The following is a 57,531-nucleotide window of genomic DNA, read 5'->3' as shown; positions in this document are numbered from 1 at the left end:
CGCCTCGACGAGAGGCCCGACCTCGCCCGCGAGCGGCGCCGAGAGCACGCGCGCCGCCGCGACGCGCGAGAGCCTCGCCCGCGCATCCCCCCCGAGCGCGACCTTGAGCGCGGCGAGATCCCGGCCCACCTCGACGACCGGCGTGCTCGTGAGCCAGGCCCAGACGACGAGGCCGGGCATGTCCGCGATCGCGGCACCTGCGCTGCGTTCGGAGGGCAACGAGGGCCTCCCTGTGCCCGCGGACGGGCTCGCCACGGCCGCCACGAAGAGGCCCGGCGGCGCGAGGCAAAATGCGGACAGGCGGGCGAGGTTGCGTTGCGCGGTGGTCTTCGCCTCGGCCAGGCGCGCGAGCTCGTCGGGCGCGGCGTGGAGCAGCTCCACCTCCTGGGCCACGGAGAGGTGCGGCAAGCCTTGCGACGCGGCCGCGATGGCCTTCTCGGAGGCGCGCGCCCCTCCCGTGGAGAACGTCCGATCGTCGCGCAAAACCTCGGCGACGCGGCCCGAGAGGCCGAGCGCGGAGAGCTGCGACGCGGGGCCGAAGAAGGTCGAATGCGCCCGCGGCTCGGGCGCGGAGGCGGCCGCGCGCGCTTCGATCCTCGCGCGATCCCAGCTCGTGAGCGCGGCGCCGAGGGGGTTGCCCACCTCGCCGAAGAGCGTCGCGGCGGCTTCGAGATCCTCGCGCGCGTTCGTGTCGCCGAGGTCCATCCGGGCGCGGCCGATCGCGCGCGTGGCATAGGCGATCCACAGGCGGAGCGGCGGACGCGCGGAGGAGGCGATCTCGCGGGCGCGGGTCGCGAGGGCGAGGGCGTCGTCGGGGCGGCCGCGCGCGCTCGCCACGTCGGCGAGGAAGTTCAGCGCGCGGGCCTGGCCGAAGACGTCGCCGACCCGCGAGCAGAGCCACTCCTGCCGCTGCAAGAAGTGCCGCGCGCGTTCGAGGTTGCCGAGCGCGAGCGCGGCCGAGCCGAGCTGGCCGAACGCGATCGCCTCGCCGATGACGTCGCCGTGCTGGTGGTGCAGCTCGGCCGCGTGCTCGAGCAGCTCGCGCGCCGCGCCGTGCGCGCCCATGACCACGTAGAGCGTCCCGAGCGAGTTCAGGATCTTCGCGCGTTCGTCGAGGAACGGCTGCGATCGTTCCAGCGCCCAGAGCAGGCTGCGTTGCGTCGCGGCTGCGTCGCCGAGCAGCCGCTCCGCCGTGCCGCGGTAGTGCGTCGCGACGACCTCGACGAGCGCGTCGCCGTTGGCTTCCCGCGTGATCGCCTCGAGCGCCGCGACCGACTCGCGATACACCGCGCGCGGGCCGCGCCGCACCGCCGCGAGGATCGCCTCGCACCGCGCGATCTTGCTGGCGCGCGTCTCGCCGAGCGCGGCGAAGGCCGCGTCCGCCGCGGCCAGGCTTTCGCGCGCCACGTCGAGCGCACCTTCACGCTGACCGAGCGCGCCCTTCGCGAAGAGGCGCGCGGCGGCGCGCAAAGGATCGAGGCCTTCGGCTTCGAGGCGGGCCATCTCGGCGTGCGCCTCCTCCGCGGGCGCGCTCTTCAAGAGCCGCTCGATCGAAGAGACCTCGTTCAGGGGGTCCAAGGGACGGATCATGATGAGAGCGGGCCTCCGTGATCGATCTGCGCGGGGGGCAACGAGACACGCGGAAGGCCTGCTTCGCGTTCGAGTCGCCGGGCCGCGAGCGCGTGCAGCGCGGCCTTGATGTCCTGGATCGAGAGATCGGAACGGTCGCGTCGGAGCCGCGCGACGTGCGCCGCCACGTGGGGCGCGGCGAACGAGGTGCCTGTCCACCTCCGCTCGCCGCCGCCGAGCGCGGGCGCGAGCACGTCGTTGCCCGGCGCGAGGATCTCCCAGTCGACCGTGATCTCGGTCCGCAAGAACTCCGGATCGTCGGAGGACGCGCGCCCCACGCCGATCAGGGATTTGAAGCGGCCCGGGTAGGTCCGGAACGCCGACGCGTTTGGCCCCGACGCGACGAGCACGACGCCGGCCGTGTACGCAATGTCCGCGATCTCGTAGAGCTCGACGATCGATTTGTAGTCCGTGGGCCGGAGCGGCGCGCCCTTGGGCACATCGATGCCGAGGCTCAGGTTCACGACGTCGAATCCCTCGCGCACGCAAAAGCGCACCGCCGCGAGCAGCCCGTCCCGCGAGCACCGCCCCTCGGGCGAGAGCACGCAGACGCTCGTGATCTCGGCGAACGTCGCGAGCCTGTGGATGATGCCCGCGCACGCCGTCCCGTGACCCGAGCGATCGACGGGTTCGTCGGGACAGACGGCGTAGCCCTCGCCCTTCCGCTCGACGCGCAGCGAGCGGATCGCCGCGTTCACGAGCCACGGGTGCGACGTATCCACGCCGGAGTCCACGAGCGCGACACGCACGCGGCGCGCCTCTTCCGTCGCTCGTCCGCCCGTCTCCGTCATGGCGCTCCGTCGTAGGAAGCCACGCCGCCCATCGAGGCCGCGTAGGCGTCGATGCGCGCGAGCACCTCGGCGCAGAGCATGGCCTCGGCCGGCCCGCGATCGCAGAGCTTGCCGACGGCGAGCGCGAGCTGGAGCCGCTCCTTGTACGTCGGCCCGAGCCGGAGGGCGTGGATGTACTGCGCGAGCGACTCGCGCAGCGACGTGGGCGCGTCGGCGCCGAGCAGATCCGGCAGCGCGCGCGCGAAGAGCGAGAAGATCATCTGCTCGGTGCGGAACGACTCGACCGTCAACGCGAGCACCTCGGCGAGGCGCTCGGCCATCTCCAGGTGGTGATCGCCGAGCGGCGCGCCCTCCGCGAGCAGCGCCGCGCCCCCGATCGTGGACTCGCCGATGCGGATCGGGACGAAGATGCCCGCCGTGGGCCTCGTCGCGAGCGCGGGGCGCAACGCGGCGATCATCGGATCATCCGGGCCGAGCTCCGCCGCGTGCGCGCCGCCGCCGCCGAGCAGGTACGCGAACGGCGTCCCGCTCGGCAGGAACTCCAGCGTGGCGCGGCGATAGCCTTGCGTGTCGGCCACGACGGGCACGCTGAGCCGGCCGAGCGTCTCCACCTCGAGCGCGACGAGCGCCTCGGCGCAGGGGAGGGCGAGGCACGCGAAGCGCAGGTGCTCGCCGAGCCCGCGCATGCGCACCTCCGATTGACCCACGAGCGCGGCGGACTCCAGCGTGGCGAGCAGATCTCGCAGCCGACTCGAGAAGCCGAGCAACGAGGCTCGTGCGACGTCGGCGGCGGGCGCGGGAAGCGTCATGGCCCGCATCCTACAAAAACTTGGCCTCGATCGGAGGCTTTGGGTAACCGACGCCCATGATCCTGCCCAGCCGGCTCTCGGCGACGACGCTCGGGGATCTGCTCGGGAGGCTGTATCGCCAGCGGACGACGGGCACGCTCGAGCTCACCGATCTCTGGGCGCCTCCCGGCGCGGCGTCGTCGAGGCACAAGATCCACCTGGCCTCGGGCCTCGTCTCCGGCGTGGAGACGAGCCGGCCCGCGCCGCCGCTCGGAGAGCTCCTCCGGCGCGAAGGGTTCCTCGGCGATCCGGCGTTTCGCGCGCTCCTGCGCCACCTCGGCGACGGCGATCCGCGGCCGAGCGGGGAGATCCTCGTCGCCGAGCGCCTCGCGGATCCATCGACCGTCGAGGCCGCGCTGCGCGTGCAGCTCCGCATGAAGCTCGACGCGCTCTTCGAGCTCGAGGACGCGGTCGTCGCGTTTCACACGGCGAGGCCCACGAAGCTCGCGGTGCGACGCATTCATCCGCTCGAACCGCATGATTTCTTGGTGGGCCGGCCGCGTCTGCGGGATCTCGTCCCGGCGTCCGAGGTCCGCCACCGCCGCGCGCCGGCGCGCGCGCAAAGGTTTTACCCCGGCGCGCCGAAGGCCGACGAGGCGCCGCGCCACGAGCCGTCGCGCGCGTCCTCGTCGTCGCGCTTCACGCATCCGATCCCCGAGGCGAAGCGGCGCGCGCTGGAGAAGCTCGGCCTCTCGGAGGCGGCCGGCCAGGACGAGGTGAGGCGCGCGTTCCGCAAGCTCGCGATCGAGCTCCACCCCGATCGCCACGTGACGGCCCCCGCGGCGACGCGCGATCGAAACGCCGCGCGGTTCGCCGAGGTCAGCGCGGCGTATCACGTCCTCGTGGCGTAGGTGGATCAGAGCGGGGCTTCAGCGCCCGTGTTCGTCCGCGTCGACGGGTCTGTCCGACCGCCCCACGCGATCACCGAGCTCTTCGTGTACACGAGCGTCGCTCCGTACCGCGCCGAGAGGTTCGCCTGCGACGCGATCGGGTACCACGTGCCGCCGTCTCGCCCCGGCACGTATTGCCCGCCGTCTCCCTCGATATTGCCGGGCATGCACACGGTTTCCCGACAACCTCCCCACACGACGAGGTGATTGCCGGCCCACACGCCCGCGTGGTCGGCGCGCGGGCCCGGGGCGCCGCTCGTCGTCGTCGGCGTCCATTCGTTAGCCTCCGCGTCGAGCTGGCCGCCCGTGTTCAGGTTGTCGCCGCCGTTCCATCCGCCCCACACGAGGAACAGCGGGCCCGTGGTCACCACAGTCATGCGCTCGCGCCGCTCCGGCACGCCGCTCGCGCTCGTCGCGCGGACCCACACGCCCTGCGACGTACCCGTGGGATCGAACGTCACGCCGTCGTTGAACCAATCGAGCGAGTCGGTCCCGCCCCAGATCAGCATCTGCTTGCCGTTCCATGCGGAGCCGTGGAAGCGGCGCGCCTTCGGGCTCCCCGCGCCGTTCGTGTTCGTCCACGTGTCCGTCTCCGGATCGTAGATGCCGCCCGTGCCGAGCACGTTCGCCCCGCTCATGCCGCCCCACACGATCATCTTCGAGCCGGTCCATACCGCCGTGTGCGCGAAGCGCGGCGGCGGCTGGCCCATCGTGCTCATCGGCTTCCACGTATCCGTCTCGGGATCGTAGACGCCGCCCGCGGCTTCGACGTCCGTCGTGCCGAAGCCGCCCCACACGATCATCTTCGAGCCGGTCCACACCGCGGTGTGCCCATACCGCGCATTGGGCGCGCCCGTCGTGCTCGTGCTCTTCCACGTGCGCGTCGTGGGATCGTAGAGGCCGCCCGTGTTCGTCGCGGCCGGGTTTCCCCCGAGATCGCCGCCCCAGACGATCATCTTCGAGCCCGCCCACACGGCCGAGTGCGCGTACCGCGGCGCGGGCGCGCCGTCCGTCGGCAGCGCGCTCCAGACGATCTCCTTCGGCGGCCCGCCCTGGCTCGGCGGCGGCTCGTTCGGGTCCGGATCGCTGCAGGCGAGGCAGACGAGAGGCAGGAGCGCGAGGACGAAGGTACGCGAGGACATGAGCCCGAGCGTATCCCAATGCGGCGCGCTCCGGGGGCGTGGGAAAGGCGCTTTCTTGGCCGCGTCGGGGAGGCTCGGTAGGCTCCGCGCAAGGAGGCCACTGATGGAGATGTTGATTGCCAACGAGCGGCGCGCGCCGCGCCATGCCGTGACCGTCGAGTGCCAGGTCGTGCGCGAGGACGACTTCACCATGCTCGGCGCTCGGGGCGTCGACCTGTCCACCTGCGGGATGCTCCTCGTCTCGGACGCGCCCGCCGCCGTGGGCGACGACGTCCTGATCTCGCTGCGGATCCCGGGGCGGGAGCAGTGGATCGACGCGCGCGGCAAGATCGCGCGGATCGCCGACGATCTCACCACGCGCGAGGGCAGCCCCGGCGTCGGCATTTCGTTCGAGCTCCCACTGGGCGGTGCGCGCAGCGCCCTCGAAGAGGCGCTCTGCGCGTATCCCACGGTCGTGTCGTCGCGCGAGCCGCGTGTCGATTACGCCGCGACCGTCGACATGATCAGCTTGCTCTAGGCCCGCTGCCGCGCCGCGACATCCCGAGCGCGATCGAGACCGCGCGCTCGAGCGTGCTGCAAGGCCTTAGCACCGAGACCTCCTCGGCGTGCGCAACGAGCTCGCGCGCCACGAGGGCGCCGACGCCCGTGAGGAGCGTCTCGGCGCCGAGCAGCTGCACCGCCCGCGCGGCCCGCACGAGCCCCGCGGCCACGTCCGCGTCGACGACGGGCACGCCCGTGATGTCGAGGATCACGACGCGCGCCCCGTGCGCCGTGGTCCCGGCGAGCAGCGATCCGAGCAGCCGCTCGGCGCGCGCCGCGTCCACACGACCCACGAGGGGCATCACGAGCACGCCGGGCGCCACGGGCAGGATCGGCGTCTCGAGCTCCTCGATGAGCTTCTGCTGCGCCTCGATGAGCTGCTCGCGCAGGAGCAGCCGTTCTTCCTCGGCGCGCTGCTCCTCGGTCCGATCCCGCATGATGGTGCCGAACGACGCGGGCGTCCCGTCCTCGTTCGTCATGACGAACAGCACGCCTTGCGTCGCGATCTGCGACCGATCGCCGCGCAGGAGCATGAGCTCGCCGCGGTACTGGCCCTCGGTCCGGAGCGTCGTGTCGATGGTCCGCGCTTCCTCGGCCGTCGCGAGCAGGCGGGAGACGTTCGTCCCGGCGAGCGGACCTCGACCGAGCATGGCCTCGAACGCCGCGTTTGCGTACGTCAGCTGGCCGTCGAGCCCGACGATGGAGATCCCATCGGGCGCGCGGTCGGCGAGCGCCTTCCAGCGCCGGAGCTCGTTCACCTGCGCGCTCACCTCGCGCGCCAGCCGATCGCGCTCGTCTTCGGCCTGCACGCGCTTCGTGACGTCCCGGATCGCGACGACGACCTCGCCCGTGCTCGCTCGCGAGAACATGGCCTCGAAATGCATCGGGCCGTCGGGCGTCGCGACGGAGTACCTGTCCATCCTCGGCTCGCCGTCCTCGGCCACGTCGCGGATGATGTCGGCCTGTCGTATCGACCAGTCGGTGCCGAACACGTCGACGAGACGCCGACCGAGGAACTGCGCCGGCGAGACGAGCAGCGGCACGTCGCGCGCGGGCTTGCAGTCGAGGAAGCGCGCATCGCGGCCCATCACGAAGAGCAGATCCGGCACCGCGTCGAGCAGGGCGCGGTTGCGCGCCTCGACCGCGCGCACCGACGTCACCGTCGTGCTGAGCTCCTCCTCCGCGTCCTTCAGCGCCCCGTACGCGGCGATGATCTCGCCCTGCTCGCTCCGCGCGACGCCCGTGAACAGGCGCGCCCACATCCAGGTCCCGTCCTTGCGGCGGTAGCGCTTCTCGAACTCCACGAACGACCGCGTTCCGCGCGCGAGCGAGGCGAAAAGCGTCCGCTCGACCGGCAGATCATCCGGGTGGGAAATTTCGTCCGTGGAGCGGCCGCGCAGGTCGTCGAGCGTGTAGCCGAGCAGGGTGACGAAGGCCTCGTTCATGTCCACGAAGCGCCCGGCGCCGTCGGTCAGCATCATGGCGGTCGGGACGCCGTGGAAGAGCTCGCGATAGCCCGCGGCGAGAGGTTTGTCTCGGTCACGCTCCGCGCGGGCCTCCGCGAGCTCTGCTCGGAGCGCGCTCACCTCGGCGCGCAGCGCCTCCACCTCGTCCCGATGCTCCATCGCCCGCTTCGTGTCCTTGATGAGCCAGAGCGCGTATCGCGCCTGTTTGGGGTCGCATCCTCGCACGACGCGCGCGCGCCCGTCGACGGCGTTGAAGGCGCCGCGAGCGCGCGTATTCCAGCAAGAGCCGACGGTCGGGAAGGAGAATGCGTACGTCAGGCGGCGCGACTTCGTACGCGCCACCTCGTGCGTAGCTCGTCACCTCGATGCGCGATCGAGCGCGTCGGGCGGGAAGCCGAGCAGGCGTTCGAAGAGCCGCGGATAACTCGGCGCGCGCTCCTTCACCGATCGCGCGAGCAGCGGGCCGTCCTCGGCCTCGACCGCGCGCTCCACGGCCGGGATCCGGTATCCGCTGCCCGTCGCGATCGCGCGCAGCGCTTCGAGCGCCTCGGCGCGCTCCTCCGCGCGGCGGTCCATCGCGAGGATCCGGAGCGCGAGCTCCGCCGTGAGGGGCACGTCCCCGAGCGACGTCGCGGCCGGCAGAGCGATGCGGCAGAGCTCGGCGGCGAGCGGATCGCCGAGCGTCGCGAGCAGCCGCGACACGCGCGCCGCGATCGTGAGATCGAACAGCGTCGCGGGCCCGGCCGCGAGGCGCGACTCCACGCGCCGCACGCACTCCTCCGTGATCGCGTGCGCCCGCACCGGGTCCCCGAACGCGGCCAGCGCCTCGGCGTAGCGGAGCTCGAAGATCGGACGCCGGATCGGGTGCGCCTCCGCGGCCCAGAGCGCCGCCACGAGCAGCGCCTCCTCACCGCGACCGAGCCGACAGAGCGAGACCAGGTACGCCTCACGCCGCATCGCTTCGAGCACCGGATCGGTCGGCGACGGCGCCTGGCCCCGCGCGATCTCCAGCGCCGCTTCGTGCCTCCCCGATCCGAGCAGCGTCCGCTGCGTCTCGATCGCCACCATCGACGCGAGCGCGCCCTCGGCGCCGCCTTCGCCCGGCCCGATGCGGGCCCAGGTCGCCGCCGGGATCGAGAGCGCCCCGAACGCGAGCCCCTGGCCTCGCAAGAGCCCCGAGAGCCGCTCGAGCACGCAGAGCGCCTCGTCGGTCCGCCCGAGCCGCGCGTCGAGCCGCGACAGCTCCACGAGCGGGCCGAAGCCGAGGAGCAGGACGGCCTCGTCGCCCGATGTCTCCGCCTGCTCGGCGACGCCGTCGAGCCCCGCGTGGCAGACGAGCCGCGCCTCGTTCGGCCGGTCGAGGTAACTCGCGATGAGGGCCGCGTCCTGGTGCGCCCGCGCGAGCGCCGCGGCGCGCTCCATCGGGTCCTCGGGCGCCTCGTCGAGCCTTTGCAGCGCCTCGGCCGACCAGCTCCCGAGCTCGCGCCGCACGTGCCGGTCGTAAGGCGCGAGCGGCTCGTCCGTGATGAATCGCCCGTCCACGCGCCGCCGCGACGCGGGGCCGCTCGATGGCTGCAATGCATTTCGTCGCACGGGCACCTCTTCAAGCAAGGACACGGAAACCCTCCTCGCCCCAGGCCGTCGCGAGCTCCAATAGCTCGCTGTCCTCGAGCTCGGCGAGCGCGGCGAGCTCCTCGTCGCTCATCGCGTCGATATCCTCATCCAGGGCCATCGCGGCGACCTCTTCGATATCGCGATCGTCGAGGTCGCCCATTTCGGTGTCGCACTGCGCGAGCAGATCGTCGATGTCGCTCGGCGTGAGCCCGAGGCCCTCGTGTTCGTCCTCGGCCGTGGCGAATCCCGTCTCGAAGATCCCCGTCCCGCGGCCGGCGATGCGGAAGATCGGCGTCCGCTCGGGCTTGTCGCCCTGCGCCCGGGAGAGCGCATTCTGCAGAGACGGCCCGCCCGGCTCGCACACGATCACGGCCACGCGCCGGATGCCCGGACGCGCGCGGAGCGCCTGGATCGCCGCGGTGACCGCCTCATCGCCGGCCTCGCCGTCCCCGTCGAAGCAATACGTCTCGGGGCCCGTGCCGCGCGTCCAGAGCGCCGCGTAGATCCAGGCGGCGGTTCGCACCGAGGACCGATGCGAGCAGAGGAGCACGGCCGTTCCCTCGTCGATCCGCACGTAAGTATCCAGGAAGACGTCGATTCCTTGCATGGCCAGGTCCGAGGAATGGTTCGGGTCGTTCTTCGTTCGCTCGAAATGGGGGGGGCGCGCCCACCTTGGGCGTACCTCCGCACAAAAGGCGGCCTATGCCGCGCCTCTTGCGCGAGCTGCCTCCCCGAGCGCCGGCTCATGTCCCGCGAGCCGTGAACCCATGCATACGCAATCTCCGGGTTCGCCGCAATGGAATCGAGCCCATGATCGGACATTATCCGTCCGCGAACCGAATTCCTGGAAAAAAGCCGGAAGCCCTTGTTTTCTGCGGGATCCGGCGCGTTCCTGATTGTCGAGAGGAATGTCCGGCGATGGGACTGACAATGTCCATGGCCCCGCGCCGCGGCCACGGCGCGCTGCGTCGTCGTATTCGCGCTGAATAGGACATTCTCGGTCCGATCGGGTCCCCGGGCGCTCGCCCGGCCGACCCGGGGCGTCGCCGGATGGACGCCGCGCCTCGAACGTGGGAATTCCCGGGGCCTCCTCGTTCGTCCATCGGTCCCGATGCGCTGGGCACTCCTCCCGACCGTCCTCCTTCCGCTCCTCGGCCTCGCCTGCGACCGCGGCCCGCTCCCCGCGCCCGCGCTCGCCAGCACGGCGGCGCCCACGTCCTCCGCGCCCGCGCCGGCCGCCCCGAACGTCGAGGACGAGGCAAACGCTTGCCGCCGCCGAGTCGCGGAGGTGCTCGCCTCTCCCGCGGCCCCCGGCGCGCCCGCGTTCGACGCCGCCCGGATCGAGATCCTCGGCCGCGCCCGCGGCGAACCCCTCGTCTTCGTCCGCGAGCCCGCGCCCACGCCCGAGGACGCGCTCGACGCGCGCCTCGTCCCTTCGGCCCGTCTGTTCGCCAAGGAGCGCCCGGGCGGCCGCGTGGGCGGCCTGCGGAAGCGTCACCGCGGCGATCCCCGCGCCCTCCGCGCCCTCGTGCTCCGCGAGGGATATGCGTATTCGTCCGACCCCGAGGACGCGCTCGCCCTCGTCACGCAAATCACGCTGACCGACCTCTTCGACGAGCCCCGCATCCACCTCCTGCGCGGCCACGAGATTCGCGCCCTCGATCGCGTGGAGCTCCGCCGCGAAATTCGCTATCAGGACGCCGCGGGCAAACCCGCCGATCTCCTCTTCGGCGATCGGGTCGCCGTCACCGAGGCCGAGCTCGAACGCCCGCTCCACCGCGACCTCGCCGCGCTCGCCGACGAGATCGGCTTCGAGCGCGCGCGCCTCCGCCACACGACCGAATCCGCGATCGTCGCCGATCTCCGCTTCGGCGAGACCTCAGCCGCGGCGCTCCTCCGCGCGGACGGCGCGCGCCTCTCGCTCGAATGCCTCGCCGAGGATCGCCCCGTCCGCGAAGCCGTCCGCGCCTTCCAGGACAAAACCGCGCAAAAACGCCGCGCGATGCAGGCGATCCGGCAAGCCGTGAGCCACGCCGTCGACGAAGCGCTCCCGTTCGATCGCCCCGACGCCGAGCCCGACCATTTTCGCGACGGCACCCTCCGGCCTCAATGGATGACGGCCTATCTCCAGGGCCGCGACAGCTTCTCGTTCGAGGACAAACGCTATGCGGTCTTCGATTCCACGGGCCGACCGCGCCCGCCCGAGGTCTGCGTCGATTTCGTCCTCGATACCTACGAGCGCGCCGCGGGCACCTGGTACCGCGCCCGCGGCGACAAACCCGGCCGCGCTGTGGGTCGGCTCGATTTCGATGCGTCCGGCATCAAGAACCGCCGCGGCGTCATCTCGTTCGGCGAGTTCGCCGAGGCGCAACCCGAGCTCTTCGAGGTCCGCCGCTTCCGCGGCGAGGAGCGCATCCCGTTCGGCGAGCGCTCGCGGTTCTTCGCGGAGCTACGCGACTTCGCGGACGAGGTTCGTCCGGGCGACATCGTCTCGATCCAGGGCGAGAAGCGCGACAAGCACATCCACCAGCACGCGATCTTCGTCGAGCGCGCCGACCCCGTGACGGGTTTTCCGTTCGGCCTCGCCGATCAGATGAAGCGCCCGCGCCGCCGCACCTGGGAGGGCATCATGGCCGAGGCGCCGAAGCGCAGCCTGTTTTACCGCGCACGGCCGCGCGACGACGTCTTCGCGAAGATCGACCCCGGCGCGCCCTGAAGGGGGGGCCCTTCAGGGCTGCGCGATGTCCCATTTCGGCCGGCGCGCGCTCGCGGCGAGGGCGTCCGCGTCCGCAACGATCGCGCGATCCTTGCGCTCGCGCCCGTCGAGGAAATACACGAAATCGAGCTGGCGATCCTCGCGAGACCGCTCGGCCGCGAAGAGGCGCACGAGCTCGGTCGGCGGCACGGCGCGACGCCCGGCGATGCTGACGAACGGGACCCTGAGCCCCGGCGCGCCCTCGTTCTTCGGCTCGTACGCCTTGATCACGAGCTCCGAGCAGACGAGCTCGTCGTCCGTCCCGAAATCGAAGTTGAAATCGTACGGCCTGCCCACGAAGCCGAGCGTGCGGTCGATCGCCGCCGCGATCTCCACGAGCGGGAGCCGCGGCCGGAGCGCGCCCACGTAATCGGCGCCGCACGAGTGCTCGAGCGACGCGGCCACGACGCCCTCGCTCACGGCCTCGATCACCGTATGCGGGTGCCCGGACGTGTCCTTTTCGCCGAGCTCCTTCCAGCCACGGGCGCGCTCGCGCGCGAGGTGCTCGCTGAACACGCCGAAGCGCGCCCGCGTCTCGGGATCCTCGTCGAACGTCTTCTTGATGTCCTCGGGGCTGCCCACGTAGAGCGCCGCGTGCGGCCAGAACCCGGGCAAACCCACGTTCGAGAGGTACCAGTTGCGCCGCTCGACGATGATGTCGCCCGGCCGCAGCGTTTCTCCGAGCGTCGCGATCTGCGCGTCCGAGATGAGCCGCCGATCCTCGGCCACGACGCGCGTGTCGCCGAACCACTCGGCCACGTTCTTCTGCACGGGGAACCAGCGCTCGAAGGCCTCGCCGCGCAGCACCTCGGCCTTGTTCCGCGCCACGTTCGCCGTCGCCTCCACGCCGAGCCGCGCCTTCGCGCGCTCCGTGCGCGCCCGCGTGAGGCCCGCGAGCTTCGTGCCGCCTTCATCGTCGAGGTGCCGCTCGATCCACGTCGCGAACCACGCCTCGCCCGCCGGCACCATCGCGAGGTCGCGGGATCGCGCGAGCTTCTTGCGCAGCGCGCCGAACGTCCCCGCGGGCAAACCGAGGTCCTCGCGCGCTTCGTCGAAGAGCGTCGGCGCGACCTCGCGCCCGCCGACGAGCTCGATCAGCCGATGCCCGGCCTCGACCTCCGCGCAGAGCGCCGCGAACGCGAGCGCGTAAGCGCGGGCGTGGAGGCGCGGATGGGACTTGTAGTCGATGCTCCAGAAGCCCTGGTAACGGTGCTTCAGCGTGTCGAGCGCGAGCAGCGGATCGAGCGCGTCGGACCAGACGTCGCGGATCGCGCCGCGATCCTCGGCGCGCAGATCGTCGATGCGCTCGGCCGTGAGCAGCGCCTTCTTGGCCTCGGCGTTGCGGAGCGCGGCGTCGAGCCGACCGATCACGCGGTCGAGCTCCGCGACGTCATCCGCCTCGGCGCGATCGAGGACGGGCGGCGCGAGACGCGCGAGCGCGCCCGCTGCGCCGGGCAAATCCGGCGTGAAGGGATAACCGGCCTCCTCGCGGTTGCGACGCCACAGCGCGAACGCCACGGCGACGACGACGAGCAGGGCCGCGAGGCGGATCGCGCGGCGGCGGCTCACGACGCCTGCTCGAGCGCGCGCATCACGAAGTCCGCGAACGCCTTCGGATCCTCGGTGTGCGGCGAGTGCCCGATGCCCTCGGGCTCCAGGAAGACCGTGTGCGCCGGCAGGTTTTCCTTGAAAAAACCGAGGCAGCAGGCCGGGATCACGCGGTCCGACTTGCCCCAGATCACGTGGATCGGCATGGAGAGCGACGCGAGCTCGCCCGGCGTGAAGAAGTGCTTCGGCTCGAGCCCGTCGAGGATCGAGCGCACGGTCGGGTTCTTGAAGATTCGGACGAGGTCCGGCGCGACGAGCGGCCCGTACCACGGCACGGTGTGGTTCAATCGCCCGAGGAAAGCGCGGGCGTCGCGCACGTTCGCGAGGACGAACCCGCGCAGGAAGCGTTCGCGCTCCTCGGGATCCTCGACCGGCGCGCCGCCCGGCGACGTGAGCGCGAGGCCCGCGACGCGCTCGGGCCGGCGCTGCGCGTACCGGAGCGCCATCGCGCCGCCGAGCGAGTTGCCCACGACGAGCGCCTTCGCGTCGATCTCGTGATCGAGCACGTAGGCCAGGGATTCGAACAGGCGCTCGGGCCCCAGCGTCACCCAGGGCGTGCTCGACAGGCCGTGCCCCGGCGCGTCGACGGCGAGCACGCGACGGCTCTTTTTCCGTAGCTTCGCGAGGGTCGGCGCGAACACCGCGGATGACGCGGCGATGCCATGCAGGAACACGACCGGCGGGGCCGCTCCCTCGCCCTGCGCGTCGTAGACGTGCACGCGTCCGACCGGGGTTTCGACGAAGCGGCTCTCGACGCCGCGGCGCACGAGCATCGCGCGCGTCACGCGGTCGAGGACGGACAGGAGAACCATGACAGCTTTTTACCACGCAGGGTTCGGGCGCGACGATGTCTTGCCTCGCGCCCCGGCGATCTGCGAAGCTCTGCCGCCCCCATGGCCACGGGCGAGCCCTCCTGCCGGCGTTGCGGCGCCGTGATCGGCGAGAAGGCGCGGTTTTGCGCCGATTGCGGCGCCCCCGTGGCGGCCGCGTCCGACCCCACGGTCCTCTTCATGAAGGTGCCGAGCGCGCTCGCGCCGACGACGCCTGTCGAGCGCGAGCCCACGCCCGCGTCCGGGCCCACGCCGAGCCGCTTGCCGCCCATGCGCATCCCGCCCGGCACCGTGCTCTCGGGCGTGTACACCGTGCAGAGCGTGCTCGGCGAGGGCGGCATGGGCGTCGTCTACCGCGCGCACGACGGCGCGCTCGGCCGCACGGTCGCGATCAAGTGCCTGCACTCGAACCTCTCCGGCGACGCCGAGATCCGGCGCCGCTTCGTGCGAGAGGCCCGCGTCCTCCGCACGTTCTCGCACCCGCACGTCGTCTCGGTCTTCGACCTCATCGAGCACGACCACCTGCTCGGCATCGTGATGGAGCACGTCGAGGGGCAGACGCTCGCGCATCACCTCGTGAAATGGCGCGGCCACATGCCCTTCGTCGAGACCCGCGAGATCTTCACCGCCGTGCTCGACGCGATGGACGCGGCGCACCGGCAGGGCATCATCCATCGCGATCTGAAGCCCGACAACGTGCTCGTCGCGCGCGGGCCCGCGGGCGAGCTCGTCCCGAAGGTCGTCGATTTCGGCATCGCGCGGATCCTCGAAGGCACGACGTACACCGTGAGCGGCGCGCTGCTCGGCACCTGCCGGTACATGTCGCCGGAGCAGGTGAAGGGCGACAGGACGACCGATCATCGCTCGGACATCTACTCGCTCGGCGTCACGCTCTACGAGCTCGCGGCGGGCCGGCCGCCGTTCCCCGAGGACAACCATTTCGCGCTGATGATGTCGCACGTCCAGGCGGACCCTCCGCCGCCCTCGCGCCACCGCGCCGAGATCCCGCCCCCGCTCGAGGAGCTCATCCTCTCCGCGCTCGCGAAAAACGCCTCCGAGCGGCCGCAGACGTGCGCCGCGTTCCGCGAGCGCCTGCTCGCCGCCATCGACGAGCCCGCGCTGGGGCCTGTCGCGACGCGTCCGAGCAGCACGTCGATCCCTCCGCTCGCCACGGTCTTGCGCGACACCGACGGGGCCGAGGCCGTCCTCGTGCCGGCCGGGCCGTTTCTCATGGGCCCCGATCGCCGCGAGGTGTTCCTCGACGCGTATTACATCGACCGCGCGCCGATCACGAACCGGCAATTCGCGCTCTTCGTCCAGGTCACCGGATACGAGCCGGTCGACGAGAGCGGCGGCCGATTCCTCGCGCACTGGGCGCGCGGCGCCGTGCCTCGGGGGCTCGAGGATCACCCCGTGGTGAACGTGTCGTGGGACGACGCGTGCGCGTATGCCGCGTGGGCCGGCAAGCGTTTGCCCACGGAGGCCGAATGGGAGAAGGCCGCGCGCGGGACCGACGGCCGGCGGTATCCCTGGGGCAAGGCCGAGCCGACGCCCACGCGGGCCCATTACGGCGGAAAACATCGCGGCACGTCGCCCGTCGGCTCGTACCCCGAGGGCGCCTCGCCGTACGGCGTCCTCGACATGGCCGGCAACGTCTGGGAATGGTGCGAGGACGTCGACGATCCGGCCTTTTACATGGACGGCCCCTCGCGCAACCCGAAGAACACCGCGAAGTCGCGGCTCCCGCTTTACGTGATGCGCGGCGGCTCGTGGCTCTTCGGCGCGCAATCGCTGAAGACGTATTCGCGCACCCGGTTCGAGCCGCATTATCGCTTCGCGGGCGGCGGCTTTCGTTGCGTGCGATCGGCGCGCTGAGCCGGATTCCTTCGGGCGGCCCCCTCCCGCGTGCGTCGGGCGTGCGCTAGGCTCCGCGACCGAGGGCACGGCATCCCATGGGCATTCCGCGGTTCGTGATCTTTTTCGTGGTCGTCTCGCTCGTCCTCTTCGCCGCGAGCTTTTACGTGGGCCGCCGCGTGAAGCAGGCGTTCGGCCTCTCCGTGCGGGCCGAGCGCACAGGCCTCTTCGTGGTGCTCGGGTCGATGGCGGCGATGCTCCTTTCGCGCGTCCTCGGGCTGCGTCCGCTCGGCGAGGTCGCGTTCACGCTCCTGCTCGCGCTGCTCATCAGCACGGGCCTGCTCCTGCTCGTCGATCTCGCGAAGCTCGGGGCCCTGCCTTTCTCGTGGCTCGCGTCGCGCGTGAAGCCGGCGGCCGCGCCCGAGCCCGAGCCCGAGCCTGTCCTTGCCCTCGCCGCCGCGCCCGCGGCGCCCGCACCCGAGCCTGCGCCTGCGCCCGCGAACGCCGAGCCCGCGCCCGAGAAGGGGCCCGCGCTGCCCACGCGCCGCGTCTTTCTCGGCCAGGCCGTGACGGGATCGGCGCTGCTCGTGGGCTCGGGCAGCTCGTTTTATGGCGCGGTCTTCGGCCGGCACGATTACGTGATCGAGGAGGTGCCGGTCCGGATCCCGGGGCTTTCGAAGCGCCTCGACGGGTATACGCTGGTCCAGCTCTCGGACATTCATTTCGGCACGTTCGTCGGCGACGCCGAGATGCGCGCGGCCGAGGAGCTCGTGCGCAAGGCGCGCCCCGATCGGATCGTGCTCACGGGGGATCTGCTCGACAACGACGCGAACTACGCGGAGATGCTCGGGCGCTTCGTGCGAAATGTCGCGCCGCTCGCACGGGACGGCGTCGTGGCCATTCCGGGCAACCACGACTGGTATGCGGGGATCGAGGAGGTCGTCGGGGCCTTGAAGGCGGCCGGGGCGCGTGTCCTGCGCAATGACGGCTTCGTGATCGGCGACGAGAAGGACGGGCTCGCGCTGCTCGGCGTGGAGGATGTGTGGGCGCGGCGGCTCGCGCCGGGGAACGGGCCGAACCTCGAAGCCGCGCTCGCCCGGGTGCCGAAGGATTTGCCGCGCGTCTTGCTTTGCCACAACCCCGTGTTTTTCCCGGACGCCGCGGGCCAGGTGGCCTTGCAGCTCTCGGGGCACACGCACGGCGGGCAGGTGAACCTCGGGGCCTTGCAGCCGGGCAAGCTCGTGTTGCCTTATGGATACGTGGCGGGGCTTTACGAGCGCAATGGGTCGCGGCTCTGGGTGAACCGCGGATTCGGGACGGCGGGGCCGCCGGCGCGGGTCGGCGCGCCGCCGGAGGTGACGCGCGTCGTGCTCGTGTCGGCCTGATTCAGGACGGCACGACGAGGACCTTCAAGACGCCCGGCTCGGCGGCGTGCGCGAACGCGCGCGCGGCGTCCGCGAGCGGATATCGCGCCGCAAGGAGCGGACGCGGGTCGACCGTGCCGCGGCCGAGCACGTCGATGGCGCGCTGAAAATCGCCGCAGCGCGAGCCGATGATCCGGTTCTCGTTGATGACGGCCGGCGCGAGGTCGACGTTCGCGACGCCCGCGTACGTGCTCTTGAGGACGATCGTGCCGCGCGGCTTCACGATGGCGAGCGCGCGGGCGAGCCCCGAAGGCTGGCCCGTGGCCTCCACGACGATATTGAATCCCGATTCGGAAAAGTCCGATTCGAGCGCGACGTCGAGCCCGGCGGCTTCGAGGAACGCGAGTTTGTCCCGGTGCCGGCCGACGGCGACGGCGCGGCCGAGATCCCCGCGCCGCGCGGCGAGCGCGAGCCCCGTGAGCAGGCCGAGCTTGCCGTCGCCGAGCAGGCAAACGCGATCGCCGGGGCGGGGGGCGGCCTCGTCGAAGGCATGCAGCGCGGCGGCGAGTGGCTCGATGAAGGCCGCGCTCTCGTCGGGGATCGTGTCGGGCAGGACATGGAGGTTCTCCTCGGGGATCCGGACGAATTCGGCGATTCCGCCGTCGCGGCCGAGGATCCCGAGCACGGTGCGCGTGGGGCAATGGTTGCGCCCGCCCGCGCGGCAGGTCGCGCAGCGCCCGCAGGCGCAATTGATCTCCATCGCGACCCGCTTGCCCGCGTAGAGGCCGATGACCTCGTGCCCGAGCACGCCGCGAAAGCCCATGTATCCGCGGGCGAGCTCCTGGTCGGTATTGCAAATGCCTGCCGACAGGACCTTGACGATGACCTCGCCCGGCGCGGGCGCGGGATCGGGGACGTCGGCGAGGACGACGCCGTTCTCTGTGCACTGGAGCGCCTTCATGTGTCCTCTCTCTCAAACGAGGACGACGCGCGCAAGCGCCGTGGCCTCGGAGATGGAGGCGTCGCGCCGGGCCGGCGGCTGCGAAGAGACAAAACGAAAACGGCACCCGAAGGTGCCGTTTTTCGCTTTTCTGTTTTGCTTGGCGATCCCAGCGGGAATTGAACCCGCGTTACCGACGTGAGAGGCCGGCGTCCTAACCGCTAGACGATGGGACCAGTTTTCAAATCCGTCGGCGACACTTCTTAGCCGACTTCGAGCTGGGGGACAAGGATTCGAACCTTGATAGACGGTGCCAGAAACCGTCGTCCTGCCATTAGACGATCCCCCAAGGATCGTGGCCTCCCCAAGCCTTGCGGGCCAAGGGACCGAGGAAGCACCGGAGCAGTCGCTCCGTCGTCCACGGGCCGCGCAAATTAGCCGAGCCGTCGTCCCTGTCAAGAACTTCTTGTCGTATGTTCGGAACAGCTTGAGATCGCTCGGGAATTCCGTCCACTTTGGTCCGGCTCGTCCTCCGGCCGTCCCCGTCGCACGACGAACGGGGGCGTTCGTGGTGTTCTCCCGGACGTACGCAACCCTCCGGAAAAACGACCAGCCGAACCAGGGCGGGCTTGACGGTAGAGAGTGGGGATCTATTTTCCGGGCCGGTTTTAGCCACCGGCATAGCCGAGTGCCAGCGGCGTTGGTGCTCGACGCCCTTCGTGGCCAACAGCCACGGCCGGGGGGAGTCGGCCCGCCGGTGCCAGCAAACAGACGACAGAGGAAGCCATCATGAAGATCAGGCCGCTGCACGACCGCATCGTGGTCAAGCGTCTCGCGAGCGAGACCCAGACGAAGGGTGGGATCATCATCCCGGATTCGGCCAAGGAGAAGCCCATCGAGGGGCGCGTGGTGGCCGTGGGCAACGGCAAGCTCCTCCGCGACGGCAAGCTCCGGCCGCTCGACATCAAGGTCGGCGACGTCGTCCTCTTCGGCAAGTACGCCGGCAACGAGGTGAAGATCGACGGCGAGGACTTCGTGCTCCTGCGCGAGGACGACCTGCTCGCGATCACCGGCGGCGAAGGGTCCGCGAGCTAGTCGCTCGCCCGTCCGCCCTCACCTCACCAACCCCAAAGGGAAGAAGATCCATGTCCGCCAAGCAGATCGTTTTCAGCCGTAGCGCGCGCGCCGCGATCCTCCGGGGCGTCAACACGCTCGCCGAGGCCGTGAAGGTGACGCTCGGGCCCAAGGGCCGGAACGTCGTGATCGAGAAGAGCTGGGGCTCGCCCGTCGTCACGAAGGACGGCGTGACCGTCGCCAAGGAAGTCGAGCTCCACTCGAAGCTCGAGAACATGGGCGCCCAGATGGTCCGCGAGGTCGCCTCGAAGACGAGCGACAAGGCCGGCGACGGCACGACCACCGCGACCGTGCTCGCCCAGGCCATCTACAACGAGGGCCTGCGGCTCGTCGAAGCCGGCCACAACCCGATGGACCTGAAGCGTGGCATCGACGCCTCCGTCGCAGCGATCCTCGAGCAGCTCAAGAAGCAGTCCGTCCCGACCAAGGACAAGGGCCAGATCGCGCAGGTCGCCACCATCAGCGCCAACGGCGACAAGGAGATCGGCAACATCCTCGCCGAGGCGATGGAGAAGGTCGGCAAGGAAGGCGTGATCACGGTCGAAGAGAACAAGCGCATGACGACCGAGCTCGACGCGGTCGAGGGCATGCAGTTCGATCGCGGCTACCTCTCGCCGTACTTCGTGACCGACGCCGAGAAGATGAAGACGGTCCTCACGAACCCGCTCATCCTCGTGAACGAGAAGAAGATCTCGGCGATGGCCGATCTCCTCCCCGTGCTCGAGCAGGTCGTGAAGCACGGCCGCGAGATCCTCATCATCGCCGAGGACATCGAGGGCGAGGCGCTCGCGACGCTCGTCGTGAACAAGCTGCGCGGCACGCTCAAGGTCGCCGCCGTGAAGGCCCCCGGCTTCGGCGATCGCCGCAAGGAGATGCTGAAGGACATCGCGACCCTGACGGGCGCGACGGCGTTCATGGAGGACCTCGGGCAGAAGCTCGACACCGCCACGCTGAAGGACCTCGGCACGGCCCGCCGCGTCGAGATCGACAAGGACAACACCGTCATCGTCGACGGCGCCGGCGACAAGGCCGCGATCAAGGCCCGCATCGAGTCGATCCGCAAGCAGATCGCCGACACGTCGAGCGACTACGATCGCGAGAAGCTCCAGGAGCGCCTCGCGAAGCTCGCCGGCGGCGTGGCCGTCGTGCGCGTCGGCGCCGCGACCGAGGTCGAGATGAAGGAGAAGAAGGCCCGCGTCGAGGACGCGCTGCACGCCACGCGCGCGGCCGTCGAGGAGGGCATCGTCGTCGGCGGCGGCGTCGCGCTGCTCCGCGCCTCGTTGGTGCTCGACACCCTCAAGTTCGGCGACGAGCGCGACGCCGGCGTGCGCATCGTGCGCAAGGCCGCCGAGGCGCCGATCCGGCAGATCGCGACGAACGCCGGCATCGACGGCAGCGTCGTCGTCGAGAAGGTCCGCACGGGGCAAGGCTCGTTCGGCTACAACGCCGCGACCGACACCTACGAGGACCTCTTCGCCGCAGGCGTCATCGACCCCGCCAAGGTCGTGCACCACGCGCTCGCCAACGCCTCCAGCGTGGCGGCCCTGATGCTCACCACCGAGGCGCTCGTCGCCGACAAGCCCAAGAAGGAAGCTGCGGCCCCGGCCGGCGGCGGCGGCATGGGCGGCATGGGCGGCATGGGCGGCATGGGCGGCATGGGCGGCATGGGCGGCATGGGCGGCATGGGCGATTTCGACATGGGCTGATCGCCCCGCGAGCCCACACGCCATCACGAGAGCCTCGGGCGTCTCCGACGTCCGGGGCTTTCGTTTTTCGAAGACCACGGCCGCCGAGCCACCGGTTTTTGACCCGACCTGCCGTATGGCGGTAAACTCCCCCCACGATGTCGGACCCGCTCTTCGCCCGGTTTGGCCGCGAGTTCTCGGCCGGGGACATACTGTGTCGCGAGGGCGATCCCGGCGATGTGATGTACGTGATCCAGTCCGGCTCCGTCCGCATCACGAAGATGATCGCGGGCGAGGAGCGCGTGATCGCGGTGCTCGGTCCAGGCGAGTTCCTCGGCGAGCTCGCGATCCTGAACGGCAAGCCGCGGAGCGCGACGGCGACGGTCGTCGAGACGACGCGTTGCCTGCTCGTCGAGGCGAGGACGCTCGAGAAGATGGTCGCGGGCAACTCCGAGATCGCGATGCGCCTCATCAAGAAGCTCGCGAAGCGGCTCGACTCGGCCGACGCGCTGATCGAGGTGCTGATGCACCGCGATCCGAAGGCGCGCATCATGCTCGCGCTGGCGCGGAGCGCGGAGGCCTTCGGCGAGAAGACGGCCGAGGGGATCCTGATCCGTACGCGCGCGGAAGATCTCGCGCGCGACGTCGGCGTGGACAGCGTCGCGGCGTCCGACGTGATGCTGCGGCTGCGCAGGCTGCGCCTCGCCAGCGAGGTCCCGGGGGGCATCGTCGTCGCCGACGTCGGCAGGCTCCAGGACTTCGTCGAGTTCCTCGAGATGCCGCAAAAGTTCGGCGGGGAAGGCTGAGCGACGTGGATCTCCGCGTCATCGGATGCCACGGCGGCGAGACCCCGAAGCACCGCACGAGCGCCTTCATCCTCGACGAGCGTCTGGCGATCGACGCGGGATCCCTCACGAGCGGCCTCGAAGTCGAGGGGCAACTCAAGCTCGAAGGGTGCCTCGTCAGCCACGCGCACCTCGACCACATCCGCGACCTCGCGACGCTCGCGGACAACCGCTGCCAGATGGGCGCGCCTCCGCTCATCGTCGCGGGCACGCGCGAGACGATCCGCATCCTGCGGCAGCACTTCTTCAACAACGAGCTCTGGCCCGACTTCGCGACGATCCCGACGCCGGACAACCCGACGATCCGCTACCTCGAGCTCACGCCGGAGAACCCGGCGCCGCTCGCAGGCTGCAACGTGCGCGCGATCATGGTGAGCCACACGATCGAGTCGGCCGCGTTCGTGATCGAGACGCCGGGCGGCGCCATCGCCTACAGCGGCGACACGGGGCCCACGGATCGGCTGTGGGAGGTGCTCGACGAGCAGCCGAACCTGCGCGCGCTCTTGATGGAGGTGAGCTTCCCGAACCGGGAGCAGCGGCTCGCCACCGTGAGCGGTCATCACACGCCGCAGACGCTACGCGCCGACCTGAAGAAGCTACGCCGTCCGCAGGATCTGCCGACGCTGCTCTACCACATCAAGCCGGTGTTCCAGGCCGAGGTGGAGCGCGAGTGCGCCGCACTCGAAGGCGTGAGCCTCGAAGTGATGAAGATCGGCGATCAGTTTTTGCTGTAGGGCAGCGCTGGGGTTTCACCCCAGCCCCCGACCAGGGGCTCTTCGCCCCTGGACCCGAACCAGGGCAAGCCCTGGACCTCTGGTGCAAAGGCCGCGATGCGGCCTTTGCAAAGGTCAGGGCGTCTGATCAGGTTCCACGCGCGCGAGCACGACCGTGATGTTGTCGAGTCCGCCGTGGAAGTTCGCGCGCTCGATGAGCACACGGCACGCCTCGTCGAGCGACGGGGCCTTCGTGACGATGTCGCAGATCTCCGGGTCCTTCACGAGACCCGAGAGGCCGTCGGAGCAGAGCAAGTAGATGTCCCCCGCGGCCGTCTCCTCGGTGAGGAGATCGACGAGCACATCCTCGCGGATGCCGAGCGCGCGGGTGATCACGTTCGGCGGAAGCCGCTTGATCTCCTCCTCCGTCATCCACGGCGCCATGTGCAAGGCGTCGCTGACGAGCGAGTGGTCACGCGTGAGCTGCGTGATCTTCTCGCCACGGATGCGGTAACAACGGCTGTCGCCGACGTGACCCACGGTCACGCGCGTCGCGTTCTTGTCGAACATCGCCGTCACGATCGTCGTACCCATCCCGAAGTCCGCCATGGTCTTGAGCGAACGATCGAAGATGCGACGGTTGGCCAGCCGCAGGCCCGTGACGACGTAGTTCTCCTCCTCCGTCAGGTTCGGATCGGCAGGAAATGGCCAGGTACCGTCGCGACCGACGGTAACCGAGAAAAAATCCGAGAGGGTGGAGACGGCCAGCCGGCTCGCCACATCGCCGGAGCGATGCCCGCCCATCCCGTCGGCAACGGCGACGACATGGTACTCGGGCATCACGAGGAGGTTGTCCTCGTTGTGCTCCCGCATCAGGCCGACATCGGTCATCCCGGCGAACCGGGTTCGCATGGCCGAACAGTAGACGCGGTGGGGGGGGGCCGTGCAAGGTCGGTGAGCAGATCCCGTCACCTTTCCCCCGCAAACCGACCCCCTCCCCACCCCCGAAAAGACAGCAAGCCCACCAGAACCCCGAATTTGCGCCAACTGGCTGTCGGTTCTGTGCTCGTGGCTACGAATTTCCTGGATTTTACAACCAGGTGGGGCCGAGCTCGATCCCGAGCGCAGGCGCGACCGCCTCGGCCGCTCGTACACCGGACGCCTGCGACTCCTCGAAGAGCGCCATTCCAGGCTGATCCGCGTGCGCCCAGGCCACGCGCTCCTCGAGCAGGACGAGCGGTTCGAAGGGCCGTTCGCCGAGAAAACCAGGGCGCGGGCGCGGCATCGCGTGACCCCACACGCACACGTCCATGCGTGAGATCTGCTCGCGGAGCTCCGGATGCGCAGGCGCGAGATCACGCAGCACGTCGCTGGCGATCTGCTCCCACGGCGCGACGACGAGGCTTTTTCGCGCGCCCACGACGTCGGGGCCTCCATACGCGCGGTAGTACGTGAGCACGGTGCGCGACGAGAGCTCGGTGAACTGATGACGCGCGTCGACGTAGCCGAGGCCCGCGGCGTCGTAGAGGACGGAGTCCCACGCCATGTCGGGATCGATCGGGCGTTCGACGTGCATGTTCGCGACGACCCACGGCGAGCTCGTGCGCACGGGCAAGCGCGCCGCGGCAGGCGGAAAGAGTCGACTCGTGACGAACGCGGGCGCCGCGACGACGACGGCGCGCGCATGCGTGCGCCGCGGCGTGCGATCCCGCAGGTCGAGCCAGCGCACCTCGACGCGCCCGCCTTCGATCGTGCGAACGCCCGTCACGAGCGCGCCGAGCGAGACCGCCGCGCGTGAGCGTTCGAAGAGCGCTTTGACGAGCCGCCCGTTGCCCTCAGGCCACACGAGGAAGTGGCTGCCGTCGAGCTCGGGTGTCTTCAGCTTGCGCCCCGCGAAGTAGTGCAGCGCGGCCCAGGCCGAGACGTCTTCAGGCTCGGCGCCGAAGTCGTCGAGGCACGCGTACCGCACGTACCAGCGCAAGAACGGCGAGCTGTATCCCTCGCGATCGAGCCACGCGCGCATGCTGATCCGATCGAGCGCGAGCGTGTCCGGATCCCGCGACGAGAGCGCGAGCGGGATCTGGAAGACGGGCTTTCCATCGGCGCCGACGCGCTCGGTGAGCTCGTCTTCGAAGCGGGAGAAGCGCTCCATCTCGGCGCGATCGCGCGCGTCGAGCTCGTCCTGCGGCACGAGCCCCGGGTGCCACGCGCCGCGATAGAAGATGCGCTCTTGCGGCGCGTGGCAGAGCACGCGTGGATCGAAGCGCGGGCGTCCCGCCGCGTCCCAGCCCTTCACCACGCCCATCTCTTCGAGCAGGCGAAGCGCGGCGCGCGCCTCGGGGTTCGGCGCGGCGAGGTAGTGCGCGCCCCACGGGTGCGGCGCAGCGCCGTCCTCGCTCCACGTGCTCGTGCCGCCGGGGAAGGGTTCGAGCTCGAGCACATGCACGTCGAGTCCCGCAGGCGCGAGCCTCCACGCGGCGGAGAGGCCCGCGATGCCCGCGCCGACGATGACGACGTCGGCATGATCCGGCGGCCCGCTCGGCTCGGGCACGCCGCCGTCCCGCACGAGGTGACCCACGCCGTGCGAGGCGCCGATGATGCGACCCGCGAGCGCCTCTCGTCGCGGCAGGACCGCGTCGACCACCCAGCCAGCCGCGACCGTCGTGAGGAAGGCTCGCCGGTCCATCAGCGCGTGAACACGCCCCACTCGCGCGCGTAGATCGCGACGAGCTTCTGATCGTTCAGCCGGTTCACGGGCGCCTCGACGCGGCCGGTGTCGCGCGGGAAGCGGAAGAGCTCGGGCAGCCCCGAGGATTCGAGCCAGCGGAGCTTGGTCGGCTCGATGCGCAAGGCTCCCGGTGCGGTGAGGTGCTCGCCGCCCGCCAACACAAAACCCCAGTCGCCGAAGCTCGGCACGTACACGTGGAGCGGCGCCGTCTTCCAGCCCGCGCCCTCGAGCGTCTGCACGATGGTCCAGAACGACTCGCGCGCGTACTGCGGCGAGGTCGCCTGCACGACGGCGACGCCGCGGAAGGAGAGGCGCTCGCGCAGCAGGTGGTAGAACGCGTCGGTGTAGAGCTTGCCGACGGCGTAGTTCGAGGGATCGGGGAAGTCGACGATCGCGAGGTCGAACGAGTCGTGCGAGTCCTCGAGGAACTTGTACGCGTCCTCGTTGCGCACGGTGACGCGTGGATCGTTGAGGGACCCGCCGTTCAGCTCCAGCGCGACGGGGAGCGTGCGGAACGCGTCCGTGACCGCGGCGTCGAGGTCGACGAGCACGATGCGCTCGATCGACGGATAGCGGAGCAGCTCGCGCGCCGCGAGGCCGTCGCCGCCGCCGAGCACGAGCACGCTCTTGGGATCATGGCCGAGCGCGGCGACGGCGGGGTGGACGAGGACCTCGTGGTAGCGCTGCTCGTCGTCGGAGGAGAACTGGAGGTTGCCGTTGAGGAAGAGGCGCGTCGTGCGCGGCGAGCGCGTGATCACCACGCGCTGGTAGGGCGACTGCGCCGTGTAGATGATGGGCGCGCCGAAGTAGACGGTCTCGGCGCGATCGACGAACCGACTGACGAACCCGAACGCCGCGGCGAGCACGCCGAAGATGAGCAAGCACTGCGCGCGCAGGCGGATCGTGACGGCGCGATCGAGCGGGAAGAGGAACGTCGCGAGCATCGCCACGGCCGCGTTCAAGAGGCCGAAGAAGAGGCTCGTCTGGTGCACGCCGAGCTTCGGCAGGAGCAGCGACGGGAAGAGCAAGCTCGCGATCAGCGCGCCCACGTAGTCGAGCGTGAGGACCCGCGCGACGAGCTCCTTCAGGTCGACCGAGAACTGAAGCAGCCGGATGAGCAGCGGGATCTCCAGGCCCACGAGCGTGCCGATGAGGACCACGACGCCGTAGAGCGCGAAGCGAAACGCCGCGGCCGCCGTGTAGACCTTGAAGAGCAGCGGCGCGGACAGGCCTCCCGCGAGGGCGAGGCAAAGCTCGATCTCGACGAAGCGCTCGAGGAGGCGATCCTCGAGGAACTTCGACAGGTACGAGCCGATGCCCATCGCGAACAGGTAGAGGCCGATCACCAGGCTGAACTGGGTGACCGAGTCGCCGAGCACGTAGCTCGCCAGGGTGCCCGTCACGAGCTCGTAGACGAGCCCGGAGGTCGCGATCACGGCCACCATGGCGAGGAGCGCAGGGTGGACCCAGCGGCGCAACGGCTGCGACATGCCGCGCCTTCCTAGCACCGGGTCGGCGTCGCCGGTGAGCACGATCCGAGACGCCCACGTCGGAAGGGGTCCGACGAGGGAGCACGCCCGCGACGAAAATGGGCTACCATCCGACGCGTGACTAGCCCGTTCGACCGCCAGGCGGCGTGTCCGTCGTGCGGGGCGCCCATCACGTTCCGCTTCGCCGGGGCCGCCGCGCAGGTCTGCAAGCACTGCAACTTCGTCGTTGCACGCACGGACCGGAACCTCGTCGCCGTCGGCCGGATGGCGGACCTCGTCGACATCCCGTCGCCCCTGCAGCTCGGCGGAACAGGCCGCTGGAGCGGCGGCGAGCCGTTCATGGTCGACGGTCGCGTGCAGCTCGATCGCGCGAGCGCACCCGGCGCCCCGTGGCAGGAGTTTTTCATCACGTTCCCGACGAGCGGGAAGTGGTGCTGGGTCGCGAGCGCGCAAGGCCGCTGGTACTCGACGAGCGAGGTCCCGCTCCCGCCGGAGCTGCCGCCGATCCACGCGCTCCGCGCAGGCCAGCAAATCAACCTCGGCAGCTACGGCGTCTGGACCGTCGCCGAGGTCGGGCAGCGCCGCGTGGTCTCGGGCGAAGGCGAGATGCCGCATGTCGCCGCGCCCGGCGTGCCCACGGGCTACGCAGACATCGCCGCGCCCAACGGCGCATTCGGCACGATCGACTACGGCGACGGCCGCAACATCCCGCCGAAGCTCTACCTCGGCCGGCAGATCGATCCCTCGGTGATGGTGCTCGACTCGGGCGCGCCCGTCGAAGCCGCAAAGGCCGAGGTCACGAGCGTCGCGTGCCCGAACTGCGGCGGCAACCTGCCGCTCGTCACCCCAGGACAAACCGAGCGAATCGTCTGCCGGTACTGCGGCATGGCGAGCGATCTGCAACAGGGCGCGCTGCGAGCGCTCGGCCCTGCGCCAAAGCCGCCGATCGAGCCGTTCATCCCGCTCGGCGCCGAGGGCAACCTGCGCGGCAACCGCGTCATCTGCATCGGCTTCACGATCCGCGGCTGCACCGTCGAAGGCGAGCGCTACCGATGGCGCGAGTACCTGCTCTACGCAGGGCCGCGCGTCGGGTACCTGTGGCTGATGGAGGAGGACGGCGCGTGGTGGCTCGTCACGCCCATCCCGCCCGGCGAGGTCTCCGTCTCCGGCGGCGCCGCGATGTTCCGCAGCCAGCACTACAACTGGAAGCAGAGCGTCCGCGCCGAGACCGAGTACGTGGTCGGCGAGTTCTACTGGAAGGTCGAGGTCGGCGAGGCCGTCCAGGCAACGGAGTACGAAGGCTCAGGCGGCAAAGTCAGCGTCGAGCAGACGGCAAAAGAGGTGAACTACTCGTTCTGCGAGCGTCTCTCCTCCGGCGACATCGGCGCAGCCTTCGGCATCAAACCCCCCGCAGGCTCGATGCTCGCCTCCGGCGAAGGCGGCAGCGGCTGCGCATCGAGCGGATGCGGCACGATGATCATCATCGGCGTCGTCATCCTGTTCGTCCTGCTCATCGTCTTCAGCGACTGCGGCAGCGGCGGCGGAGGCGGCGGCGTCTTCATCGGCGGCCCAAGCTTCGGCGGCGGCAAGTAGGCGTTGCGCTGGGGCTTTGCCCCAGGCCCCACCGGGGCTGTCCGCCCCTGGACCCGGACCAGCGCAAGCGCTGGACTCGGGGTCGATGAACTGCGCGATGCGCAGTTCATCGAACAGCCGGGTCAAGACCAGCGACGACCCCGACAACCAAGACAGCCGCGTTGACGCTTCTCTCGGCAACGCCCTGCGTGGTCTTGCCACCGGCCTGTGGAAGAACTGCGCGGAGCGCAGTTCTTCCATCAAAGGTCCAGGGCTGGCCCTGGTTCGGGTCGAGGGGCGAACAGCCCCCGCGGGGTTCGGGGCAGAGCCCCGGCGCGGCGCCTCCGCTGCTAGCCGCGGCCGATGCCGGTGTAGAAGAAGCCGAGCGAGCGCAGGTCTTCCGGGTCCCAGATGTTGCGACCGTCGAAGAGGGACGGCGTGCGCATGAGCTTCTTGATGCGGTGGAAATCGGGCCTTCGGTACTCGTGCCACTCGGTGACGAGTGCGAGTGCGTCGGCGCCTTCGGCGGCGGCGTACATCGTCTCGACGTAGGTCACGCGATCGTCGAAGAGGGGGCGGACGTTCTCGATGGCTTGCGGATCGTGCGCGCGCACTGTGGCGCCTGCGGCGAGCAGGTCCTCGATCAAGGTGAGTGCGGGGGACTCGCGGATGTCGTCGGTTTGCGGCTTGAAGGCGAGGCCCCAGACGCCCACGACGCGGCCTGCGAGGGAGCCGTCGAAGTGGTGCTTCACCTTCGAGCCGAGCACGTGCTTCTGCCGCTTGTTCACTTCCTCGACGGCGCGCACGACTTCGAGGTCGTGGCCCATGGCGCGACCCGTGTGGATCAGCGCGGAGATGTCCTTCGGGAAGCATGAGCCGCCGAAGCCCGGGCCTGGGAAGAGGAACTTTGGGCCGATGCGCGGGTCGGCGCCCACGGCTTTGCGCACGCGATCGATGTCTGCGCCGAGCTTCTCTGCGAGGAGGGCGAGGTCGTTCATGAACGAGATGCGCGTCGCGAGCAGCGCGTTCGATGCGTACTTCGTGAGCTCTGCCGAGCGAGCGCCCATCGCGTGGATGCGGTCGCTCGTGCGCACGAAGGGATCGTAGAGGCTTCGGAGCACGTCGAGTGCGCGGGTGTTGTTCGAGCCGATGACCACGCGATCGGGCTTCATGAAGTCGTTGATCGCGTCGCCTTCCTTGAGGAACTCGGGGTTCGACGCGACGCCGAAGGGGTGCGTCGTGTGGCGGGCGATGATGGCCTCGACTTGATCGGCTGTGCCGACGGGCACCGTGCTCTTCGTGGCGACGACCTTGAAGCCGTTCATGTTCTTGCCGATGGTCTCGGCCACGGCGTAGACAGCCGAGAGGTCGGCGGATCCGTCGGGCGCGGAGGGCGTGCCGACGGCGATGAACACGACCTCGGCGTTGCGGATCGCGCCGGCCACGTCCGTCGAGAACGACAGGCGCCCGGCCTTCGTGTTCTTCGCGATGAGCACGTCGAGGCCGGGCTCGTAGATGGGCACCTCGCCGCGCAGGAGGCGCGCGATCTTGCCCTCGTCGACGTCGACGCATGCGACGTCGTTGCCGAAATCTGCGAACCCGGCGCCGGCTACGAGGCCGACGTAACCCGTACCAATCACCGCGAGCTGCATGGGGCGCACCCTATCATTTCGCGGCCGCCCGTGTGTACGTGGCGCGCCCCACGCGCCGTCAGGGAATCACGATCTCGGAGGCGCGTCCCTCGCATCCGCGCAGCGCGAAGCCGAAGCGGTCTCCCGTGCCTGCGCTCTTCTCCAGCGTCCTGCACGTCGCGCGTGTCACGCCGGGTGATCCGAACCTGTCGCGGCTGTCCACGGTCACGTCGACGACGGGGCCGGGGCGCACGCGCAGCGTGTACGTGATCGGATCGCCTTCGACGGTGTGCATCGTGATCACGAGCCCGGCGGCGCTCCCGTTCCGCCACGCGTCCCAGAGGCACGAGCGTGCCGCGGCGTCGTAGCCCGAGCCGTGCACGTTGGTCTCGCGCCCGCACGTCGACGTGGTGTCCGACTCCGAAGGCATGAGGCCCGGCTCGACGACGCCGGTCGATCGGCTGTTGCCCTCGGTGTTCGCTCCGGAGCAATGGCACCCGGACAGGGCGAGCACGAGGGACACCATGAGGCGTCCGAGACGGTGAGCGGAATCGTGCGAACTCAAAGGGGATTTGAAGCGATGCATGACCGGCCAGGGTACGCCGCGCTCGGCCGTCGGCAACCACGCGCGACGCGAAGAGCAAGCGTCGTTCGGCACGGACGACAGCGCTGTATGCTGAGGGCGTGCGCTACGACGGGGAGTATCACGAGACGCGGGAGCTCGCGGACGGTCGTGTCGTACGGATGCGTTGCATCCGCCCGGAGGATCGCGCGTTGCTCGCGCGCGCATTCGAACACCTCTCGCGCGAGTCGCGCTACCGCCGCTTCCTCTTCGACGTGCCGTTCCTGAGCCCGTCGATGGCGCGGTACCTGACGGAGGTCGACGGCAAGGATCACGTGGCGATCGTCGCGCTGGTGGACTCGCTCGATCTGAAGGAAGAAGAAGGCGTCGGCGTCGCGCGCTTCTTGCGTCTCGCAGGCGGGCCTCACATCGCCGAGGCGGCGGTCACGGTGATCGACGCGTACCAGGGCAAGGGTCTTGGTCGCATCTTGCTCGAGGCGCTCACGCTGGCGGCGCGCGAGCGTGGCATCACGATCTTTCGCTCGGCGGTGCTCGTCTCGAACGCGCCGATGCGACGGATCCTCGACGAGGCCGGAGGCGTCGTGCACCGCGACGAGGGCGACACGCTCGTGATCGACGTGCCGATCGGCGATCCGCGCCCGCACTGGTCGGATCATCCGATCTTTCGTGTGCTGCGCGCGGCTGCGGAAACAACACGCGCGGCGCTCCTCGGTGAGGCGGACGATCAGCGCGCGGACGACGCGAGCTCCGCGCGGTAGGGATCGAGCACGCCGCGGATGGCCTCCTCGGTGGCGCGACGGACGCGCTCGACGTCCTCCACGTTGCGCGGATCCCCTGCTGTGTCGATCGGGGGCAGCAGGTAGTAATCGAGCGGCACGCGACGCGGGCGCAGGCCGCCGCGCGGGAGCGGGATGTCGTAGCGCGACGAGCCGCCGAACCAGCGCCCGAGGAAGTGCTCGCGTCGATCGAGTTGGTAGAGCTCGTCGACGCCCGTGGCGGCGAACGGCACGATCGGGACGCGCGCCCGCATGGCCACGCGCGCGAAGCCGGCGCGCCCTTGCCAGCGCAGCGTGTACGCGTCGCTCGAGAGCTTGAACGAGTCGTCGACGCCCCCCGGATACACGACGACGAGCTCGCCCGCTTCGAGGAGATCGACGGCGTCGTCGGGCGTGCCTGGGATCGCGCCCATGCTGCGGAGCAGCTCGCGGACGCCGGGGAGCCGGAAGAGGTTTCGTTCCGCGAGGAAGCGCGGGAGCCTGCCCGTCCGGAGGAGCAGGAGCGCGCCGAGCGCAAAGGCGTCGATGCCGAGGAAGGCGTGGTTGCCGACGAGGAGCGCGCCGCCTGTGCGGGGCGCGTGCTCGTCGCCGTGCAGCGTGGCGCGGAGCTGTTCGGCGAAGCTCTGTGCGAAACGGCGGCCGGACTCGGTCTGCGCGAGCATCCAGCCTGTAGGGGCGAGCGGAACCATGACGAGCCTCTAACGTCGGTCAGGCCCGCCGTCGCGTAAAGTGTCACGCGTTCGCCGTGCCTTTCTCCCGGGGCAGGTTTCTGCGATACGAGGGAGCATGCGAAACGTCACGGTGAAGACGGGCGAGGGGAAGTTCGGTCAGTCGATCCACGTCGGGCCCCACGAGCTCAGGGGCGACGAGTTGCCGGAGGTGGGCGGCGACGACCGAGGCCCCGATCCGTTCGAGCTCGTGCTCGCTGGCCTGGGGACGTGCACGTCGATGACGATCAAGGTCTACGCCGACCGAAAAGGCTGGCCCCTCTCGTCGGTGGAGGTGGAAGTCTCCGGCGAGAAGCGCGACGGCTCGTTCCTCGCGAAGAGGTCGATCCGGCTGTCGGGAGACCTGACCGAGGAGCAACGCGCGCGGCTGCTCGACATCGCGAACAAGTGCCCGGTGCACAAGATGCTGACGGGGAAGATCGAGATCGAGACCGCGCTCGTGGCGTGAGAGCGCAGGAAACCGTCGACCGAAGGTGTTCGAACGCATGAGCCGCCACGCGTCACGATGACGCGCGGGTGTTCGAACGCCGCGACCCCCAACACGTCGCGATGACGCGAGGGTGTTCGAACGCATCAACCGCCACACGTCACGATGACGCGAGGGGGTTCGAGCGCATCAACCCCCACGCGTCACGGTGACGCGAGCGTGCTCGGAACGCATCAACCGCCACACGTCACGATGACGCGAGGGTGTTCGAACGCGTCGACCCCCATGCGTCACGTGGACGCGCGACGGTCGGCACGCATCGACCCCCTCGGTCGTCCGTTTTCAGCCCCTCACGGATGGATGAACACCACGGTGCCCGTGAGGTTCCGCGCGGCTCCGTGCCATCCATGCGGCACTTGTGGCTCCGTCCAGTGGAAGATCCTCCGCGCGTCCTCCGGCGCGAGGTTCACGCAGCCGTGGCTCTTCGGCTGGCCGAAGCGGTCGTGCCAGTAGGCGCCGTGCAGCGCGTAGCCGTCCTGGAAGTACTGCACGTACGGCACGTCGCGTAGCTCGAACTCCTCGCCCACCGCGTCCGAGTCCATCGTCACGCTCACGTGCTTCGTATGGATCCGGAAGATCCCGCGCTTTGTCGACTTGCTCGTCTCCGGATCCTCGAGCCCACTCTCACCGCTCGACACCAGCGTCGCGAACACCGCCTTCGTCCCCTCGTAGGCGACGAGCACCTGCTTCGTGATGTTGATGTCGAGCCACTTCTCGCCGTTCTTCCCCCACGCCGGCATCTTCTTCGCCGGATCGACGCGGCCCGCGTGGCGGTCGTCGATCCAGCCGCCGTCCTTCATCTCGTAGTGCAAGACGCCGCCCACGAACTTCTGCTTGCCCGTGAGCTGCACGGCCGCGCGGTACGGGACCTCCCCGCTCGCGACGAGCTTCTTCTTCCCCTCGTCCCACACCCAGCGCTTCGCCCCGGGCCTGCGCACGAGCGCGAACGGGAAGTCGACGTCCTTGCCGATCTCGTAGCCATGGAAGTCGCTGCCGCGGATCGGGCGGAACCGGTCGGCGGGCATCACCCGCAAGTCCGTCGACACGTTGTAGCGCCGCCCCTCGTGCAGGAACGTCTCCACGAAGGCGACCCCGTTGCGCCGATCGACCCCGCCGATCTTCACGAGATCGTTCGTCTTCAAAAGACCCGACAGGTTCGGCACGCGGCCGCCGTCCTTCAGGAAGAACGGGATGTCCTCGTCCGTGAGCCTCTGCTCCATCGCTTCGAGCGCGGGCGGAGAAGGGGTCGATTTCCACTTCATCCACACGTCCTGCCCGTACGTCGCGCCGCTCTCCTTGTCCTTCTCCCACTTCGCGAGGTGCTTCTTCAGCCCAGGCTCGTGCGCCTTGAGATCCTCGGCCGTGGGGATGCGCGCGTAGACCGGGCCGCCGCGCGTCACGATGCCGTACATGTACGGCAGCTTCTGCGTGATGTCGGGGCGGCGCGAGGCGGCCTTCACGATCGGGTGGTTCAGATCGAGCGTGGCCTCGGGGCCCACGCACACGTAGCCGTACGGCTTGATCTTGCGCCACCCGTCCTTGCAGCCGGCGGTGCCCGCGATCTCGGGCTCCATCTCGACGATCGCGCCGGCGCGGAGGAAGCCCACGCGCGCCGCGTTCGGATCCGGCTTCGCCACGACGTCGGTGCGCATCGCGATGCTCGCGAGCCGCGGCGCGTTCTCCGGGATCGGAGGCGGCAGGTGCGCGACGCCCGCGAGGTCGACGAGGAGCGGGCCGCTCGGTTCGGGGGGCGGCGCGTCCGCGTCCGCTTCCGCGGACGGAGCGCCGTTCGTATCGGCCTTCGTGTTCGTGGCGGCGGCGCCGGCTTCGGACGGGGCGTCGGCGACGAGGCCCGGAGCCGATCCTGGTTTCTCACGGCAGCCGCCGAGGCTCGCCGCCGCGAGGACGAGCAGCGCGTAGCAGTGGCGTCGCATGACGGGAGGCTCGTGCGCATGCCTGCGGGCCGATGTCCAGTTTTCCGCAGGCCCTCGCGTCACCGTCGTCGCTCGACTCTCCCGGCATACTCCTTTCGTCGAGTTGCAACGCCTACAAGGCCACCCTATGAAAATCAGGAGGGGACGTGGCGAAGGCAGACGGAGAGCCCGGTCGACCCGAGATCGACACCACCGCCGCGCCGGTCGAGAGCACAGCTTCGTTTCTCGACTCGGTCGTCGAGAACATCCCCCACATGGTCTTCGTCAAGGACGCGGCCGAGCTCCGCTTCGTCCTGTTCAACAAGGCAGGCGAAGACCTCCTCGGGCTGCGTCGCGAGGCCCTCCTCGGCAAGAACGACGCCGACCTGTTTCCCCGGGATCAGGCGATGTTCTTCGTGGCGAAGGATCGCGAGGTGCTCTCGGGCAAGGGCCTCGTCGACATCACCGAGGAGCCCATCCAGACGCGGCACGGGCTGCGCGTCCTGCACACGAAGAAGATCCCCATCTTCGATGACGCAGGTGAGCCGCGCTTTCTGCTCGGCATCTCCGAGGACATCACCGAGCGAAAGCTGCTCGAAGAGCGGATCCGCCGCGCCGATGAGCGGCAGCGTGTCCTCGCGCAGACGAGCGCGCCGCTCGCGCGCGCCGGCGGGGATCCGCTCCCCGTCGCCGCGCGCCTCGCCCTGCCCGTCGGCGGAGACGGCTGCATCTTCCTCGTCGAGCCGGCGAGCGGCGCGCCACGCGCCGTCGTCGCGCACGTGGATCCCGCGCGCGAGGAGCGATGGCGGAAGCTCGTCGAGACCTCGAACCTCGTCGAGCGATTCTCGGGCTCGGCACACGACGCACTCGAAGCCGGGCAGCCGCTCGTGCTGAACGAGATCGACCCCAGGGCGCTCGCCTCGTTCACGACGAACGCGAAGGACGCAGGCGAGCTCGGGGCGCTCGGCGCACACGCGCTCCTGCTCGTCTCGCTTCGTGGGCGAGATCAGCGGCTCGGCACGCTCGTGTTCTTGCGCGACGTGACCGAGCGGGGCTTCGACGAGGACGACCGCGCCTTCGCCGAGCGATTCGCGCAGCGCCTGGCCAGTGACCTCGACAATGCGCGTCTCTACCGGGAGCTCGAGCGCGCAGAGGCGGCGCAGCGTTTCCTCGGCGAGGCGGCCGAGCGTCTCGCAGGATCCCTCGACTTCGACGAGCTCGTCGGCCTCGTCCCGCGCCTCGCCGTCCCCTTCCTCGCCGACTGGTGCGTGATGTACCTGCTCGAAGCGGACGGCGCGTTGCTTCGCTTCTCGGTGGCGCACGTGGACCCTTCGCGGAATCCGCTCCTCGTCGAGTCGGTGGCTCGTTATCCGCCTGAAAGGAAGCAACCAGGCACGGAGCCCGCGCGCACGGAGAAGCCGTTCCTCGTTCCCGTGGTCGATGATGCCGTGTTCGAGCGCACCTGCGTGGACGCGGACCACGTGGACCTCGCGCGTCGCATCGGGACCACGACGGCGATGGCCGTGCCCGTGCGCGCCCGCGGGCGTGTCCTCGGCAGCCTCAGCTTCGGGCGCGGCAGCGGCGGGCCTCGCTACCAGAGCCACGATCTCACCGTCGCGATCGCGCTCGCCGATCGCGTGGGCATCTCGCTGGACAACGCGCGGCTCTACCAGGAGGCGCAGGCCGCGCTGCGGGCGCGCGACGAGTTCCTCTCCATCGCCTCGCACGAGCTACGCACGCCGCTCACCACGGTGTGTCTCTCGGTGGACATGCTCGCGCGCGGCTTGCGCACCGGGTGGAGCCTCGACGCATGTGTCGCGCGTGTCGAGGGCACGCGGAAGCAGCTCGCGCGCTTGAAGCGCCTCGTCGACGGCCTGCTCGACGTCTCGCGCATCGCCGCGGGCAAGTTCGTCCTCGAGCTCGGGGAGGTCGATCTTTGCGTGCTTTGTACCGAGCTCGTGGAGCGCTTCGCCGAGGAAGCACGGCGCGCAGGCAGCGAGATGCACCTCCGCACGCGCTGCACCCGCCGAATCCGCGCCGACGCAATGCGGATCGAGCAGGTGCTGACGAACCTGCTCACCAACGCACTTCGCTACGCAGCCCCGGCCCCGATCCACGTGCAGGTCGAGGCCACGGAGAGCGGCACGCGTCTATCGGTGCGAGACGAAGGCAAAGGCATCGCGCCCAGCGATCTCGCGCGGATCTTCGACCGCTACGGGCGCGGCGTGACGTCCGTCGCCCATGGAGGCCTCGGACTCGGCCTGTACATCGCACGCCAGATCTGCGAGGCCCACGGAGGCACGATCCGCGTGATGAGCGAGCCAGGGCGTGGCGCGGAGTTCGTGGTCGAGTTACCGGTGGAGCCGCCGCCGCAGCTTTGAGTCTCATCGGGGAGGCGTTTCGCTGGGGCGTTGCCCCAGGCCCCACCAGGAGCTGTCCGCTCCTGGACCTGGACCAGCGCCCGCGCTGGACTGAGGGTCGATGAACTGCGCTCCGCGCAGTTCATCGAACAGCCGGGGTCAAGACTGGCGACGACGCTGCCCGCCAAGACGGCAACGCTGCTGGTTCAGCCGGCAAGGCGGTCCCAACGGCCTGTTGGAAGAACTGCGCGGAGCGCAGTTCTTCCACCAAAGGTCCAGGGCTGGCCCTGGTCCGGGTCGAGGGGCGGATAGCCCCCGCGGGGTTCGGGGCAGAGCCCCGGCGCGGCGCCCCCAACCGACCTCACCGCGTCATTGGCAGCGTCACGATGAACTCGGCGCCGTGACCTTTGGCGCTTCGGATCTCGATGCGACCGCCGTGCGCTTCCACGATGCGGCGGGCTGCGTGGAGGCCGAGGCCGAGGCCTCCGAGGACTTTGGCCTCGTCGGCGCGCTCGTAGGGTTCGAAGACGCGCGCGTGATCCTCGGGGGCGATGCCCATGCCTCCGTCGCAGACGCGGAGCTCGGCCACGCCTTCTGTCACTGCGAGGCTCAATGTGATGGGTTTTCCCATTCCGAACTTGAGTGCGTTGCGCACGAGGTGGCCGATGACGAGTTGCACCGCGCCGCGGTCCCAGAGCCCGATCACCTTCGTGTCGGCGAGCAGCGTGAGGGCCGCGCCGCTCCGCGTCCGTTCGCCGTCGAGCTCGTCCAGCACCTCGCGCGTCATCTCGCGCAGATCACACGGCTCCTGTGTGAGCACGAGGTCTCCGCCGAGTGCCCGCGAGACGTCGAGCAGCGTCGTGACGAGCGATGACAGGCGATCGATTTGCCGCTCGGCGATGTGGAGCTTCCTGCGCTGCGCGGCGCCGAGCCGGAGATCGCCGCGATCGATGTCGCGCAGCAAGCTCTGGATCTGCAGGGAGAGCGGCGTCAGCGGTGTGCGGAGCTCGTGCGAGGCGGCGGAGAGGAACTCGTCGCGGCGACGGAGCGCCTCCTCTGCGCGCTCACGTGCGTGCTCCAGCGCGACGCGCGTGGCTTTCTCCTCGGCGAGGAGCCGATCGCGATCGATTTCCGCCTCCTTGCTTGCGGTCACGTCGACCATCACGCCCCGCAGCCGCCGGGGCATGTCCCCTTCGACGACGACCGTCACGATGTCGCGCAGCCACACCGTCCGGCCGTCCGCTGCGATCATCCGGTAGACGAACTCGTGTGCGCTCAGGCGCTTCGTCTCGTTCTCGCAGTACGCGGGCGCCCACGTCCGGTCCTCTGGGTGCATGCGCCGGAGCCAGAACTTCGGGTCCGTGAGCCACTCCTCGATTGGGTAGCCGAGGATGCGCTCGGCCTGGCGGCTCACGAATGTGAAGCGCATCGTGGCGAGATCGAGCTCCCACACGATGCTGTCGACGTCGCTGAGGACGAAGAGCGCTTCGCGCGCCTCGGCGAGGTCGGAGATGTCGGTCATCGTCACGAGCAGCAGGGGCGCTGCGCTTCGATCCTCGGAGAGCAGGCTCGCCGCGATTCGCATGAATGCGCGGCGTCCATTCGAGGTGGTGGCCCAGGCGTCGCCCGTCCATGGCGCTGCGCCCTGCGAGAGCGCGCCGAGCGAGGCGTGGAGGGCCTCGCTTCCCGGAGGCGCGAGGAACGGGAAAAACCCGGGCCGGAGGCCGAAGAGCGTTGCGGCTCGAGCGCTCGTCCAGGTGATGTCGTAGGTCCTGCCGTCGACGAACCATGCGAGCGAGCCGTGCCGATCGAGCGTGCTTGCGAGCACGTCGAACGAACGCAGGCACGGCGTGGTCGCCCGGCTCGAACTCTCCGTGAACGTCATTTCCCCCGCAACCATCATGCGCGAGAGCCGAGGCGAAAAGAAGCCCCTTGGGCTACGGGCGTCCGAACCGGACCAGGAGCCCGAGCCAGCCGCGGGCGAGGTAGAGGGCGTTCAGCGCGACGTACATCCAGAAGAACAGGTCGAGCCGATCGGTGAGCGCGAAGATCCAGATGTGGCTCGGGTAGTGGTTGAGGAAGCGCAGGAACGTCATCACGAGGGACGCGACGCGGCCCACGAGCGACTGCGGCTTCTTCTCGCCCACGACCTCGTAATGCGCTTCCGTTGGCGTGGCCTGGCCGGTGAGCTCGGGCCTGCGGACGAAGTTCGTCAGCGAGATGCCCGAGGCCACGATCACCGCGCCGGCCACTGCCGCGTAGAGGAACCCCGTGCCGCCTGCGGGCCACGCGGAGCCATCGAGCCCGAGGCCTCCTTTCCTGTGGAGGTGCACGCCGATCACGGCGACGAGCAGCACGGCCTTGATCTCGTCGACGAAGAAGTCGAAGAGGTGGCCTGTGGGGGAGGCGAGCTTCTTGTACCGCGCGAGCATGCCGTCCGCGCAGTCGAGGAGGTAGGCGAGCTCGAGGACGAGCACGGCAAGGAGGCCGCCGCGGTACGAAGGGAGCGCGACGAAGAGCGCTGAGCCGGTGACCGCGATGAAGAGGCTCAGGATCGTGATCTGGTTCGGCGTGAGCGGCGTGCGGTGGATCGCGGCGACGAATACGGCCGCGAGCGGACGCATCACGTACGTGTTCCAGAGCTGATCGTGCTTCTTGCGGGTGAGGCGGTAGACCTCGATGGGGCTGCCCGGCATGGCCGGGCCGATACTAGCGCAGGCGCCCCGCTCAGCCGGGGACGAATCCCTCGATTGCCTTGGTCACTTCGTCCTTCGCCTTTTCGAACTCGCGCGCGTCGCCGCCGGTCTCCAGGACGAACACGTCGGCGTCGGTGACGAAGACCGTGAGCCAGAAGATGTGGGGCCTGTCGTAGACCGTGCGCGTGTAGCGGAGCTGCTTGCCGGTCGCGCCGCTCTTCGTCTTGACCTCGCGCGCCTCTTCCGCCGTGTAGCCGACGTTGCGCAGCTTCAGGTCGATCGCGTCGGTCCAGAAGGAGAGGTTTCCCTTCGGCCGGTTCGGCTCGACGCGCACGCTCATCACGACGCCCTGGGCCGTGGTCGCGCGGAATGCGTACTCTTCTTGATCCTCGAGCTCGACGAAGCCGTCGGGCGTCTTGAGCTTGAAGCCGGGGCCGCAGCCGATCCCGAGGAGGGAGGCGGCGAGGCACAAAAGGAGCATCGAGACGTTGCGTTTCATGGTCCTTGCCTCCTTGCCTCAGCGAAGGGTCATCAGCGTCTCGAGGCCGACCCTCGAGAGCCAGTCGATGGGCAGGTCGATCGTGCGCGGCGGCGGGGGCGCGTTCGTGTTTTGTGCGACGACCTGCTGCTGCTTGGGCTTGGCCGAGACGTCGACGGTGATGGTCGAGAACGTCGCGCGGGCGCGGAGGAACCGCATGCGGCCTTCGATCTGATCGATCTCGCGGCCCACGCGCTCGAGCTCGTGCTCGACCTGCAGCGCGTCGTTCACGTTCGCCGCCTTTGCGAGGAACTCCTGCAGGCGCTTCTGCACGCTCTTCAGGTTCTGCAGCCGCACCTCGAGATCGTGGAACTCCTCGGACACGTCCTCGGCGCTCACGCTGCGGCGCTTCACCTCGCCGAGCTTCTCCAGCGCGTTGAGGGCGTCGCGGAAATGCCGCGAGGGCACGCGGATCACGACGCCCGCGTCCGAGCGCGAGGCGAGGTAGCCGCCGAACGACTCGGCCATGTCGATGACCTTGTCGATCGTCCCGGGGATGACCGTGGACTCCGCGACCTCCATGCCGACGCGGCCCGTGTAGATGAGCAGCGGCGCCGCGGGCTTCTCTTGCGCCTGCTGCGGCTCGGAAGCGCCCTCGGTCTTCTTGCCGGTCGGCGTGGGCTTCGCGCCCGTCGGGGGAGGCGTGGGTTGCTTCGGCGCGGCCGCGGGCGCGGCCATCGGGGCGCGCGCGCCGGGCGCCATCGGGGCAGGGGCGGGCGGAGGGCCGAGCGCCGTCGCCTTCGCGGCCGCGTCGGAGGAGCCGCCGAAGAAGCCTGAGTCGTCGGAGCTGCTCGAACTGTCGTAATCGCCGCCGCTGTCGGACATCGACGCGGGCGCGGGCGCGGGCATGTCCATCGGCATCGCGCCGCCGGCGGACGCGGGTGCGGATTCGGCCTGCGGGGCGGCGCCGCCGTAGTAGGCCGGCTGCGAGGGGTAGGCGGCGGCCGCGGGGGGCGCGGAGCCGCATCCGACCATGAAGAGGGACGTGGTGATCAACGTGAGCGCGGTGAGCCGCGCCCGGAGGGTCCGGAACACGTGGGGCATGCGAGATCTCCCGGAAGCCGACGAGAAACGAAGGCGCTGGTTCGAGCTTACACCCCTCCCTCTCGCTCGTGGGCCGTTGCGAACGGCCGGCTCCGGTCGGTCGCCGTCCCAGTGCGAAGGTTGGCCCGCCGCGGTAGCCTCCTGGCAAGCCCGTGTTCCACCCCCTCGTCGACGCCTGGTTCACCCGCCGCTTCGGGGCCGCGACGCCGGTGCAGGTCCGCGCCTGGCCCACGATCCAGCGAGGTGAGGACTGCCTCATCGCCGCCCCCACGGGCTCCGGCAAGACGCTGGCCGCGTTCCTCGCGTGCCTCGATCGCCTCGTGCGCGCGAGCGACGCGGGGACGCTCGCGGACCGGATCGAGGTCGTTTACGTCTCGCCGCTGAAGGCGCTGTCGAACGACGTTCAGAAGAACCTCGACGAGCCGATCGCGGAGCTCATCGCGCTCGCCGACGAGATGGGCCTCGCGCGGCCGGCGGTCCGCACGGCCGTGCGCACAGGCGACACGCCGGAGAAGGACCGGCGCAAGCTCTTCAAGAAGCCCCCGCACGTGCTGGTCACGACGCCGGAGTCGCTCTTCATCCTGCTCGGATCGGCCTCGGGGCGTCGCGCGCTTGGGAGCGTGCGCACCGTGATCGTGGACGAGATCCACGCGGTCGCGTCGGACAAGCGAGGCGCGCACCTCGCGTTGTCGATCGAGCGGCTCGAAGAGCTCGTGACGAGCGGCGGGGAAGCGCGCCCGCAGCGCGTGGGGTTGTCGGCGACGATGCGGCCGATCGAGGTCGCGGCGCGGATGCTCGTCGGCGCCGGGAGGCCGCCGCCGGAGATCGTCGACGCGGGCGTGCGCCGCGATCTCGACCTCGCGGTGGAGGTGCCGCGCGACGAGCTCGGGGCGGTCTGCACGATCGAGCAGTGGGAAGAGCTCTACGACCGCGTGGCGGAGATGTGCCGTTCCCACAAGTCGACGCTCGTCTTCGTGAACACGCGCAGGCTCGTCGAGCGCGTGGCGCTGCACCTCGGCGAGCGGCTCGGCGAGGAGGCCGTGGCCGCCCATCACGGCAGCCTCTCGCGTTCGCGGAGGCTCGCGGCGGAGCGCAGGCTCAAGGCCGGTGAGCTCAAGGTCGTCGTGGCGACGGCGTCGCTCGAGCTCGGCATCGACGTGGGCGCCGTGGAGCTCGTTTGCCTCGTGGGATCGCCGCGATCGATCGCCACGGCGCTCCAGAGGATCGGGCGCTCGGGCCACGCGCTCGCGGCGACGCCGAAGGGGCGGATGTTCCCGCTGACGCGCGATCAGCTCATCGAGTGCGCGGCGATCGTCCGGTCGGCGCGACGCGGCGAGATCGACCGCATCGCCATGCGCGACGCGCCGCTCGACGTGCTCGCGCAGCAGATCGTGGCGGCGTGCGCGTCGGGGGAGCGGGGCGAAGACGAGCTGTTCGAGCTCGTGCGGCGGGCGGCTCCCTACGAGAGGCTCACGCGCGCGGCGTTCGACGAGGTCGTGCAGATGCTCGCCGAGGGCGTGTCGGCGCGGCGCGGACGCGCGGGCGCGCTGCTCTTCCGGGACGGCGTGGGCCAGCGGCTCAAGGCGCGCCGCGGGGCTTCGATCGCCGCGCTCACGTCGGGCGGCGCGATCCCGGACAACGGCAACTACGACGTCGTGCTCGCGGACGGGACGAAGGTCGGCTCGGTCGACGAGGACTTTGCGATCGACTCGTCGGCCGGCGACGTCTTCCTCCTCGGATCGACGTCGTGGCGCATCCGCCGGATCGAGGCGGGCAAGGTGTGGGTCGAGGACGCGCCGGGCGCGCCGCCGACCGTGCCGTTCTGGTTCGGCGAGGGGCCGGCGCGCACGCGCGAGCTCTCCGCGGAGGTGGGCCTCTTGCGCGAGGAGGTCGCGCGCAGGCTCTTCGACGGGCGCGAGCCGGGCGAACCGGCGCGGCTCTGGGCGACGGCGGCGTGGCTCGAAGAGACGTGCGCGCTCGATCGCGCCGGCGCGGTCTTGCTCTGCGAGTACGTGGCCGCCGCGCGGTCCGCGCTCGGGGAGATGCCGTCGCAGAGCGTCGTCGTGGCCGAGCGGTTCTTCGACGAGGCGGGCGGGATGCAGCTCATCCTGCACGCGCCCTTCGGCGCGCGCATCAACCGCGCCTGGGGCCTCGCGTTGCGCAAGCGGTTCTGCCGGAGCTTCGACTTCGAGCTGCAAGCGGCGGCGACGGACGACGGCGTGCTGCTCTCGCTCGGCGCGCAGCACAGCTTCCCGCTCGAGGTGATCTTCGAGATGCTCCGGCCCGAGGGCGTGGTGGGCGTGCTCGAACAGGCCGCGCTGCAGGCGCCGATGTTCGGCACGCGCTTCCGGTGGAACGCGACGCGCGCGCTGCAGATCCTGCGCTTCTCCGGGGGGCGAAAGGTGCCGGCGCCGCTCGTGCGCATGCGCAGCGACGACCTCATCGCCGCGGTGTTCCCGGCGCAGCTCGGCTGCCAGGACAACCACGGGCGCGAGGCGATCCTCGAGATCCCGGATCACCCGCTCGTGCGCGAGACGATGCGCGACTGCCTGACGGAGGTGATGGACGCCGAGGGCCTCGCCGAGGTGCTCGAACGGATCCAGCGCGGCGAGATCCGCATCGCCTCGCGCGAGACGGCCGAGCCGAGCGTGCTGTCGCACGAGATCCTGAACGCGAACCCGTACGCCTTCCTCGACGACGCGCCGCTCGAAGAGCGACGGGCGCGCGCGGTCGCCGTGCGCCGCGGCCTGCCGGCGGAGATCGCGGACCGGATCGGCGGGCTCGATCCCGAGGCCATCGACGCCATCGTCGCGGAGGCCCGGCCCGTGGTGCGCGACGCGGACGAGCTGCACGATCTCCTGCTCGATCTCACGGCGCTCCCCGCGGAGGACGCGAGCGCGCTCGGATACGATCGGCTCCTCGACGTGCTCGTGGGCGCGCGTCGCGCCGCGAAGCTCGCGGGGCCGGGGATCGTCGGGGCCCTCTGGGTCGTGGCGGAGCGGCGGGATCGGGCGGCTTCGATCTGGCCCGCGGCGACGTTCACGCCTGCGCTCGTGTCGCCCGCGAAAGCCAGCGGTGAAGCGCCCGCAGAGGGGGAGCGTGAGGCCGCGATCGCGGGCCTCGTGCGCGGCTGGCTCGCCGTCCTCGGTCCGATCCAGGCGGCCATGCTCGCCGAGCGCCTGTCGATCGACGTCGCGGACATCGAGATCGCCCTCGCGCGCGTGGAGGCGGACGGCGTGGTCCTGCGCGGGAGGTTCTCGCCGGACCTCGAACCCGGTGCGATCGAGTGGTGTGATCGGCGCCTGCTCGCGCGGATCCATCGCCGCACCGTCGACGGCTTGCGGCGCGCGATCGAGCCGGCTTCGCCCGCCGAGCTCGTGCGTTTCCTCCTCGCGTGGCAGGGCGTGATCCCGGGGCAACGCGCGCACGGCGCCGCGGGGCTCGCGCGTGTCGTCGAGCAGCTCCAGGGCTTCGAGATCGCCGCGGGCGCGTGGGAGAGCGAGATCCTCCCCGCGCGCGTCGAGGCCTACGAGCCCTCGTGGCTCGACCTGCTCTGCTTGTCCGGCGAGGTCGCGTGGGGGCGCCTCTCGCCGCGCGCTTCGGCCGGCGGAGCGCCCACGCGGGCGGCGCCGATCACGCTCGCGCTCCGGCGGGATCTCGCTTGGCTGCTCGCGGAGCCGTCCGAGGCCCCGCCGCAAGCGACGCTCGGCGACGAGGGACTTTCTCTTGCCGCGCGGCGCGTCCTCGCCACGCTCGGCGCGGCGGGCGCGTCCTTCTTCGAGGACATCGTCCGGGCCACGGGCCTCGCGCGGCCCGAGGTCGAGGAGGCGCTTTGGGAGCTCGTCTCCGCCGGGCGGATCACGGGCGACGGGTTCGCCGGGCTCCGCGGCTTGCTCGGGCCCTCCCGCGCTCGTTCGAGCACCAAGCATTCACGCGGCGCGCCCGTTCTCGCGGCGGGCCGGTGGGCGCTCTTCCGCGCGCCCGCCCTCGCGGACGCGCCCCCCGCGGGCGACGTCGATCCGGCGGCGACGATCGAGGCCCACGCCCGGCAGCTCCTGCGGCGCTGGGGGATCGTCTTCCGCGAGCTCGTCGTCCGCGAGTCCCGCGCGCCGGCGTGGCGCGACCTCGCGCGTGTCTATCGCCGCCTGGAGATGCGAGGCGAGGTCCGCGGGGGCCGGCTCGTCGCGTCCTTCGTCGGAGAGCAATTCGCGCTGCCGGAGGCCCTCGAATCGCTGCGGGCCATCCGCAAGGCGCCGCTCCGCGGAGAGGTCGTGCGCCTCTCCGCGTGTGATCCGTTGAACCTCGTCGGGACGATCCTCCCGGGCGAGCGCGTGCCCTCGACGCTGTCGCACTTCGTCACGTACCGGGACGGAATGCCGATCGACGAACCCATCGACGCCGAGAAGGTTGGGCCTGCAAAGGTACGTAGGGGCGAACGGGCGCCTGCTCGCGCGGTTTGACCTACCGCGCCGCCGGCGCGACCATGAACTCGCCGAACAACTCGCGCCGCGCGACCCACGGCGTCTGCTTGCCGTTCGACGCTGCGCGCACCCGCTCGGTCACGTAGTCGACGAGCTCGTTCACCTCGATGGCGCCGCTGCGATCCCGATCGGGCGCCTCGCCATCGAGCGCTTCGAGCAGCGCGCTCGTGAAGAGCCCGTGCCCGCCCTGGAGATCCTTCCGCAACGGCTGCGGCTTCCCGTCCCAGGCGAGCTCGAGCCCGCGGCTCGCCCCTCTCGCCCCGTCCGGCGGCACCTCGTAGCTGAACTGCGATCCCCGCGCCGCCGAGAACACCAGCACGCCCGCGCGATCCCCCGCCGCGAGCTCCCGCGCGAGCGACTCGTTCGGCGCGACGACCTCCGTCGACACGTGCCCCGCGTGGCAAGCGTCGAGCATCATGAACACGCGCCCGCGCGCGCCGCGCAGCGCCTTCTCGATGCGATCCCACCCGATCCCGTGCTGGGTCGCGGCCTCGCGGGTGAACTCCGCCTGGCTCGTGAGGAAGAGCATCTTCGACTCGTCGAGCCGCGCCCCGTGGCCCGCGAAGAACACGACGGCGAGGTCGTCCGGGCGCATCCCCGCGAGCCCCGCGAGCGCCTCGTCCACGCGCCCCACGGTCACCTCCTCGTCGAGGAGCGTCGTCGCCAGGATGCGACCGAACGGGCGGTTCGGCCCGGCGAGGCGCGAGAGCGATGCCGCCACCGAGCGCGCGTCGTCGTCCGCGAATTCGAGCTGCTGCTCGGGTGACATGTTGGGATACCGGCTCACGCCGATCGACACCACGTGCAAGCTCGGCTTCTCCGCGAGGGGGGACGTCGACATGACGTCGAGCTGCTCGGGGTTGCTCGCGTAGCCGGCGGCGTCGTACGCGACGAGGCTCAGGCGGTTCCTGCCCGCGTGGAGCGGCACGTCGAGCGAGACGCGCCCCTCCGCGGCGCACACGAGCTGATCGGCCGCGGGTTTGCCGTCGACGAAGACGCGGACGCGATCGACACGCGAGGGGCTCGTCGCGACCACGTCGAGCTTGAGACGATCGCCCGTCGTCTGGATCGTTCCTCGCGGGGCCGGCGCTTCGACGCGGAGCCTCGGCGGCCGCGCGAGCGAGGCCGGCGCCGGCGCCTCTTCACCGCCGAGGCTCCGCTCCACGAGGTCCGGCCGCTCGAACCGGGCGGCGAAGCGCTCGAACGTGAAGCCCTCCAGGGGATCCGCGAACATCCACGCGACGCTTCGTGCTCCATCGATGCTCGATCGATAGGCGCCGGACGGCGTCGCCGACACCCACTCCCCGTTCGGCGTGGAGACCAGCGTCATGACGACCTCGCCGCGCTCCGTGACGATGGCCGTCGCGCCCCCGTTGCCGCTGAGGAGGAAGAGGTCTCGCTTGGGGGCCACGGTGATCGCGGAGATCTCGTTGTCCGCGAGCGCGAGGCGCGCCCGCACGGCGAAGCTCGACGCGTCGAGCACGGCGGGCTTGAGCCCCCCCACGACGATCGCCCCCTTGTGCCATCGCACGGCCCCGTCCGTCTCCGGCTTGTGCACCTTCCGCACGCGGCCCGTGCCGGCGTCGATCTCCATCAGCACGGACACGAAGTGCTGCACGCCGCCCTTGTTCGTCTCCAGCCGCCGCGTCGACATGACGACCGTCTTTCCGTCGGGCGAGAAGGCGGCGTGAGAGCGATCGACGTCCATCCCTCCATCCGGCCGCTTCGCGACGGCGAACGGGATCGTCTGAAGCTTGGTGGTCCAATCGATCTTCCCCGTGTCCGTGCGCAGGGACGTGAGCGTGTCTCCGCCGCCCCCGACGAGGTGCAGGCCGTCCGCGGAGAGCGCGAAGAACTTCAGGTCCGACGCGAGCTTGGCGAGGACGCGCCCTTGGGGCCGCGCGATCTCCCCGGAGGGGACCTTGGGCACGGGCGGCAGCGGCCCGCGGAGATCCCACCGCTCCACGGCCACGTCGTGCTTCTCGTCGATCACCGGCGCCCCGCCCGGGCCCTTCTTGCTCGTCATTTTCCGATCCGTCTGCACGCGCACGGTGAGCAGCTCCTCGCTCGTCGGCAGGAACTCCGCGAAACGCACGAACGCTCCGGACTGCAAGATCCAGCGGCGGAGCGTCTGTCCGCGCGCGGTCTCGCGCACGCGCACCTCGAAGCCGCCCGTCGACGAGGCGAGCTGCTCCCCGTTCGGCGCGTACGACAGCGCCATGATCCGCCCCGACTCCCGCTCGTTTCCGCTGATGCCGGGCTGCGGCTTGCCGCTCTTGAGATCCCAGCGCGTGAGATCGCCGTTGAACGCGCCGGTGGCGAGCTCGCTCCCGTCGGGCCGCGCGGCGACCGACTCGATGGATCGAGGAGCCCCCTCGATCGTGCGCACCGCGCGCATCGTCTGCACGTCCCGCACCTCGATGCTCGTGCCCTCGGCGAGGTGGCTTCGGGCCGTCACGAGCGTCGAACCATCGCGGCTCGCGGCGACGAGCTCACCCCGCGGCGGTTCGTGCGTGTGGAGCGCGACGGCCTGCGCGTCGGGGAGGGTGAACGCCGAGGCGTGCCCGGTCATGAGATCGACCGCCCAGAGCCGCCCGCCCGCGGCCGACGCGTCTCTGTATCGACCTGGAAGGACGCGCGGCGCGCCGCCCTTCGCGAGCGGGAACAACGTGACCGACCCGCCTGCGCTCACCGAGACGACGACCTCGGGCGTGAGCGCGACGCGCAGCGGCGTGTCCCCGAGCCCGCTCCCCAGCGGGAACCGATGCGTGACGGTGCCGGTCGCGACGTCGACGACGACGATCTCCCCGGGGTAGGCCACCGCGACGCGCTGGCCCTCGGCGTCGTGCGTGAGCGCGAGCGCGCTCGGGGTCTTCGCGCCGATGGCAATCTCTTTCTTCGTGCTGCCCGTCTTCGCGTCGAAGAGCGTGAGTTTGTCCGCGGCCATGGCGAGCCACGTGCCGTCCGGGGAGAGCTGGAAAGCGCCGTGGAGCGGCAATGTGACGCGCGGGCTCTTCGGTTTGTCGAGGTCGACCACCTGCACCATGAGCCCGTCGGGGGTCCCGTCCGGCGCGTAGTACGCGAGGCGCTTGCCATCCGCGCTGATCGACAGGTCGTGCACGAAGTATCCGGCCGTCACGAACCGCGTGAGGAGGAGTCCCGCGCGCAGATCCCACACGCGCACCGTCCCGTCCTGCGCGCCCGACGCGAGCTTGCTGCCATCGCTGCTCAGCGCGATCCGCTGGATCGGCCGCTCGTGACCGTTCTGCAGGAGGAACGTCGGCTTGCTCGGCGCGCCGTCGGCCGGGGGCGCGGCATCCGGGCATGTGGGCAGCGGCGCGTCGGCGTCCGCAGGCGCCCCCGGGATGCGAGGCGTGGCCTTCGCTTGCGCGGACGGAGGTCGCGCCTGGGGCGCGGGCTGCACCGTCGTGTTGCAGCCGGCAGCGACGACGAGGGACGCGGCGAGCGCGCGGAAGACGTTTCGGAGCGGGGACCGGGCCACGGCCCGAGGGTACTATCGGTCGCCGCGCACGAACGACTCGAAGATCTCGACGTCGCGGGGCGAGCCGAGGACCAGGGGCACGCGCTGGTGCAGCTCCGTCGGCGTGATGTCGAGGATCCGCGAGGTGCCCGTCGTCGCCTTGCCGCCGGCGGCCTCGAACACGAACGCGAACGGGTTGGCCTCGTAGAGCAGCCGCAGCTTGCCCTGCTTGTTCTTCCGATCGGCCGGGTAGGCGAAGACGCCGCCCTTCATCAGCGTCCGGTGCGCGTCGGCCACGAGCGACCCCACGTACCGCGCGCCGTACGGCCTCCCCGTCGCCTTGTCCTCCTCCTTGAGCCACGCGTTCCAGCGCCGCACCTCGTCGGACCAGTACGTGCTGTTGCCCTCGTTGATCGAGTAGAGCGACGCCTGCTCCGGGATGCGAATGTTCTCGTGCGAGAGGAAAAACTCGCCGACCGTCGGATCGTACGTGAACCCGTGCACGCCGCCGTGGCCCGTCGTGATCACGAGCATCGTCGACGATCCGTAGAGGATGTATCCGGCCGCCACGAGATCACGCCCGGGCCGCAGGAAGTCCTGCTCGGTCGCGCCCTCGGCGTCCGACTCCTTGCGCAGCACGCCGAAGATCGTGCCGATCGAGATGTTCACGTCGATGTTCGACGAGCCGTCGAGCGGGTCGAAGACGACGAGGTACTTGGCGCGCCGATCGGTCGACGTGATCCGGATCGAGTCGAGCTCCTCGCTGGCGACGGCGGCGCAATGCCTGCGGCGCCCGAGCACGCTGAGGAGCGTCTCGTTCGCCTCCTCGTCGAGCTTCTGCACGAGCTCGCCCTGAACGTTCGTCTGGCCCGTGTACCCGAGCAGCCGCGCGAGGCCGGCGCGGCGCACCTTGGCGGTCACGAGCTTCGCGGCGAGGCCGATCTGGTTGAGGAGCGACGTGAACGTCCCGGTCGCCGCCGGGAACCCGAGCTGTCCTTCGAGGATGAACGTTTCCAGCGTGATGCCGACGCGGGAAGGTCCTTCCGACGGCGGGGCCCAGCTCTCGAGCCGCTTGTCCGAACTCGTGGTCATCGTGTTTCCCCTCGGGGGCTGCCGTCTACCACGGCCCCACGCCCGACGTCGTCCGATTCCGGAGCTCCGGTGTTCGTTGCGGAAGAGCCGTTCGCGGCCTAGCCTCCCGAACCGTGCCCGCGCGCCGGGCGAAACCCACCGGAGACGACCATGGCTCTCACCGATCGCGTCAAGCAGATCCTCTCTTGGTACTCCTCGGAAAACCCCGGTACCCAGACGAACCTCGTGCGCCTGCTGAACCACGGCGGGCTCGCGGGTACGGGCAAACTCGTGATCCTGCCCGTGGATCAGGGCTTCGAGCATGGCCCGGTGCGGTCGTTCGCGCCGAACCTCGAGGCGAACGATCCCGACTACCACTTCCAGCTCGCCATCGACACCGGCTGCAACGCGTACGCCGCGCCGCTCGGCTTCCTCGAGGCCGGCGCCGCCAAGTTCGCGGGCCAGATCCCGCTCATCCTCAAGCTCAACAACAGCGACTCCCTCGGCAAACCCGAGCACCCGATCTCGGCCGTCACGGGCTCGGTCGAGGACGCGCTGCGCCTCGGCTGCGTCGGCATCGGCTACACGATTTACCCGGGCTCCGGCGCTCGGAACAAAATGTACGAGGACCTCCGGGAGATCACGCTCGAGGCCAAGCGCAAGGGCCTCGTCGTCATCGTCTGGTCGTACGCGCGCGGCTCGATGTCGAAGGCCGGCGAGACGGGCATCGACATCATCTCCTACGCCTCGCACATCGCGGCCGAGCTCGGCGCGCACATCGTGAAGGTCAAGCCTCCGACGGCGCACATCGAGCAGGAGGAGGCGCAGAAGATGTACCAGAAGTACAACATCCCGATCGCGACGCTCCCTGAACGGATCCGCCACGTCATTCAGTCGACGTTCAACGGCCGGCGCATCGTCATCTTCTCGGGCGGCGAGGCGAAGGGCATGGACGCCGTGCTGAGCGAGGTGCGCGAGCTCGCCGCGGGCGGCTCGTTCGGCTCGATCATGGGGCGCAACGCGTTCCAGAGGCCCCGCGCGGAAGGGGCCGAGCTCCTCACGAACGTGATCCGCATCTACAAGGAAGCTTCCGCCGCAGGCCGCTGAGCGCGCCAGCACCCGTGCGCTGGTTTGCCGCAGCGCGGCGATGCACCCCGGAGCGGCGCGCGTCACATCGAATGACGCGCGCCGTCCATCCCCGTAAAACCCACGAGACGATCGGTCGACGTTGCCTGCGTCTCGTGATTAGATGCGCGCCCCGACGACCCCGAGGGGTCTCGCACGCAATCGTCCAGGAGAACGCATGTCCATCAAGCTTTCCGTCGTTTCCCAGGACCCGCTTCGGATCGACGCCGACGTCGCCGTCATCGGCGTGCCCGAGGGGGCCACGACGAAGGAGGGCATCCTCGCGCAGCTCGAGAAGGCGCTCGGTCCGGTCGTCGCCCGCCTCGTCAAACGTGAGGATTTCACGGGGAAAAAGGACCAGACGCTCGATCTGCAGACGAACGGCGCGCTCCCGGCGCACCGTGTTCTCCTGATGGGCCTCGGCAAGGCCACCGTCACCGACGTCGAGGTTCGCCTCCTCGCGGCCAAGGGCGCGCGGCTCGCGCTCGGCGGCAAGGCCGAGTCGCTCACGATCGCGCTGCCCGAGGGCGTCGCGCACGCCGCACGCGCGGCGGCCGAGGGCGCGGTGCTCGGCGGCTACCGCTTCACGAGCTTCCTGACGGGCGATCGCATCCCGAAGACGAACCTCGCGCGCGTCACGCTCACGACGACGGGCCGCGTGAGCAAGGCCGATCGTGACGGCGCGGCGCTCGGCCAGAAGGTCGGCGAATCCGTGTGCATCGCGCGCGACCTCATCAATACGCCTCCGAACGAGCTCTACCCCGAGAAGCTCGCGAAGGCGGCCGAGGAGGTCGCCAAGGCGAACGGCCTCGAGTGCAAGATCTTCGACAAGGCGCAGCTCACGAAGCGCGGCATGAAGCTCATCCTGGCCGTCGGCCAGGGCAGCGCGCGGGATCCGCGGCTCGTGCACCTGACGTACAAGCCGGCGAAGCCCGCGAAGAAGAAGCTCGTCTTCGTCGGCAAGGGCCTCACGTTCGACAGCGGCGGCCTCTGCATCAAGCCCGCGCAGGGCATGGAAGAGATGAAGGGCGACATGGGCGGCGCGGCCAACGTGATCGCGCTCATGGCAGCCGTCGCCGCCACGAAGCCCTCGGTCGAGGTGCACGGCATCATCGGTTCGGCCGAGAACATGCCCGACGGCAACGCCTACCGGCCGGGCGACGTCTTCGGCTCGCTCGATGGCAAGACCGTCGAGATCATCAACACGGACGCCGAGGGCCGCCTCGTCCTCGCGGACTGCCTCGCGTACGCCCGCGGGCTCGACCCCGACCTCATCCTCGACAACGCCACGCTCACCGGCGCGTGCGTCGTCGCGCTCGGCCCCACGGTCTCGGGCTACTTCACGAACCGCGAGGAGCTCGCCGATCAGTTCCGCAAGGCGGCGAAGGCGGCGGGCGAGTCGACGTGGCAGCTGCCGCTCGTGGAGGAGCTGCGCGAGGGCCTGAAGAGCGACTGGGCGGACATCAAGCACACCGCCGATCGCTGGGGCGGCTCGATCACGGCCGCGCTCTTCCTGCGCGAGTTCGTCGGCGATCGCGCGTGGATCCACGTGGACATCGCCGGCCCCTCGCTTGCGAACAAGCCCTACGGCATCTACCCCAAGGGGGGCACGGGCCACGGGGTCCTCACGTTCCTCCGGCTCATCGAAGAGCTCTCCTGAAACGCTCGCTGTGAACCTACGCCGCAAGCTCGCGCGGGCGATGTCCCGCGCGATCTCCGACTTCAAGATGCTCTCCGACGGTGACCGCGTCCTCTGCGCGGTCTCGGGCGGCAAGGACAGCTACGCGATGCACGACCTGCTCGTGGATCTCGCGCGCCGAGCCCCCGTGCGTTTCAGCGTCGTCGCGGTGAACATCGACCAGGGGCACCCGGGCTACCCGGGCCACCTCTTGCGCGACTACATGGCCTCGCGCGGGCACGAGTTCGTGATGATCAACGAGGACACCTACTCGATCGTCACGGACAAGATCCCCGAGGGCAAGACGTACTGCTCGCTCTGCTCGCGCCTGCGCCGCGGCATCCTCTATCGCATCGCGCAGGAGATGGGCTGCACGAAGATCGCGCTCGGCCACCACCGCGACGACGCGATCACGACCTTGATGCTGAACCTCGTCTTCGCCGGGCAGCTCAAGGCCATGCCGCCGAAGCTCGTCGCGGACGACGGCAAGAACGTCGTCATCCGCCCGCTCATCTTCTGCGCGGAGGACGACCTCGCGGCGTTCGCGGCCGAAGAGAAGTTCCCGATCCTGCCGTGCGACCTCTGCGGCTCGCAGGAGAACCTCCAGCGCAAGGCGATCAGCCGCCTGCTCGCCGACCTCGACGCGCGTTGCCCCGGCGCGCGGCGCAACATGCTCGCGGCGCTCGGCAACGTGCGGCCGAGCCACCTCTTCGACAGCGGCCTCTGGCAGAAGCTCGGCCTCGAAGTCGCGCGAGAAGACGGCGGCGAGGCTTCGGCCGCGCTCGCGGGCGACGAGGACGACGTCGGCGGCTTCGTCCCGCTGTCGAGGCTCTCCGATCGGAGTATCGTGTAAGCACGCATGGTCGATGATCCGGAGCCGCGAGCGAGCGAGACCGACCACGAAGGGGCCCTCGCGGAGCCGCTGAAGGCCGCCCCGGCCCGCGCCCTCGCGCCTCGAGACGAGGGGCCCGTCGCGCGCCTCGTCGCCGAGATTCGCGCCGGAGATTCTCCCGGACAAACCCTGCTCGCCACGTTCGTCGCCTGGTCGACCACCGTCGCGCCCGCCGCGCTCTCGCGCTCCGCGGCGCGCCCTGCTGCGTTCGTCGCCGTCGTCGGCCTCCTCGCCGGCCTCGCGGGCCCGCTCTTTCGGAGCAGCCGCCCGACGCTCTCGCGTCACGTCGGCATCACTGCGTTCCTCGCGCTGACGACGGGCGCGTGGCTCCTCGGATCTCCTGCGCTCACGCCCGCGCGCCTCGATCCTTTGCGCGCGTCGGTCGGCGCGATCGCGTGGGGCGCGTTCGCGCTGTCGTGGCGGGAGCGCTGGGAGACGGGCCCGTCGAAGCCCGATGCGCCGCGTGAGCCGGACGCGCCGCTCCTGCAAGCGCGCTCGACGTTGCCGGGCGGCGCGATCCCCATCGCGACCGTCGGCATCGTCGCGGGGCTCGTGTACCTCGTCCTCGCGTGGCACGTGCGTGATGGAGATCGCGCGCTCGCCGCGCAGGCTGTCGCGGTCGCTTGTGCGGTCGCCATCAGCGCCGTCGGGGCGACGGTGGCCGTGGATCGTGGCAAGCGCTCGTCGAGGTCCTCGCGACGCATGACGCCTGCGGCCGGCAAAGCGCTCCTCATGCTCGTGGTTTTCGTGGTGGCGGGGGTCGCCGTCATCCTGATGCGCCGGTAGTCGCCTGGCGGACGAGTCCAGGCGTTCGGTGGGGTCGCGGTGCATTCTCGACGGCTTTTCCCCGTGTTCGGGGACGTTCCGGGCCGGTCCTGCCCCACAGGGCGGGCGCGCCGAGGTATGCTCCCATCGTGTCTCGCGCGATTGACGCCTTCGCAGTGCTTCTGCTCTTCGCAGCGGCCACTGCCTTTGGGTTCGGCGTTCATGCGCTCGGCCTGCGCGACGACTTCAAGGCGGTCTACCTCCTCGTGATCGGAGGCCTCTCCTTGCGAGCGTCGACGGAGCTTTTGCGCCCGCGGGGGGGTGGATGAGCGTGCGCGCGGGCGTGCTGCGCGAAGGGCGTGGGCGCTGCGCGCCGCGGCTCGTGTCGCTCGTGTCGCTCGTGTCGCTCGTGGCAACCGCGGCGGGGTGTGGCGGTTCGGGGGGTCCTTCGGGGCCGCCGCCCGAGCGAGCCGCGCTTGCCGCGGGCACGGTCGCGCGTGTCGGACAGGAAGAGGTGCACGAAGGCACGGTCTCGCGCATCGCGACGAGCCAGCGGATCGACGCCACGGCGGCGCGGGACCTCGCGATTCGGGACGCGCTCTTCGCGAGCGAGGCCAGGTCGCGCGGCGCGTCGAACGATCCAGATCTCGATCGTCGTGTGAGCGCGGCGCTCGCGCGTCGGCTTTTGCATCAGCTCCTCGCGGAGGCGGATCGCCTGGGGCCGGTGACGGACGCGGAGCTCGAGCGGGTGATGGCGCGTCGGTGGCTCGAGCTCGATCGCCCGGAGGGGTTTCGCACCGTGCATGCGGTCGTGCGGCTCGCGGAGAACGCGGACGCGGCGACGCGGAGCCGGGCCGAGGTCGTGGCGCGCGCGATCCGCGAGGCCGTGCTGCCGGTCGGGAAGGAGGCGCGCACGATCGCGCGCCCGCAGGCGACGCGCCCGTTCGAGGACGTGAACGATCCGATCGTCGCCTCGTTTCGCAGCGCCGTCGACGGCGTCGACAAGGATGGATTCGAGATCGTCGTGGAGGCGCTCGCGCCGGTCACGGCGGATGGACGCTTGGTCCGCCCCGAAGGCGGCATGCTGGTGGAATCATTTGCGCGCGCGGCGAGCGCGCTCGAGGCGCGCGGCGACACGAGCCCCCTCGTGCCCACGTCGTATGGCGTGCACGTCATCGTCTTGCTCGAGCGCACGCCCGCGCAGAGCGTCCCCTTGGAGGAGCGACGGAGGCTCGTGCGTGACGAGGTCGTGTGGGGTCGCGCGAGTGCGGCGCGGTCGAAGCTCCTCGAGGGGCTCAGGCGTGATGTCCTCGTCGACCGGAGCGCGGAGTCGCTCCTCGCCCTGGTCCCGATCGAGCGATGAGCGAACGCACGCGATCCCGCCGTCCTCGTCCTGCGCCTCCGCCGCGTGATCAGGAGGCGACGACCTTCACGACGATCCTCGAGCGCCTCGTGCGGGCCTTGCCCAGCGCGAAGGGCGCGACGCTCGTCGACGCGGAGGGCGAGACCGTCGACTACTTCGGCGTCCTCGATCCGTTCGACCTCAAAGTTGCTTCGGCGCACTGGCAGATCGTGCTCGGGGAGCTCCGGGAGACGCCGAACTTCGCGTCGCCCAAGCAGATCACGGTCCGCGCGCGCGGCCGTGGGTACCTCGTGCGGCAGCTCCCGGAGGGCTATGCCCTCCTCGTCGTCTTTCATCCGCGCGCGGTGTTTGCCGCGTCCGAGCGCACGCTCGAGGAGATCGAGGCGCAGCTCTACGCGGAGGCGGGTTGGTCGCGGCCGCAGGGCAGCACGAAGTGGTTCCGCGTCGACGTCGAGACGATGCCGCCCGATCACTCGCGACCGCGGCGGCTTCGGGCGGCGGGCGGCTGGCAGCCCATCGAGGTGATGGGGGCGATGGTGGGGCTTCGCGGGCGGGAAAAAGGTTTCCGCGTACGTCTTCCGAGCGGCGCGGAGATGCTCCTCGTGCGCGAGTGCCGGGGCCGCTGGTTCGCGGACGAGCACGTCGAGGAGCTCATCTGAGTTCGCGCCCGTTCGTCTTGGCTGTGGTTTTCGCGGAGAAACCCCCGGCCGGATAAGGTGGACGGAAAAAAAGCGTTCTGGTTGTTGACAGGAGGGGAGGGGTGAGTAGAGTCGCCCTCCCCAACGCGACGGCGGTGCTGCCGCGAAGGGGCTGCCGAGGGCCAGCGCCCCGGTTCTTCTGTGAGAAGGAGCGAGTACAGCTCGCACCTTCGCCCCGCGAAAGGCGGGGAAAGCGGAAGAGACGGGACGCAAAAAAAGGTGACGAGGCAGTTGACAGGCGGAACTCGATGAGTAAAGTCCGCCCCCCTCGACGCGACGGCGTGAGTCGCCGCGGAGGGGCCACCGAGGGCCAGCGCCCCGGTTCTTCAGCTCGATAGGGTGAGGTTCGCCTCGCTCTCTCCTTCTCGCAAGAGGAAGAGAAAAAGCGGAAGAGACGGGACGCGAAAAAAAAGGCAACAAGGTGGTTGACAGGCGGAACTCGATGAGTAGAATCCGCCGCCCCGAAGCAAAGGGCACCGCGATGAGCGGTCCCGAGCAACGGGAGAGACGGTCGAAAAAGAAAACGACCGACTCGAAATGAATGGTTGACACGGCGCCGAGAGGCAACTAGATCAACCGCCCTCGCCGAGACAAACGAGTCGCGAAAGCGACCCGGACGAACGGCGAGATGACAGAACGAAGGAATGGCAGAACTATCTGCCGAAAGCCTTCGGCTCGGTCCTTGAAAACTGGATTGTACGCAACACGCAATAACGTGTGGTGACGTGGCCCTCGCCTCGAACCTGCGCAAGCACGGTTCAGGCAACACGTCATGCCAATAAG

At 70.3% G+C, this 57,531-nt stretch carries 44 protein-coding genes and 2 tRNA genes (1 of these 46 only partly in view); 21 read left to right on the top strand and 25 right to left on the bottom strand.

Going from position 1 to position 57,531, the window contains the following annotated elements:
* The 3 genes in view from QHF85_RS40280 to QHF85_RS40270 are tightly spaced (each overlapping or abutting the next) and all read right to left on the bottom strand, a layout consistent with a single transcriptional unit that may run on beyond the window.
* On the bottom strand, positions 1–1,590 hold the 5' portion of the coding sequence (locus QHF85_RS40280; protein ID WP_281332745.1) for a tetratricopeptide repeat protein. 153 nt of this gene lie to the left of the window's left edge; 1,590 of the gene's 1,743 nt are visible here — the first part of the coding sequence; the start codon lies at positions 1,588–1,590; the stop codon falls past the left edge of the window.
* On the bottom strand, positions 1,587–2,420 hold the full coding sequence (locus QHF85_RS40275) for a S8 family serine peptidase (protein WP_281332744.1): 834 nt from the start codon (positions 2,418–2,420) through the stop codon (positions 1,587–1,589). The genes QHF85_RS40280 and QHF85_RS40275 overlap by 4 nt, the downstream gene beginning before the upstream one ends.
* Positions 2,417–3,229: a hypothetical protein gene (locus tag QHF85_RS40270; RefSeq protein ID WP_281332743.1), complete on the bottom strand. Its 813-nt coding sequence runs from the start codon at positions 3,227–3,229 to the stop codon at positions 2,417–2,419. Before QHF85_RS40270 ends, QHF85_RS40275 begins: the two co-directional genes overlap by 4 nt.
* A gap of 56 nt (positions 3,230–3,285) precedes the next feature.
* Between QHF85_RS40270 and QHF85_RS40265 the strand changes: the two genes are divergently transcribed.
* Positions 3,286–4,119 (top strand): J domain-containing protein, encoded by an 834-nt coding sequence (locus tag QHF85_RS40265; RefSeq protein ID WP_281332742.1) that lies wholly within the window; start codon positions 3,286–3,288, stop codon positions 4,117–4,119.
* 5 nt (positions 4,120–4,124) lie between these two features.
* Here the strand turns inward: QHF85_RS40265 and QHF85_RS40260 are convergent, their stop codons facing one another.
* The gene (locus QHF85_RS40260; protein ID WP_281332741.1) at positions 4,125–5,300 is read right to left on the bottom strand and encodes a hypothetical protein; all 1,176 of its coding nucleotides are present in this window, start codon (positions 5,298–5,300) and stop codon (positions 4,125–4,127) included.
* A 103-nt stretch (positions 5,301–5,403) separates the two neighbouring features.
* Here QHF85_RS40260 and QHF85_RS40255 point away from each other — a divergent pair, with 103 nt between their 5' ends.
* A complete protein-coding gene (locus tag QHF85_RS40255; protein WP_281332740.1) occupies positions 5,404–5,817 on the top strand; it encodes a PilZ domain-containing protein in 414 nt (137 codons plus the stop codon).
* On the opposite strand, the gene QHF85_RS40250 is transcribed toward QHF85_RS40255, so the two are convergent.
* Genes QHF85_RS40250 through QHF85_RS40240 form a run of 3 tightly spaced genes read right to left on the bottom strand, consistent with a single transcriptional unit; the run spans position 5,804 to position 9,527 of the window.
* Entirely contained in the window at positions 5,804–7,648 is a 1,845-nt protein-coding gene (locus QHF85_RS40250; RefSeq protein ID WP_281332739.1) for a PAS domain S-box protein, read from the bottom strand. The genes QHF85_RS40255 and QHF85_RS40250 overlap by 14 nt on opposite strands.
* Positions 7,649–7,663: 15 nt before the next feature.
* Positions 7,664–8,923, bottom strand: a complete 1,260-nt coding sequence (locus tag QHF85_RS40245) for a hypothetical protein (protein WP_281332738.1) — start codon at positions 8,921–8,923, stop codon at positions 7,664–7,666.
* Complete coding sequence (locus tag QHF85_RS40240; RefSeq protein WP_281332737.1) at positions 8,910–9,527, bottom strand: hypothetical protein; 618 nt, start codon at positions 9,525–9,527, stop codon at positions 8,910–8,912. The genes QHF85_RS40245 and QHF85_RS40240 overlap by 14 nt, the downstream gene beginning before the upstream one ends.
* Before the next feature lie 504 nt (positions 9,528–10,031).
* Here QHF85_RS40240 and QHF85_RS40235 point away from each other — a divergent pair.
* Entirely contained in the window at positions 10,032–11,636 is a 1,605-nt protein-coding gene (locus QHF85_RS40235; protein ID WP_281332736.1) for a hypothetical protein, read from the top strand.
* 12 nt (positions 11,637–11,648) lie between these two features.
* Here QHF85_RS40235 and QHF85_RS40230 read toward each other — a convergent pair whose 3' ends face one another.
* Together QHF85_RS40230 and QHF85_RS40225 are read right to left on the bottom strand one after the other, a co-directional pair.
* Positions 11,649–13,244, bottom strand: coding sequence for a YiiX/YebB-like N1pC/P60 family cysteine hydrolase (locus QHF85_RS40230; RefSeq protein ID WP_281332735.1), 1,596 nt, complete (start codon positions 13,242–13,244; stop codon positions 11,649–11,651).
* Entirely contained in the window at positions 13,241–14,095 is an 855-nt protein-coding gene (locus tag QHF85_RS40225) for an alpha/beta fold hydrolase (protein WP_281332734.1), read from the bottom strand. The genes QHF85_RS40230 and QHF85_RS40225 overlap by 4 nt, the downstream gene beginning before the upstream one ends.
* 81 nt (positions 14,096–14,176) lie before the next feature.
* Between QHF85_RS40225 and QHF85_RS40220 the strand changes: the two genes are divergently transcribed.
* Both QHF85_RS40220 and QHF85_RS40215 read left to right on the top strand, forming a co-directional pair.
* Entirely contained in the window at positions 14,177–15,988 is a 1,812-nt protein-coding gene (locus QHF85_RS40220; RefSeq protein WP_281332733.1) for a bifunctional serine/threonine-protein kinase/formylglycine-generating enzyme family protein, read from the top strand.
* Positions 15,989–16,065: 77 nt separating this feature from the next.
* Positions 16,066–17,352: a metallophosphoesterase gene (locus QHF85_RS40215; protein ID WP_281332732.1), complete on the top strand. Its 1,287-nt coding sequence runs from the start codon at positions 16,066–16,068 to the stop codon at positions 17,350–17,352.
* Position 17,353: 1 nt separating this feature from the next.
* Here the strand turns inward: QHF85_RS40215 and QHF85_RS40210 are convergent, their stop codons facing one another.
* The 3 genes from QHF85_RS40210 to QHF85_RS40200 all read right to left on the bottom strand — a co-directional run bounded on the left by QHF85_RS40210 (position 17,354) and on the right by QHF85_RS40200 (position 18,620).
* The gene (locus QHF85_RS40210) at positions 17,354–18,292 is read right to left on the bottom strand and encodes an alcohol dehydrogenase catalytic domain-containing protein (RefSeq protein WP_281332731.1); all 939 of its coding nucleotides are present in this window, start codon (positions 18,290–18,292) and stop codon (positions 17,354–17,356) included.
* 140 nt (positions 18,293–18,432) lie between these two features.
* Positions 18,433–18,507 (bottom strand) — tRNA-Glu (locus tag QHF85_RS40205).
* 42 nt (positions 18,508–18,549) lie between these two features.
* Positions 18,550–18,620, bottom strand: a tRNA-Gln gene (locus tag QHF85_RS40200).
* 440 nt (positions 18,621–19,060) lie between these two features.
* Between QHF85_RS40200 and groES the strand changes: the two genes are divergently transcribed.
* The 4 genes from groES (at position 19,061) to QHF85_RS40180 (ending at position 22,669) form a co-directional block, all read left to right on the top strand.
* Positions 19,061–19,366, top strand: a complete 306-nt coding sequence (gene groES / locus QHF85_RS40195; RefSeq protein ID WP_281332730.1) for a co-chaperone GroES — start codon at positions 19,061–19,063, stop codon at positions 19,364–19,366.
* Positions 19,367–19,416: 50 nt separating this feature from the next.
* On the top strand, positions 19,417–21,111 hold the full coding sequence (gene groL, locus QHF85_RS40190) for a chaperonin GroEL (protein ID WP_281332729.1): 1,695 nt from the start codon (positions 19,417–19,419) through the stop codon (positions 21,109–21,111).
* A 137-nt stretch (positions 21,112–21,248) separates the two neighbouring features.
* The gene (locus QHF85_RS40185) at positions 21,249–21,896 is read left to right on the top strand and encodes a Crp/Fnr family transcriptional regulator (protein WP_281332728.1); all 648 of its coding nucleotides are present in this window, start codon (positions 21,249–21,251) and stop codon (positions 21,894–21,896) included.
* A gap of 5 nt (positions 21,897–21,901) precedes the next feature.
* The gene (locus QHF85_RS40180) at positions 21,902–22,669 is read left to right on the top strand and encodes a 3',5'-cyclic-nucleotide phosphodiesterase (RefSeq protein ID WP_281332727.1); all 768 of its coding nucleotides are present in this window, start codon (positions 21,902–21,904) and stop codon (positions 22,667–22,669) included.
* Between the two features lie 114 nt (positions 22,670–22,783).
* Here QHF85_RS40180 and QHF85_RS40175 read toward each other — a convergent pair whose 3' ends face one another.
* The 3 genes from QHF85_RS40175 to QHF85_RS40165 all read right to left on the bottom strand — a co-directional run bounded on the left by QHF85_RS40175 (position 22,784) and on the right by QHF85_RS40165 (position 26,866).
* On the bottom strand, positions 22,784–23,560 hold the full coding sequence (locus QHF85_RS40175) for a PP2C family serine/threonine-protein phosphatase (protein ID WP_281332726.1): 777 nt from the start codon (positions 23,558–23,560) through the stop codon (positions 22,784–22,786).
* A gap of 178 nt (positions 23,561–23,738) precedes the next feature.
* Complete coding sequence (locus QHF85_RS40170; protein WP_281332725.1) at positions 23,739–25,334, bottom strand: FAD-dependent oxidoreductase; 1,596 nt, start codon at positions 25,332–25,334, stop codon at positions 23,739–23,741.
* Complete coding sequence (locus tag QHF85_RS40165; protein WP_281332724.1) at positions 25,334–26,866, bottom strand: polyamine aminopropyltransferase; 1,533 nt, start codon at positions 26,864–26,866, stop codon at positions 25,334–25,336. The genes QHF85_RS40170 and QHF85_RS40165 overlap by 1 nt, the downstream gene beginning before the upstream one ends.
* Positions 26,867–26,983: 117 nt before the next feature.
* Here QHF85_RS40165 and QHF85_RS40160 point away from each other — a divergent pair, with 117 nt between their 5' ends.
* Positions 26,984–28,459, top strand: a complete 1,476-nt coding sequence (locus QHF85_RS40160) for a DUF4178 domain-containing protein (RefSeq protein ID WP_281332723.1) — start codon at positions 26,984–26,986, stop codon at positions 28,457–28,459.
* 329 nt (positions 28,460–28,788) lie between these two features.
* Here the strand turns inward: QHF85_RS40160 and QHF85_RS40155 are convergent, their stop codons facing one another.
* On the bottom strand, positions 28,789–30,090 hold the full coding sequence (locus tag QHF85_RS40155) for a UDP-glucose/GDP-mannose dehydrogenase family protein (RefSeq protein WP_281332722.1): 1,302 nt from the start codon (positions 30,088–30,090) through the stop codon (positions 28,789–28,791).
* A gap of 58 nt (positions 30,091–30,148) precedes the next feature.
* Positions 30,149–30,595: a hypothetical protein gene (locus QHF85_RS40150; RefSeq protein WP_281332721.1), complete on the bottom strand. Its 447-nt coding sequence runs from the start codon at positions 30,593–30,595 to the stop codon at positions 30,149–30,151.
* Positions 30,596–30,753: 158 nt separating this feature from the next.
* Between QHF85_RS40150 and QHF85_RS40145 the strand changes: the two genes are divergently transcribed.
* On the top strand, positions 30,754–31,410 hold the full coding sequence (locus QHF85_RS40145; RefSeq protein WP_281332720.1) for a GNAT family N-acetyltransferase: 657 nt from the start codon (positions 30,754–30,756) through the stop codon (positions 31,408–31,410).
* Here the strand turns inward: QHF85_RS40145 and QHF85_RS40140 are convergent.
* Positions 31,377–32,117, bottom strand: coding sequence for a lysophospholipid acyltransferase family protein (locus QHF85_RS40140; RefSeq protein WP_281332719.1), 741 nt, complete (start codon positions 32,115–32,117; stop codon positions 31,377–31,379). The genes QHF85_RS40145 and QHF85_RS40140 overlap by 34 nt on opposite strands.
* Before the next feature lie 97 nt (positions 32,118–32,214).
* Between QHF85_RS40140 and QHF85_RS40135 the strand changes: the two genes are divergently transcribed.
* Complete coding sequence (locus QHF85_RS40135) at positions 32,215–32,604, top strand: OsmC family protein (RefSeq protein WP_281332718.1); 390 nt, start codon at positions 32,215–32,217, stop codon at positions 32,602–32,604.
* Between the two features lie 329 nt (positions 32,605–32,933).
* Here QHF85_RS40135 and QHF85_RS40130 read toward each other — a convergent pair whose 3' ends face one another.
* A complete protein-coding gene (locus QHF85_RS40130) occupies positions 32,934–34,577 on the bottom strand; it encodes a L,D-transpeptidase (RefSeq protein ID WP_281332717.1) in 1,644 nt (547 codons plus the stop codon).
* 146 nt (positions 34,578–34,723) lie between these two features.
* Here QHF85_RS40130 and QHF85_RS40125 point away from each other — a divergent pair, with 146 nt between their 5' ends.
* Positions 34,724–36,937, top strand: coding sequence for an ATP-binding protein (locus tag QHF85_RS40125; RefSeq protein WP_281332716.1), 2,214 nt, complete (start codon positions 34,724–34,726; stop codon positions 36,935–36,937).
* A 340-nt stretch (positions 36,938–37,277) separates the two neighbouring features.
* On the opposite strand, the gene QHF85_RS40120 is transcribed toward QHF85_RS40125, so the two are convergent.
* The 4 genes from QHF85_RS40120 to QHF85_RS40105 are packed head-to-tail and all read right to left on the bottom strand — an operon-like array spanning position 37,278 to position 41,194.
* Positions 37,278–38,819 carry an ATP-binding protein gene (locus QHF85_RS40120; protein ID WP_281332715.1) on the bottom strand — a complete coding sequence of 514 codons (1,542 nt, stop codon included), beginning with the start codon at positions 38,817–38,819 and terminating at the stop codon, positions 37,278–37,280.
* Between the two features lie 34 nt (positions 38,820–38,853).
* A complete protein-coding gene (locus QHF85_RS40115; protein ID WP_281332714.1) occupies positions 38,854–39,612 on the bottom strand; it encodes a CDP-alcohol phosphatidyltransferase family protein in 759 nt (252 codons plus the stop codon).
* A gap of 31 nt (positions 39,613–39,643) precedes the next feature.
* Positions 39,644–40,111 (bottom strand): serine/threonine protein kinase, encoded by a 468-nt coding sequence (locus QHF85_RS40110; RefSeq protein WP_281332713.1) that lies wholly within the window; start codon positions 40,109–40,111, stop codon positions 39,644–39,646.
* Between the two features lie 18 nt (positions 40,112–40,129).
* Complete coding sequence (locus QHF85_RS40105) at positions 40,130–41,194, bottom strand: DUF4349 domain-containing protein (protein WP_281332712.1); 1,065 nt, start codon at positions 41,192–41,194, stop codon at positions 40,130–40,132.
* Positions 41,195–41,346: 152 nt separating this feature from the next.
* Between QHF85_RS40105 and QHF85_RS40100 the strand changes: the two genes are divergently transcribed.
* Positions 41,347–45,654 carry a DEAD/DEAH box helicase gene (locus QHF85_RS40100; RefSeq protein ID WP_281332711.1) on the top strand — a complete coding sequence of 1,436 codons (4,308 nt, stop codon included), beginning with the start codon at positions 41,347–41,349 and terminating at the stop codon, positions 45,652–45,654.
* A gap of 1 nt (position 45,655) precedes the next feature.
* Here QHF85_RS40100 and QHF85_RS40095 read toward each other — a convergent pair whose 3' ends face one another.
* Positions 45,656–49,177: a caspase family protein gene (locus tag QHF85_RS40095; RefSeq protein ID WP_281332710.1), complete on the bottom strand. Its 3,522-nt coding sequence runs from the start codon at positions 49,175–49,177 to the stop codon at positions 45,656–45,658.
* Positions 49,178–49,189: 12 nt separating this feature from the next.
* Positions 49,190–50,248 (bottom strand): class 1 fructose-bisphosphatase, encoded by a 1,059-nt coding sequence (fbp, locus tag QHF85_RS40090; protein WP_281332709.1) that lies wholly within the window; start codon positions 50,246–50,248, stop codon positions 49,190–49,192.
* A gap of 150 nt (positions 50,249–50,398) precedes the next feature.
* On the opposite strand from fbp, the gene QHF85_RS40085 reads away from it, so the two are divergent.
* The 7 genes from QHF85_RS40085 (at position 50,399) to QHF85_RS40055 (ending at position 56,709) form a co-directional block, all read left to right on the top strand.
* Positions 50,399–51,334: a class I fructose-bisphosphate aldolase gene (locus tag QHF85_RS40085; protein ID WP_281332708.1), complete on the top strand. Its 936-nt coding sequence runs from the start codon at positions 50,399–50,401 to the stop codon at positions 51,332–51,334.
* A gap of 196 nt (positions 51,335–51,530) precedes the next feature.
* A complete protein-coding gene (locus QHF85_RS40080) occupies positions 51,531–53,012 on the top strand; it encodes a leucyl aminopeptidase (RefSeq protein WP_281332707.1) in 1,482 nt (493 codons plus the stop codon).
* Positions 53,013–53,022: 10 nt separating this feature from the next.
* Positions 53,023–53,883 carry a tRNA 2-thiocytidine(32) synthetase TtcA gene (gene ttcA / locus QHF85_RS40075; RefSeq protein ID WP_281332706.1) on the top strand — a complete coding sequence of 287 codons (861 nt, stop codon included), beginning with the start codon at positions 53,023–53,025 and terminating at the stop codon, positions 53,881–53,883.
* A 6-nt stretch (positions 53,884–53,889) separates the two neighbouring features.
* Entirely contained in the window at positions 53,890–54,708 is an 819-nt protein-coding gene (locus QHF85_RS40070; protein ID WP_281332705.1) for a hypothetical protein, read from the top strand.
* A gap of 128 nt (positions 54,709–54,836) precedes the next feature.
* Positions 54,837–55,016: a hypothetical protein gene (locus tag QHF85_RS40065; RefSeq protein ID WP_281332704.1), complete on the top strand. Its 180-nt coding sequence runs from the start codon at positions 54,837–54,839 to the stop codon at positions 55,014–55,016.
* A complete protein-coding gene (locus tag QHF85_RS40060; protein ID WP_281332703.1) occupies positions 55,013–56,050 on the top strand; it encodes a peptidyl-prolyl cis-trans isomerase in 1,038 nt (345 codons plus the stop codon). Before QHF85_RS40065 ends, QHF85_RS40060 begins: the two co-directional genes overlap by 4 nt.
* A complete protein-coding gene (locus tag QHF85_RS40055) occupies positions 56,047–56,709 on the top strand; it encodes a hypothetical protein (RefSeq protein ID WP_281332702.1) in 663 nt (220 codons plus the stop codon). Before QHF85_RS40060 ends, QHF85_RS40055 begins: the two co-directional genes overlap by 4 nt.
* Positions 56,710–57,531: the final 822 nt, after the last annotated feature.

Source organism: Polyangium sp. 6x1 (assembly GCF_029946515.1).
Lineage (GTDB): Bacteria > Myxococcota_A > Polyangia > Polyangiales > Polyangiaceae > Polyangium.
This window is presented reverse-complemented; position numbering and strand designations above follow the sequence as displayed.

Excerpts from the sequence above, each read along its gene's own strand:
- QHF85_RS40275 (WP_281332744.1), bottom strand. The coding sequence starts at position 2,420 with ATGACGGAGACGGGCGGACGAGCGACGGAAGAGGCGCGCCGCGTGCGT.
- QHF85_RS40270 (WP_281332743.1), bottom strand. The coding sequence starts at position 3,229 with ATGACGCTTCCCGCGCCCGCCGCCGACGTCGCACGAGCCTCGTTGCTC.
- QHF85_RS40265 (WP_281332742.1), top strand. The coding sequence starts at position 3,286 with ATGATCCTGCCCAGCCGGCTCTCGGCGACGACGCTCGGGGATCTGCTC.
- QHF85_RS40260 (WP_281332741.1), bottom strand. The coding sequence starts at position 5,300 with ATGTCCTCGCGTACCTTCGTCCTCGCGCTCCTGCCTCTCGTCTGCCTC.
- QHF85_RS40255 (WP_281332740.1), top strand. The coding sequence starts at position 5,404 with ATGGAGATGTTGATTGCCAACGAGCGGCGCGCGCCGCGCCATGCCGTG.
- QHF85_RS40240 (WP_281332737.1), bottom strand. The coding sequence starts at position 9,527 with ATGCAAGGAATCGACGTCTTCCTGGATACTTACGTGCGGATCGACGAG.
- QHF85_RS40235 (WP_281332736.1), top strand. The coding sequence starts at position 10,032 with ATGCGCTGGGCACTCCTCCCGACCGTCCTCCTTCCGCTCCTCGGCCTC.
- QHF85_RS40225 (WP_281332734.1), bottom strand. The coding sequence starts at position 14,095 with ATGGTTCTCCTGTCCGTCCTCGACCGCGTGACGCGCGCGATGCTCGTG.
- QHF85_RS40220 (WP_281332733.1), top strand. The coding sequence starts at position 14,177 with ATGGCCACGGGCGAGCCCTCCTGCCGGCGTTGCGGCGCCGTGATCGGC.
- QHF85_RS40215 (WP_281332732.1), top strand. The coding sequence starts at position 16,066 with ATGGGCATTCCGCGGTTCGTGATCTTTTTCGTGGTCGTCTCGCTCGTC.
- QHF85_RS40210 (WP_281332731.1), bottom strand. The coding sequence starts at position 18,292 with ATGAAGGCGCTCCAGTGCACAGAGAACGGCGTCGTCCTCGCCGACGTC.
- groES (WP_281332730.1), top strand. The coding sequence starts at position 19,061 with ATGAAGATCAGGCCGCTGCACGACCGCATCGTGGTCAAGCGTCTCGCG.
- groL (WP_281332729.1), top strand. The coding sequence starts at position 19,417 with ATGTCCGCCAAGCAGATCGTTTTCAGCCGTAGCGCGCGCGCCGCGATC.
- QHF85_RS40185 (WP_281332728.1), top strand. The coding sequence starts at position 21,249 with ATGTCGGACCCGCTCTTCGCCCGGTTTGGCCGCGAGTTCTCGGCCGGG.
- QHF85_RS40175 (WP_281332726.1), bottom strand. The coding sequence starts at position 23,560 with ATGCGAACCCGGTTCGCCGGGATGACCGATGTCGGCCTGATGCGGGAG.
- QHF85_RS40170 (WP_281332725.1), bottom strand. The coding sequence starts at position 25,334 with ATGGACCGGCGAGCCTTCCTCACGACGGTCGCGGCTGGCTGGGTGGTC.
- QHF85_RS40165 (WP_281332724.1), bottom strand. The coding sequence starts at position 26,866 with ATGTCGCAGCCGTTGCGCCGCTGGGTCCACCCTGCGCTCCTCGCCATG.
- QHF85_RS40155 (WP_281332722.1), bottom strand. The coding sequence starts at position 30,090 with ATGCAGCTCGCGGTGATTGGTACGGGTTACGTCGGCCTCGTAGCCGGC.
- QHF85_RS40150 (WP_281332721.1), bottom strand. The coding sequence starts at position 30,595 with ATGGTGTCCCTCGTGCTCGCCCTGTCCGGGTGCCATTGCTCCGGAGCG.
- QHF85_RS40140 (WP_281332719.1), bottom strand. The coding sequence starts at position 32,117 with ATGGTTCCGCTCGCCCCTACAGGCTGGATGCTCGCGCAGACCGAGTCC.
- QHF85_RS40135 (WP_281332718.1), top strand. The coding sequence starts at position 32,215 with ATGCGAAACGTCACGGTGAAGACGGGCGAGGGGAAGTTCGGTCAGTCG.
- QHF85_RS40130 (WP_281332717.1), bottom strand. The coding sequence starts at position 34,577 with ATGCGACGCCACTGCTACGCGCTGCTCGTCCTCGCGGCGGCGAGCCTC.
- QHF85_RS40120 (WP_281332715.1), bottom strand. The coding sequence starts at position 38,819 with ATGATGGTTGCGGGGGAAATGACGTTCACGGAGAGTTCGAGCCGGGCG.
- QHF85_RS40115 (WP_281332714.1), bottom strand. The coding sequence starts at position 39,612 with ATGCCGGGCAGCCCCATCGAGGTCTACCGCCTCACCCGCAAGAAGCAC.
- QHF85_RS40110 (WP_281332713.1), bottom strand. The coding sequence starts at position 40,111 with ATGAAACGCAACGTCTCGATGCTCCTTTTGTGCCTCGCCGCCTCCCTC.
- QHF85_RS40105 (WP_281332712.1), bottom strand. The coding sequence starts at position 41,194 with ATGCCCCACGTGTTCCGGACCCTCCGGGCGCGGCTCACCGCGCTCACG.
- fbp (WP_281332709.1), bottom strand. The coding sequence starts at position 50,248 with ATGACCACGAGTTCGGACAAGCGGCTCGAGAGCTGGGCCCCGCCGTCG.
- QHF85_RS40085 (WP_281332708.1), top strand. The coding sequence starts at position 50,399 with ATGGCTCTCACCGATCGCGTCAAGCAGATCCTCTCTTGGTACTCCTCG.
- QHF85_RS40080 (WP_281332707.1), top strand. The coding sequence starts at position 51,531 with ATGTCCATCAAGCTTTCCGTCGTTTCCCAGGACCCGCTTCGGATCGAC.
- QHF85_RS40070 (WP_281332705.1), top strand. The coding sequence starts at position 53,890 with ATGGTCGATGATCCGGAGCCGCGAGCGAGCGAGACCGACCACGAAGGG.
- QHF85_RS40060 (WP_281332703.1), top strand. The coding sequence starts at position 55,013 with ATGAGCGTGCGCGCGGGCGTGCTGCGCGAAGGGCGTGGGCGCTGCGCG.
- QHF85_RS40055 (WP_281332702.1), top strand. The coding sequence starts at position 56,047 with ATGAGCGAACGCACGCGATCCCGCCGTCCTCGTCCTGCGCCTCCGCCG.